The sequence below is a fragment of the Heyndrickxia sp. FSL K6-6286 genome, assembly GCF_038630395.1.
Lineage (GTDB): Bacteria > Bacillota > Bacilli > Bacillales > Bacillaceae_C > Heyndrickxia > Heyndrickxia oleronia.
Genome location: NZ_CP152029.1, coordinates 1,213,086 through 1,270,756, shown reverse-complemented (window position 1 = coordinate 1,270,756; position 57,671 = coordinate 1,213,086). Strand labels below are relative to the sequence as shown.

Sequence of the window (57,671 nt, the reverse complement as noted above, 5' to 3'; positions counted from 1 at the left end):
TTTTTTCCTAATCATACATGGAAGGACAAACACTGTCGAGGTGTCCACAACAATTATTCAGTTTTTTAAGTAGTCTCTTTTAAAGAGATGAATAAGACGCAAAAAAAGAGCATTAACTATTTATTATTATCCGTCACCTTGATGAGGTATTTACAGTGGTCACCGCCTTTTGACATACAGCAGACTTGCTCGATTTCATCTGTTTGTAAGACCTTTTGGAATAAGCTTTGCTCGCATGAACAGGCTTTTGGATATTTTCTGGCAACCTCAAAAATAGGACAATTATACTCAATTAATTCATATACTCCATCCTCTTTTTCTTCCCAGTCAACCATATATCCATTTTCATTTTGAATTTTCGCTAATTCAGCCACTCGATCCTTTAAATCGTTTTGTTCAATACGTGCTTTATATTTTGCTTCCATTCGAGTTTCCCGATTTTGAAACAATACATCGATCATTTCTGGCCCATTTATTGCTTCAATATCCTCCAAAAATTCAACAGTCATATTGGAATAACTTTTTGGAAAATGTCCTTCACCAATTTTCGTTAATGAATACAATTGAACAGGTCTTCCCATATTTTTGCGAATTGTTTCGGACTGAATCATACGTTCATTCTCTAAGTTATTTAAATGTCGTCTAACTGCCATCCCTGTAATTTCAAGATGTGTTTCTAAATCAACAACACTCATCTTTTTATATCTTTTCAATAAATGTAAAATCTCATCTTTGGTCGAAGCTGTTTTTTTCAACTTTTTTCACCTCTCAATGCCAATCAATTTTTTTCGTTGTACGAAATAAAAGATTCTGATATATTTATTATAACAACATTTTATACAAAAATATATAAAAAGTGTACACAAACGAATGACATTGCATATTTTATTATAAGCAATGTGACTACATAATTTTATTTATAATTGAGGAGATTAACATGAAGCTACTTGGAATCTCTGGAACAATTTCAGGAACTAGAACACGGTTAGTCGTAGAAAAGATTCTCGATTCAGCGAAAGAGCAATTTCCTGAAATTGAAACAGAATGTTTAGACTTAGGTAAATATGATATTCAATTTTGTGATGGACGTGATCCTGCATCATACACAGGAGACACAAAAAAAGTGATAGATATCGTGAAAGATGCTGATATGTATATCATTGCCACACCTATTTATCAAGCTTCGATGACTGGAGCTTTAAAAAATTTATTTGATCTAGTGCCTGTTTCTGCCTTTCATGGCAAAGTCATCGGATTTGCGGCAACAGGTGGAACCTATCAGCATTTTCTAGTAATTGAAAATCAATTAAAACCAATTGCTGGTTTCTTCCGTTCCTACGTTGCACCAAACTATGTTTATGTGCATAATGATCATTTTAATGCGAATAATGAAATCATTGATGAAACGATTATCGAACGAATCAATGGACTCGCTAATCAAGTCGTCTTTATGCAAAAATCATTAAACAATTAGTAGAAATGATCAATTTAAGCTAAAATTCTTATTGATTCATTCGAAAACAAACTTTTCATATGATAAAATATAACATAAAGAAATGAACCAAGGGGTTTCTAAAAAGCACTTTTCAGACAGTCCCTATTGGTAAAAAAAGGTGGTTAATGTAACATGGCTTATGTTATTACATTCCCTTGTCAAGGGGAAAAGGCAGCTGAATGTGTAGAAGTTTGCCCAGTCGACTGTATTGCTGAAGGAAAAGATCAATTTTATATTGATCCGGATATTTGCATCGATTGCGGTGCTTGCCAAGCTGTATGTCCTGTTGATGCTATTTTTCATGAAGAAGAATTGCTTGACGAAGACATGGAATACTTTGAAAAAGCCCGTAAATTCTTTACTTCATGATAAAAAACGTCCAATGATGGACGTTTTTTATTTTTTGGATCTTTTCTCAAATATAGTTGCTATTTAGGTAATGTTTAGATTGTAAAAGCGAACATTAAGCTTTTACATTAGCAACATATTTTTATGCACTAATTGGTACGTTTTTTATAAAAATACGAAATAAATCACAATGGCAAGAATGATTCGATAGATTGCAAATGGAATCAATTTTATTTTATTAATAAGCTTTAAGAAGAAACGAATCGCTAATAATGCGAAAATAAATGCACTAATAAAGCCAACAATAAAAAATGGAATAGAAGCCGATGTAATATATTCCCAATTTTTCAGCAATGATATAAAGCTAGCTCCTGCCATAATAGGAACAGCCATTATAAAAGTAAAGTCGGAAGCAGCACGATGGTTAAGTCCTAGTAATACCCCACCAGAGATGGTCGAACCTGATCGCGAAAAACCAGGCCATAAGGCAATACATTGAAATAAACCAATAATAAATGCTTGAGTATAGGTCATTTGATCAACAGTTTCTACTTTTGGCTTACGTGGACGAACCAAGTCAGCTACAATCATTAAAATAGCCCCTGCAAATAATCCGATTACTACCGTATTCACGGAAAATAAATGTTCATCTATGTAATCATCAAAAAGAAATCCAAGTACTCCCGCAGGAATTAAACCGACAATGACCTGAGATAATTTCAGGCGTTGGCCTCTTTGTTGTTCTACCGTTACATTTTTCTTTAAACCTAACAAGTTTAAAAACCTGTCCCAAAAGACTACAACAGCCGCTAGAATTGATCCTAATTGAATCACTACTTTAAACGTATTTGCTATTTCCTGTGAGAATAATTCCTTTGATTTTAAAAGAAGATCATCGACAATAATCATATGTCCTGTAGATGATACTGGAGCAAATTCGGTTAACCCCTCTACCAATCCAAGAACAAAAGCTACAAAAGATTCCCATAAATGCAAATTATTCTACCTCCTTCAACTTTTTTTATTTTACCATCCTTATAAAGAAAAAATAATCTATTTTTTCTTTTCTTATCTAATTCTCTTTTTTTATTCTATTATTTTCGATAAAAACATATAAATTTATGGATATGATTATGCTGATTTTTTATCAATAGATGTGAGGTGCATGGATGAAATTGAGATTATCGTTCCTTATACCTTTCCTACTAGTAACTGGGATTCTAGTTGTTTCTAGCCTATTAACCTCTTTCGGCAGTAAATTATTCACTTCCACCTATGTCAGTCAATCCATCAAAAACTTTGCACCTGAAAACTTTATTTACTTAATGGGCATGGAGTTTTCACAGGTTTCAGATGTTTTACCTGAGAAAAGTAAACCTCCAAAAGTATCAACCATCGTTTTCAAAGCAGCTACTAATTTAAAACCAGGGGATATTCGAAGTTTATTAGGTAGAGAGTTACCTGGATTTTACGCATATGACGCTGAAATTATTTACGCCGGAAATGGAGCGGACTATACAAACTTGCCTGTGGAATCTTCTCCCCCACTTGAGGAATTGTTAAAGGATAATGAAATTAATGAAGACAAAATCATTACAGAGGAAACACCAGAAGAAACAGAAAAGCCTAATCAAACAACCAATGGAAGAAAGGTAGTCTATATTTATCACACCCATAGTTATGAATCCTTTAAGCCATTATTAAAAAACGGGGCCGTTTCAAGCAATAATGAAAAAGTGAATGTTATTGCTGTGGGATCTAAGCTTGCTGAGGAACTAGAGAAGCGAGGTATAGGTGTTGAACATGATAAAACAAATATGGCTGAAATGCTACATGCTAAAGGATTAAAAACGAATGCCGCCTATAATGTATCAAGAACGATTGTCGCTTCAGCTTTAGCGAAAAATACAGATATAACAAATATAATCGATATTCACCGGGATTCCCAAGGACGAGAGCTTACTACGACAACGATCAATGGAAAATCCTATGCGAGAATCTCTCTAGTTCTTGGCAAGGAAGTACAAAACTATGAAAAAAATCGTAGTTTCGCCCTTGAATTCAAAAAGAAAATGGAAGCAAAATATCCTGGTCTTATCTTCCATATCTTTTCTAAAGGATTTGATGAAGGAAATGGAAAATACAATCAAGATCTTGCCTCACAAGCTATGTTATTTGAAATTGGTGGTGTAGACAATACATTAGATGAATTATATCGATCTGCCGAAGCACTAGCAGATGTATACAGTGAAATTTATTGGCAAGCAGAAAAGGTAATGGCACAATAACTCAGCGACATTTCCGTGATGATCAACATATGGATGAGTGGAAATTTGAAGTCCATAGAAAATGACTGCTACTGACAGACAAAACAGGTCCAGGGGGAAAACGAATGAGGCCTTTGATGACAGGTTTAGTGGAAAACCCCTTTCCTCGGTACCCATTGTGGGCGGTTGGTGACCCTTTTTGGGGGAAACTCCTTTCTTCGGTAACCATTAAGTACCATTGGTGACCCATTTTTGGGGAAACTCCTGTCTGCGGTAACTATTGACGGCCTTGGGTGACCCTTTGCCGGGTAAACTCGTGTTCTCGGTAACCATTGAGTACCATTGGTGACCCTTTGGGCGAAAAACTCCTTTCCTCGGTAACCATTGTGGGACTTTGATGACCCTTTGGACGGAAAACTCCTTTCTTCGGTAACCATTGATGCCGATTGGTGACCCTTTGGGCGGAAAACTCCTTTCTTCGGTAACCATTGAAGGCCTTTAGTGACCCTTTTCCGGGAAAACTCCTTTCCTCGGTAACTATTGTGGGCGGTTGGTGACCCTTTTTGAGGGGAAACTCCTTTCTTCTGTAACCATGTTGGGACATTGATGACCCATTCGGAGGAAAACTCGTTTCCACGGTAATCATTGTGGGACTTTGGTGACCCATTTAGTGGAAAACTCCTTTCTTCGGTAACCATTGAAGGCCTTTAGTGTCCCTTTGGCGGGAAAACTCCTTTCATCGGTAACCATTGTGGGCCTTTAGTGTCCCTTTGGGCGGAAAACTCCTTTCTTCGGTAACCATTGAAGGCCTTTAGTGACCCTTTTCCGGGAAAACTCGTGTTCTCGGTAACCATTTAGTACCTTTGGTGACCCTTTTGGACAAAAACTCCTTTCCTCGGTAACCATTGAGGGCCATTAGTGTCCCATTTGGCGGAAAACCCCTTTCATCGGTAACCATTGAGGCCGATTGGTGACCCTTTCTACGGTAACCATTGTGGGACTTTGATGCCCGATTTGGAGGTAAACTCGTTTCCACAGTAACTAATAAATATTTTAAAACTAAAAAAACCCTGCTAAACTATTGAGCGAATACCTCGCTCTTCGTTTTTCTAGCAGGCTTTTTTTATCTTCTGGTTAAAAGAAATCCATTAGATTGGGTTTTACCTTTGGTAGTAGCTCTTCTAATTTAAGTATTTCTTCTTTATTTCCTTTTATTGCTCCAATATCTATAAGCTCCTGTGCCGATTTATAACGGAATAATAAAGCTGTAAAATGATTAATGGATAAGCAACTGCAACTCATTTCTTGTTGCTCTATATGTGGTGAATAGGAGATTGTTGATTGATTGCTTAACGTATATGTTCCTGTATTCCAAGGAGCATTTTCATCGATGATTTGGAATGAGACAGATTCATGATTGGTTGGTTGAAAAGGATAAACATTTAAAAATTCTTGTACATCAATAATTCTTGCCATTCCATAGGTTAAACGATGTACTTTCATATCAGGATTAGCTAGAGTAAATAGGAACGGGTCTGTTTCATATGTATTCATTTCTATCTCTGTCACCATCGAATCATGCTGACAAATGAAATTCCAAAGTCCAACTCTAGCCTCATGTTGAGTTGTAACGATTTCCCTAATTTCCATTTTTGAATTAGCTACTTGATATAAAATATATCCAAGTGGCTCATGGTCTAGATTATAGTAAATCGCTACATTCCTATCATTGATTATTGTATCTTTCCACCGATTTTCATCACGAGCAAACATACCAATAAACCTTTGTGCATATTCATCATAGATCTTTTCTACATCTCTAGTATAATTTGTCTTTGTGAATCGCTTGATATATCCAGGAACTTCATTTTGTTTAATCAAATCTGCCTTGGAAAAATGAATTTTAATATAATTCGAGAAGGTCTCCCACCCAAATTTTCGATAAAAACCAATAGAAAATGGATGGAGATATGAAACAAGTTGACCCCTTTTTTTCATTTGAGCTAAGGAATGCGTAAGAAGTTCACGTATATAACCATTTCTTCTGTACTCTGGATAAGTGGCAACATTTGCAATTCCACCCATCCTTATTTTTTGACCATTTAACCAAATTTGAAATGGACGAATATGTATTTTTGCCGCTAATACTTCATCCTCATACATACCATATATATCATGATCCATATATGACTCTATTTTTTTCTCTGCTTCTTCTTCTGAAATTTGAAACTGAAAAGCATACTCTGATAATTTTAGTGCCTCTCTAAATTGACTTGGTTGTAGTTTCGTGATATTCAGGTTTATCGCCCCTATCATCAAGAATTTTCCCTCTATTTAAATTATATAGAAAACAGGTCATTTATTGAAGTTTTTCAATCACTATTTCGCAACAAAGTTCCTTGAAGGAAAAACATCCATATTTCGATGATATTTGTAATTTTTTCATATTACAATTACTTTCATATCGCGAAGGCAAAGGAGAGAAAAGAACAATGATAAACAAACAATTGCCAAAATCAAGAATCATACATCCTAAAATTTTATATTATGGTACACCTGTTATCTTAATGAACACATTAAATGAGGATGGTTCAACAAATATTAGTCCCCTATCCTCCTCTTGGGCATTAGGAGACTCACTGATCATTGGGATTTCAATCGAAGGAAAGGCATTTGAAAATTTACAAAAATGTTCTGAATGTGTGATCAACATACCTCATCCAGAACTATGGAAAAATGTTGAAGCACTTGCACCATACACTGGAAAAAAAGATATCCCAGCAGAAAAGAAGGAACTGGGTTTTACATATGAAAAAGATAAATTTCAAGCAGGACAATTTACTTCGATCCCATCTGTTTCGGTTCAACCTAGTAGAATTGCAGAATGCCCAATTCAAATTGAAGCAGAGATGAAACATTTCCGTATTCCAGAGGAAACACCCTTTTTTGCAATCGTAGAGACACGAGCCATTCATGTACATGCTCATGAAAATATTATGATGGGAGATGGCAATCATATAGATCCTAAAAGCTGGAGCCCACTTATCTATAATTTCCGGCATTATTTTGGACTCAGTGAAGAAAAAGGGAAATCCTATCGTTCCGAAACATAATAGCAAGGTTAAGCCTTAACTTTGTAAAGAAAATCCGTTCTTTGATTTTCCTATAAAGGAAAGTTGGCCTTATAATTTCCAAAGAAAATCCATACGTTGATTTTCCCATAAAGGAAAGTTGGCCCTATAACTTTCCAAAGAAAATCGTACTTTGATTTTCCCATAAAGGAAAGTTGCCCTTTTAACTTTCCAAAGAAAATCGTACTTTGATTTTCCCATAAAGGAAAGTTGGCCCTATAACTTTCCAAAGAAAATCGTACTTTGATTTTCCCATAAAGGAAAGTTGGCCTTTTAACTTTCCAAAGAAAATCGTACTTTGATTTCCGGAAAATGCAATATTAAAAAAAAGGGGGACTAACCCCCTTTTTGAAAAAAATTTATTGTTTCGTATGAAGCGGTTTTAATTTTGCCTCAATTTCATTACGTTTTGGTTCTAAGAATGGTGGTAATGCCAAAGATTCCCCTAAATGTTCGATGTCTTCATCTGTTGCAAATCCGGGTCCGTCTGTTGCAAGCTCAAAAAGAATCCGATTAGGTTCTCTAAAATAAAGAGATTTAAAGTAGAACCTATCAACAAATCCAGAGTTCACCATTTGTTCATCTTGTACTTTTTGTATCCAATCATGTAGTTCATCCGCATTATCTACACGGAAGGCAACATGATGGACACCGCCACGTCCCAATCTTTCCCGAGGTAAATCATTTCTTTCTTCGATATGGACTTCCGCTCCCGTACCACCCTCGCCGGTTTCGTATACGATAATATCACTTTGACCTGGAATAGAGGATGGATAATGACCTTTTTTATGAAATCCTAGAATCTCTGTAAGAGTGGTTATCGTTTGCTTTGCATCTGGTACCGTTAGTTTAACCGGACCTAAACCAGTGATGCCAAACTCCTGCGGCACTGGGCTTTTTTCCCACGGTCTGCCACTTTCAACTCCTGTATTCTTTTCATCAGAGATAAGCGCCATTCGCTGCCCTTCAAAATCCTTAAAACGTAAGGTTTGGCGATTAAAGACTTCTGTAATCTCCTCGTGCTCTACATTCAGTTCTTCAAATCTCTTTTTCCAAAACGTTAGTGCATGATCATTTTTAACCCTTAAAGATATCTCCGAAATACTGTTATTCCCATCATGGTTTCTTGCTGCATGAGGAATTTCAAAGTATGTTAATTCAGTGCCAGCACTCCCTTTTTCATCTCCATAAAATAAATGATAGACTGAGGGATTATCTTGATTAACCGTTTTCTTAATTAAGCGCATACCGAGTACTTTTGTATAGAAATGAAGATTTTCCTGAGCATTTGCAGTAATCGCAGAAACATGATGAATTCCTTTTAATTGCATAATATTACACTCCTTTTAAATAATAATATCTATGATTACATTATTTAGTTTACAAATATCTTGAATTAAAGATAATTAAAAAACTCTTACTTGTCAAGTAAATTGAATGAAAAAAACTACTACTAATTGTCATTACAACCTGTAGTAGTTTTTTTCACCTACGCCATAAAAACAGTAGTAAAGTTCTCAATAAACTTTGGAACATCCACTTCCATTCCAATCCAATCAAGGGTTTCTTTCGGCTGCGGGTCCGGTTTTGGTCGGAAGTCGGCAATACTCTTTCCTCTTGCTGCACCAAATTGTTCAATTGTTACTCTTCTAGGTAAGTATTTTACGAGGGCTGGATTAGCTAGGGCACTAATGGTTAATACATCATGTAGCGGTGCGGCCTGTATACCAGGAACATTCTTCTTATATGCATTCAAGTAATAATCGTATGCAGGCTTGATAATAGGTTTAAAAGCTGATCGGCTATTTTGCGCTAGATAATCAATCGTTTCAGGTGGGATAATCGCTTTGTTCGTTATGTTTAATGGATGTAAAAAAATGTTTCTTCCTTTTTCCATGACTTGATACGCAGCAATAGGGTCAGAATAAAAATTAGCTTCTGCCTCAGCAGTAACATTGCCAGGAACAAGAAAGGCACCACCCATGATATAAAATGCATTTACCGTCTGATAAGCATCATTTCCATAAATAATAAAAGGTAAAGCTACATCTGTCTGTCTTCCTATTCCAATAATAATAAGCCTATTAGGATATGCATCAATAATTTCAATTATTTTATCAATGTCAAATATCTTGACTTCGCCAAATTCCTTTGGAGGATTAATCGGCCCTAATCCTTCTTGACCGTGAATTTCAGGATAATACTTAGCAATTTCTCCCGATAATGGACCAGATGATCCAGCTATAATAGGGATATCCTCTCTTCCTGCCAAGTGTAATAAATATGCGGTGTTTGTCATTGATTGTTCCTTTGTTATATTCCCATATCCACTCACAACTCCTACAACATTTATTTCAGGATGTTGCAATGCATACATTAAGGCAAAGGAATCATCTACCCCTGAATCTACAAACATCAACACGTTATACATGTACATCTCTCCTTTAAAAGCCTTCATTATATTGTATGAAGGTAATTAGCCTAATAACCTACCAAACAAATCTTAACCACTCTAGATCGTCGATGGTCCAGAGCAAATAAGTTATTACCTTATCAAATGAATAATTGCCCTCTTCTTGAATTAAACTAAATGGAGATCAAAGGAAGGATTTTACCATGATTAATCAACTCTATAGAAACTTAAAACTAACGCCCCCGAAGATTTTAATACTTGGATTCGCCATTATTATTCTTATAGGTACTTTACTACTCTCCTTGTCTGTTTCAACTACGGATCATCGTGGACTTAGCTGGTTAAATGCATTATTTACTGCGACGTCTGCAACTTGTGTAACCGGACTTGTTGTTGTAGATACAGGAACAACCTTTTCATTCTTTGGACAGATTGTCATTCTATCCTTAATTCAAATTGGTGGCCTTGGTTTTATGACCTTCGCGACATTATTTGCTTTATTAATTGGGAGAAAAATTTCTCTTAAGGAGCGATTATTATTACAAGAGGCATTTAATGTTGTCTCTCCGCAAGGTGTAGTACGGTTAGTAAAAACAGTCTTCCTTTTTACTGTATTAACAGAGGGCTTAGGGGCAATTCTTTTATCTATTCGTTTTTCCTTTGATATGCCTATTTCGAGGGCAATCTATTATGGGATATTCCATTCCATCTCTAATTTTAATAATGCCGGCTTTGACCTATTTGGTGAGTTTCGTAGCCTAACCGGATATGTTGAAGACCCTGTTGTTACCCTTGTAATTTCCTCCTTAATCATTTTAGGCGGAATTGGATTTATCGTTGTTCATGATTTTCTTGAACACAAATCCTTTCAAAAGTTTTCTTTACATAGCAAAGTTGTGCTATGCACCACTTTCTCTCTAATCATTTTAGGAACGATCTTTATTTTTTGGTTAGAATTTTATAATCAAAAAACACTAGGACCCTTATCTTTTTCTGGGAAAATATTAGCCTCACTCTTCCAATCGGTGACAGCTCGTACAGCGGGAGCAAATACATTAAGTATTGGAGATTTATCTGATTCCACTATATTTCTAATCATCATTCTAATGTTTATCGGTGCGTCTCCAGGCTCAACTGGTGGAGGAATTAAAACCACTACCTTCGTCACCTTATTAGGTGCAGCATGGTCACAAGTAAAAGGGAAACAAGATGTCGTATTCTTTCGTCAGCGATTAGTTCCGACGACGATTTATAAAGCAATTACCGTTTCGTTAATTGGTTTTATCGTTGTCATTCTTGTTACTATGATTCTTTCTATTACTGAAGCTGAAACCAAGTTTCTTGTTATTCTTTTTGAAGCAACTTCTGCATTCGGAACGGTGGGACTTTCAATGGGACTTACTCCAGATCTCTCCACATTCGGCAAAATTCTTATAGCCATAACAATGTTTATCGGCCGTTTAGGGCCATTAACGATTGCAATCGCTTTAACCCATAAACAAGACAAAGAGTTCTATCGTTATCCAAAAGGAAGGTTTATGATTGGTTAATTTATTTGACACTTTTCTCAAACATTGTTGCTATTTTTTACAAATAATATCGGCTGTTTCACTAAAAAAAGCTGTAGTCTCCATAAGAATCGCTTGAATCCTTTATTGGGTGTAAAAGTCACCAGTTTGGCTTTTACACATGCAACAAACTACACAAAAACAGCTATTTATTTTTAATTAGGTGGGAAATTTTATGCCAAAACAATACGCAGTGATTGGACTTGGAAGGTTCGGATCAGCCATTGCACAAGCACTTTATTCGGCAAATAATGAAGTTCTTGGCATCGATATTAATGAAGATCGAATTGATGAGCATCAAGACATTGTCAGCCATGCCATTATTGCAGATTCAACGGAAGAGTTAAGCATGCGAAACATAGGAATACGAAATTTTGATACGGTTATTGTCTCGATTGGCGATAATATGCAAGCAAGTATATTAACTGTCGTAATCTTACATGAACTAGGTGTTAAGCATATCGTTGCAAAGGCTCTTAATAAGCATCATGGGCTTGTGTTATCAAAAGTTGGGGCAACTGAAGTCGTCTATCCAGATCGAGATATGGCATTACGAATTGCTCACAAACTAATGACTCCAAATATTATCGATTATATCGAACTATCAGAGGAATACAGTATTGAAGAAGTAAAGATACCTGATTCATTAGTAGGCCAATCACTTATCGCCCTTGACATCCGTGCTAAATACAATGTCAACATCATTGCAATCCGACATGCTAACGGGAAAATGGCAATCGCCCCAGAGCCAAATTACCAATTAAAGCTACATGATATAATCATTGTGATTGGAAAAAACATGATATTAAACGAATGGCAAAGTTTAAATAACCCTTTACCTTAATAATACAAATAAGTCCTATACTATTTATTAAGCATAGGACTTATAATTTATAGATGCTTTTTATTCGGTCTACAATTTCGTCTAAGTTACTTGCGACCTGTGGTATCGAATATCCTACAAATAGAGGGGGGGTAATGTATCTAGGAATAATTTTACAAGCTATCTGCCCATCTATTTGATAGAAAAAAAGATTGTAGCTTTCACATTTAAAATGACTATGATGAAGAATGTAATGTACGGCTAATTGAATATAATCCGCCATGATCTGCAAATCTTTAAGATCGTGCAAAAGAACATTATATTCAAAAAAGCCCATTCTTGGTTTGCTTGAGAGATTGAACTCTACACTCGATTGACTTGCTATTTCAATCCCCATGAAATCAGCTTTATTTATATTATGTTGATAATTGATATTCCGAAGTCCAACAATTTGCATATGGGGATGACGGATTGTCCCTCCTGATAACGGACCATGATTTTTGAAGAAAATGACAGAAGTGTATTTTCCGCTATTTACCATATCCAACCAATGATGAACACCAAAATCTATCAATTGATAAAGATGTTCTTTTGTATATAAAGATAGATCCGATTGACATTGGTCTGTTTCTATTAATACTGTTTGAAAAGTATCCTTTAGGGTTGCATATTTATTTTTCAATAATATGATCGTATCTTGTTGTGCTAGTATGTTTTCTAGTTGATCCACCTGACAAAAAGGACATTGTGCTTCATGATTATTTATTGTTTTTGGCTTTTGTGAACCTATATTTTGTAGAAATTCTAAGTGTGTAAACTGACCCATACTCCACCTCTAATTTTTTTAGTGACACAAAGGAACCATATCAGATTGACATGGTTCCTTTGAGAGAATGATAGAAAATAAGACTAAGATGCTTCATTGCCATTCCACTTTTTCTTATCCTCAATTGTTAATATCCCTAACTCATGATGATCTCCCTCGAATAACGCACCTTGAACAAAGCGAATTTCTCCGTTCACATCAAAAACTTCTAATTTACAATACGCACGATTTTTTTGAAGAGCTTTATAAAACTCATTCTTATTAAGTGTTATTTGTCCATTGCATTTATAAATAATCTCTCCCATTTGCAGCCCTAATTTCTCGGCTGGTGAAAAAGGAATAACGTCTAATACCATAAGCCCTTTTTTCTGAGGAGTGAAATAATAGGTTGATGAATTTTCGCGGACTCGATGACGGTAAGAAATCCATCCTCTTCCTAGTATCGCAATAATAACAGCTGCAATGGAAAAGATAGACCACCACATACCAGCTATTGCAATTGCTAAAGCAATAATCCCAAGCCATATAACATTCATACCAATCCGCTTAACCGCTATTTGTGGTAATGTGCTTTGGATTTGCTGTTGGAAGCCAACAGCAAATGGGATAAGAATGAGTGAATAGGATGTAGTACCAAAGTCAAAGGTCGGCCACCATTCAAAAGGAGCAGTCATAGGCCCAACAGGAAGGAAGCAAAAAACCGGTATCAACCATATTCTTTTTACTTGATGCGCTCCTACAGTTAATCCACGACGACTTTCTCGAAGAATCGGTGAAAATTTCTTTGTTCCATTCCGAACCATTTGAATCCCTTCAACAATCAGCAGTATACCAAGTATTACGATAAATCCTGACAAACTACTGTCTGATGGATGTTCAGATAATATTGGAAAATCCCAATTCATTTCGCTAGCTAAAAATAATAGGATAAACGAAAAACCAATTGTAAATGCAGAAGATAGATAGCGAAAATTTCCAATAAGGCTAAGTACGATGGTTATAATAGCAAGTACAGCAATCATTGAAAAAGAGATAACAAAACCACTGCTAATCGTAATCAAAGATACAATTAATCCTATTAATAAACCTGCAGGTAATAGATAGCGCAATTCTTGATATATATCATATACACGAATATGGAAATCATTCCGTTCTTTTTTTACTCGAACAATCCCTGCAAGAATAGCCAAAAAGATCGAATAATAGAAGATCGGATGAAGAAAGAACTTCCCTATTCCTTTTAGGATTTCAATTAACCACACCTGACTCAAATTCTTCCACCACCTTACCAAGTACAATCTATTATTCTTATTTTAGCAGATTGTTCGCATAAAACCTATGATCAGTTTTATATTAAGCTCTTTTCCTAAACATTATTGCTATTTTAGGTTAATCATTAACTGATGAATATAGGTTGAAGACTAACCCCTCTATGTCACTGTATAATCCATAAAGTCGCTTAAGTATTTACTAGGTTTAAATATCGCTAGGAGGGCTTTTACTAAAACAACAATCTATATTAAACATCGATTGATCGGTTAGGTGGTAAAGAAATGTATGACTGATTGAATCTCCTTCAAAATAAATAGATACTTAGATACTATTGAAAGTATTTTAATGCAACTTGTAATTGAAGATCATTTTTTTCATCCTTAATTGCTGAGATAATTTCTTCTTCTAATCGTTGAGCTGTTTTCACATCAAGCTCTCCTGTAGCAGGTAGGCTTACTTGATTCTGAAAGGCTCTTACCGCTGTTTTTGTTTTTTGATTATAATAACCATCACTACGACCCGGTGAATATCCGAGACCATCAAGCATTTTCTGTGCAATTTTAACTTGCTCATTATTCATATCAGGCTTCAATGTTTCCTCAACCTCTAATGGATGAATATAAAAATAATCTGGTTGTTTCATTTCGATTGTAGGTTGAATTCCCTTATGATGAATCCAATTTCCGTTTGGTGTAAGCCATTTATACATTGTTAATTTTATTGTGCTTCCATCTCCCATTGGAACGGCATCCTGAACTGTTCCTTTTCCGAATGTTTTTTCACCAATTAATGTATACCCTTCTGCTTCCTTCAATGCACCTGCAAGAATTTCCGATGCTGATGCACTCCCCTCATCTACGAGGACAGCAATCGAATACGGTTTACTTTTCTCCAGGTTTGAGTAGTAGGGTAGCTTCTCACCATCTCGCTGTTGGATTTGATAATAAGGCTTTTGACTCGTTACAAGTGTATCTAAAATCTCTTGAACACTAAGCAAAAGCCCTCCCGGATTTCCTCTTACATCAATAATTAATCCTTTCATATTTTGTTTTTCAAGTTTTTTCAATTCTCTTTTAAAATCTTTTGCGGTATCTTTGGAAAACTGCGTGATCTCAATGTAACCAATCGGTTTATTCCCTTCATACTTTATACTTGCAAATACTGTTTCCATCGGGATTTCATCACGCTTCACCTTAAATTGAAGGGCTTTACTAACTCCTTCCCTCTTAATATCAAGCGTTACTGTCGTTCCTTTTTTTCCGCGAATCTTTGTTGTAGCTTGATACAAATCCAGACCTTCAATACTTTCCCCATCGATTTTGATAATTTCATCTTTCGGTTTTAACCCCGACTTTTCTGCAGGGGAATTTTTATATGGGGAAACAATTAGGATTTTTCCATCTTTTGCGGTTACCTCTGCTCCAATTCCTTCAAATGAAGATTCTAATGTTTGATTGAATTTGGAAGCTGTTTTGGCATCCATATATATCGAGTATGGATCATCTAAAGTACTCACCATACCTTGTATTGCCCCTTCAACTAGTTGTTGATCATCCACTTCCTCAACATAAGAACCTTTGATGAGATTATACGCTTGGGCGATTTTCGCTAAATCTGGAAGGGATTGCCCCTTGCTATTTGTAGATTCCAGAAAATGCTCGTCCTTTGATTGTTCATTTATTTGAACATCCTCTGCTTCAAACCATTTCATTCCGACATATGTTCCACTTGCACCTGTTATTAATGCACCTGAGACCATCACTGCCATCCATTTCCGTTTCATAAGCGTCCCCCTCTCTTAAAAAGCATGCTGACGGATCCTTCCGCTAAGGGAGTAAGATTGGTTCCGCATAGTTTGTAAGCCTATTCTTCAATATATGTGAGAAAAGGACGAGTTATGAAACTTTCATAACCAGGATATTCAACAAATCCAGTCGTGCACCTTAATAAGCCCTCGACAAGTACTCATATTCTTAAAATCAACAACTACATTATTGGTTTCTTGATCTCAGAGGTGGGCTAGGCGATAGATAAAAAGTATTTCTAAATAGTTGTCATTTCCTAAATAAAAAAACTGGCGAAGTCGCCAGTTTTACATTTGCAATGCAGGGATTTTCTCCTGTAACTGTTGGTGTTGGACTATTTCAGCAAAGTCCTCAATCATCGCACTCGCTGTAGGCATTTTCCCAGCTCCAGGTCCTTGTAATGTAATATTTCCAACCAAGCTTGCTTCTAGTGCAATGGCATTTTCGACACCTTCAATCGAGTACAGTGGGTGATTACTGTCCACAATAATCGGCTTCACAGAAGCTTTTATCAGCTTGCCTTCTTTATAAATCTCCGCAATATGTTTATATCTTTGACCTTGATGCTCTTTTTCTTCTATTTGTTGCTGGGAAATCGAAGTGATTCCTTCAATTTTCACTTCAGACCAGCATGGCTGTTCACCAAATACAAGTTGACTTAATATCATTAATTTACAAAAGGCATCTTTTCCACTAATATCATTCGTCGGGTCAGCCTCCGCATAGCCTTTTTGCTGTGCTAAATGAAGAGCTGCCTCGAATGACAACTTGTTCTCTCTCATTTTTGTCAAAATAAAATTTGAGGTGCCATTTAGTATCCCTTGAACCTTTGTAATTCGATTAACTTGCAGCAATCGTTGGATGGTTCTTATAATTGGAACCCCACCAGCCGTTGTTGCTTCAAATGCAAGTTTTACATTCCGTTGCTTTGCTTTATGAATTAATTCCTGCCCATATTTTGCAAACATGACCTTATTAGCTGTAATCACATGGATGCCCTTATCAATTGCCTGCTTCAAATACGTGTAACCTGGTTCCTCTCCTACAATCGCTTCAAAAACTACATCCAAATCACGTATATTAAGAATCTCTTCGAAATCTGTTGTGACAAGTATATTCGACTCAATGTGTCTCTTTTTATTTTTATCCCGAATCAATACCGCAACAATTTCCACCCTTACTCCCAGCAGTTCATTAAGCTGCTGTTGATGGGAGTGAATTGCAGTATAGACACCTTCACCAACCGTTCCAAAACCTAAAAGCGCTGCCTTTATGACTGACATTAAGAAATCCCCCTTATTCGCCTGACCGACTGTGCAAAAATTTACTATTTCTATACTGTGACACTTGTTGCTTTTACAATCGCTTGATCTAAATCTGCTGTTAAATCCTCTACTGCTTCCAAGCCGACCGAAAGGCGAATCAGTTCCTCTGTTACACCTGTTAGTTTAAGATCCTCTGCATTAAGCTGTTGATGGGTAGTAGATGCAGGATGGATAATTAAAGATTTTGCATCCCCCACATTTGCAACATGAGACCATAATTTTATCTCATCGATGACTTTTCTTCCTACTTCCCGACCACCTTTAATCCCAAAGTTGACAATGGAACCAAATCCACCTTTGAAATATTTAGTTGCAAGCTCATATGATGGATGTTCCTCTAGTCCTGTATAATTAACCCAAGCAACGGCAGGATGATCTTGTAAAAATTGGGCAATCTTCAATGCATTTTCATTATGCTTTTGTACACGTAGATGCAATGTTTCAAGACCTTGTAATAATAAGAATGCACTATCAGGACTTAAGCTAGCACCGAAATCACGCAATAACTGCACACGAAGTTTTGTGGCAAATGCTGCTTGAGGCACATCAATGCCATATCGAAGGCCATGATAACTTTCATCCGGCTCTTTAAAATAAGGGAATTTATCACTATTCCAATCAAATTTACCTCCATCAATCACGACACCGCCGATTGTCGTACCATGTCCGCCAATCCATTTAGTAGCGGAATGAACAACAATATCAGCACCCCATTTTATTGGATTAGATAGATATGGTGTTCCGAAGGTATTATCTATGATCAACGGAATTCCATTTTCATGGGCAACATTTGCTACTGCCTCAACATCTAAAACATGTAGGCTTGGATTGCCAATAATTTCTGCAAAAAGAGCTTTCGTTTTTGGTGTGATTGCTTCCCGAAAATTTTCCGGATCAGTTGCATCAACAAATTTCACTTGAATCCCATATCTAGGAAGCGTCGTTGCAAAGAGATTAAAAGTCCCGCCATAAAGATTTCCAGCAGCGATAATTTCATCTCCTGCACTAGCAATATTTAAAATAGAAAAAGCAATGGCGGCCATCCCTGATGAAAGTGCAACAGCTGCTGTTCCCCCTTCCAAAAGGGCAATACGCTGCTCAAATACATCAACCGTTGGATTGCCAATTCTTGTATAAATATAGCCAGGTTGTTCAAGGGCAAATAACCCTTGGGCATGATCTGTATCTTTAAAAACATAGGATGTCGTCTTATAAACAGGAACAGCCCGTGAACCTGTCGTTGGATCAGGCTCCTGTCCCCCATGAAGTAATAACGTTTCTGGTTGATAGTTTTCATTTGTCATTTTGAATTCCTCCTAGATCTTTTTATTATTCAGGTGAGGCTAAATAACATTCAATGGCTAATAACATTAAGCCGCTTAAACTAGGTAAGGTTCATTGAGTAATTCCTCTGTTGTGGGATTTGAGAAGTATGGAATGAGGGGAAACAAAAAACCCTCTTCATAAGAAGAGGGCTTATTATATCAGTTCCTCCCCTTATCTTTCAGATCTAATTGATCTGTAGGAATTAGCACCTTTTCAAGCACGAATGCTTGAAGGTTGCCGGGCTTCAAAGGGCCTAGTCCCTCCGCCGCTCACGATAAGAGTGATTATTAAATTTAGAAAATTTTAAATTGCTCTTGTTTTGCATTATAAAAGATGGATGAATAGTTCGTCAACCTTTTTTCTATTAAAAAAACTTTTTAGTGGATATTTCTTTCATCCCTTTAAAACAGCCGCTAAGTGAAAAGGCATGACTTTTTATCAAAGTAGCAAACGATACTAAACTTGATACCAATCTTATAATGCGGCTTCTATCGCACGCTTAAATTGCTTAATAATATCTGCTGAATCTTCTATTCCTACCGAAATGCGAATAACCCACTGATTGATTCCTATGCTTTCTTGCTCCTCTAAAGTAAGACTACGATGAGATGTTCCAAACGGATAGGATACAGTTGTTTCCACTCCTGCTAATGTAGGAACAAGTTTTACCCAGCCTAAAGAGGAAAAAAACTGATGAATATCTACAGCTTCTCCTAATTCAATTGTAACTATCGCACCATTTCCCTTAGTTGATAGATTTTCTGGATAGTAAACTTTTTTTACATTGGAATGATTCGTTAGGCTTTCTGCTAACAGTTGAGCATTAGTTGCTTGGCGCTCCATTCTTAATGCAAGTGTTTTTAACCCTCTACTAGTAAGCCATGCTTCAAAGGGACTTAAATTTGTACCCAAATTAACTACCTTTTGTCTTGCTTTTGCCATCAATGCTTCTGCTCCAACAACTACGCCAGCGGTTACATCACTGTGCCCACCTATATATTTCGTTGCGCTATGAGCCACAATATCCACTCCGTCCTTAAAAGGCTGCAATAAATATGGAGTTGCGAATGTATTATCTACCATTGTGCAAAGCTGAAATTCCTTTGCGATTCGAACCAATTCAGTCACGTTTTCTATCCGTAAAAATGGGTTGGTTACTGTTTCGGAATAAAGAAGCTTTGTATTTGATCGAATCGCCTTTCGAATCATTGAAGCATCTTTAAAAGGGATAAATGTGGTTTCAATTCCAAGTTCCTTTAATTCGTGTTTTAATAAATGATGGGTTCCGCCATATATATCATCTGCCGCAACAATATGATCGCCAGCAGAGGCGACAGCTAATATCCCTGCTAAAATAGCGGAGAGTCCTGAGGATGTAGCAACACCATCAGGTGCACCTTCTAATCTTGCAACAGCTTGTCCTAATTCATCTGTATTTGGGTTACCAGTCCGGGAGTAGAGATATGGAATATTCCCTTGATAAAACTCTTCTAATGCCTCCAATGATTGAAACGTAAATGCAGAGGTCTGATATATTGGTGTTGTTTTACTATGTATATTCGAGGTATTTATTAAAGAATTATGTACAATTGCTGTTTCAAATGATTTCTCCATTCAATTAGCACCCCATATCCATTTAGTTAAGTAATTGACACTAAAGTTAAAATATTTTAAATTGTACGCCTTCTGTAGACTTTTGTCAAAATCAGTTTACAAACAACAAAAAGAGGGCTACCCATTTCTCGGGCAACCCTCTTTTCGTAACGTTATAAAATCGGAGATAATAATCTAGAAATGGACTCCTTAAAACGAATCCATTTCGGACGTAATAGATATTCTTCTAATGTTAATTCCTTTGATTTTCCCATATCATCCATGTATATTTTTTCGAGTTTCTTTGAAATATGATGACTATATAAAAATGCATTAACCTCAAAATTTAATCGGAAACTTCGATTATCAATATTTGCTGTTCCGACAGTCGCAATTTTCCCATCGACCACTAACATTTTCGCATGAATGAATCCATTATCATAAATATAAACCTTTGCACCAGTTTTCAATAGCTCACCTACATAGGAATAGGTTGCCCAATACACAAACATATGATCCGGCTTATTAGGGATCATTAACCTTACATCGACACCAGATAGAATAGCAATTTTTATAGCATTTAATAAACTATCGTCGGGGATAAAGTAAGGTGTTTGCATGAAAATATACTTTTTGGCAGAATTGATCATTTTAATATAACCATTTTTAATTTGTTCCCATTCTGAATCAGGACCACTAGATACAATTTGAACATCGGTGTAACCTATAGATGAAATGTCAGGGAAATATCTTCCCTCATACCTGATTTCTTTTGATGAAGCCTGATTCCAATCAAGAATAAAGCGTGTTTGCATAGCATACACAGCTTTTCCAGTAATTTTCAAATGAGTATCACGCCAATATCCGAATCGCTTATTTAAACCTAGATATTCGTCACCAATATTGAAACCACCGATATAACCAATATTTCCATCAATAATGGCTAACTTTCTATGATTGCGAAAATTTACTCGTAAATTAAGCATCGGGATTTTAGCTGGGAAGAATGAAGCGACTTGTCCCCCTGCATCGACTAGTGACTTAAAAAATTTACGTGGTAGTCTTCTTGAGCCCATATCGTCATAAACGAAACGAACAGTTACTCCCTCTTTCGCCTTAATCGTCAGCAGTTCTACGAGCTTCTGACCTAATAAATCATCACGGACGATGTAATAGAGTAAATGAATATGATCCTTTGCCTTTCTTATATCCTCAAAAAGTGATTGAAATTTGTCATCCCCATCAATAAAAATTTCAACATCATTATCATGGGACATAACCGCATCATCATTGACAAGAAGCATATAAACAAGTTCTTTATATTGAACAGTACGTTCATCATGGAAAGGAAAATTATTATTTCTGAGCATATCTATTTGGCGCTGAGATATTTCTTTTATCCCAATTTTCTCTTGATCTTTCCAATAAAAAATTCTTCTTCTGCTTAAATTTTGTCCAAAAATTAAATATATAATAAATCCAGCAACAGGTATGAAAAGTAAAACTAACAACCACGCCCAAGTTGCACCTATATTTCTCCGTTCTAGAAATATAACGATACCTGATAAAATAAAATTTAAAATGAAGAAGAATGCTAACAAAATCGTAAGAATTGTCATCCTGAACTCCTTTAACAAGATCCCATATTTCTCGAATAAATAAACTCACCAGTATCATACCATATAAAGTTATCTCAGGCACCATTTACACATTTAATAAGTTTTTATACATGTATTATGTATAAAAAAAGCCACATCATTATTGATGTGACTTTTAATCTTTAGAAGCTGATATAGTTCCTAGGGTTAACTGCATTTGAGTGGGATGCTGTCCATGGACCGACATAGAATTCAAAATGTAAATGCTGGCCATAGGCTTGTCCAGTACTTCCCATGTATCCGATGATTTGTCCTTTATGAACCGGAGTTGAATCCCCAACAAGACGCGAACTCATATGTGCATAAACCGTTGTGTAAATTTGTCCATTAACTGAGTGCGTAATAAAGATAGCATTCCCGTAGCTTGAAGAAAAGTATGATCTTGTAACTACTCCATCACCTGCTGCGACTATTGGAACAGTACCTCCCTTGGCAATATCAATCCCAGAATGGAATCCATCTGCATCAAAGGAACGATTACCAAATTCCGAAGAGATATATCCTTGTGCAGGTCTCATAAATGAACCAGATGAAACCGGTGGTGTACCTGAGGAACTACCTCCACCAGAATAAGAGTGCTGACTCTGCTGCTGCTGTCTTTGTCTTTGTCTTTGTCTTTGTTTTGCAAGTCTCTCTTGTTCTGCGATTCGATTTTTTTCTAATTTTATCGCCTTTTCAATTGCAGATTTTTGCGCTGATAAAATCGATTGCTCTTCTTCTAAAGAGAGTTTATCATTTTCGAGCTGCTTCTTTTGCTTGCCAAGCTCTTTCATAATTTGATTCTTACGAGCTTTTTGTTGATTCATTTCAATCTTCATTGATTGTAATTTAGCTTGCATTTCTTCAAGGGTTTTTAGCTTCTTCTCAACATCTGCTTGTTTCTTCTCTAATTCAGCCTGATCTTTTTTCTGTTCTTCAATAATTTGTTTATCCGCATTTACTAATGTCGTAACAGCAGACATTCGATCTAATAAATCGGCAAAACTGTCTGATCCTAAAATCACATCTAAAAAGTTAACGGAACTTCCACCATTTGTCTGAATGGCACGAGCACGTTGATCTAATAATTGATTTCTTTCTTCGATTCGTTTTTTCAAGACACTGATTTCTGTTTTTAATTTGTCAATAGCTTGTTGAGCTTCTTTAATTTGTTGTTGTTTTTCTTGAATTTGCTCATCTGTAGTCGCAATTTTAATATCTAGTGAGGCTAATTCATTTTCTAGTGTATTTTGCTTACCTTGTATTTCCTTAATGCCTTGATCTTTTTCATTAATATCAGATTTAATCGTTGAGCTTTTCGATTCAACATTCTTTTTTTGATTCTGTAAGTCTGATAGTTTCGAAGCAAATGCATCCGATTGGTAAGCGAGTACACTGCCAATTCCAAGAACAGATGCTAAAGTAATTGAAAGTAGTGAACGTCTTTTCAACCTTAATCCCCCTTAAAAAATTTCTATATATGTATATCTAGACTGTCTGAAGTATTGCTTAACAGACAGTCTATAAAAATGGTTTATTTTATATTTTTAAGAAACGACGAATGGACATCGTACTTCCCCAAATACCAATTAAAATCCCCATCAATAAGAGTAAACCAGTAACTTCAAATACGAATGGACTGAAATCCAGGATTTGTATTAATTGACTTTGTAACCTTGGTGCTAAGAAACTATGCAAGTAGTAATAGCCAACAGTAATAATGAGAATTGGCAGAATAGAACCAATAACACCTAACCACAGACCTTCCATTAAAAATGGCCAGCGTATAAACCAATTGGTTGCCCCTACTAATTTCATAATCTCAATTTCTTTTCGTCTAGCAAAAATGGTAATTTTAATCGTATTTGAAATAAGGAACATAGCTGTAAATAGTAAACCAATTACAAGAACTAGACCAACATTTCTACTAATTTTCAAGACATTAAATAGTTTTTCAACTTTCCCTTCGCCATATTTGGCAGATTCCACATGATCAAATTTCTCTATTTGCTTCGCCACGGATGGCGTATCTGTAGGTTTCTTCGTTTTTACGATAAATACGTCATAAAGAGGATTCTTTTGCTCAAAAAGCTCCATATCTTTCCCCATCGTCTTAATTAAGCTTTGAAGTTCCTCTTCTTTGGATGAAAATTTAACAGACTCTACTTGGCTTAAATTTTCAATTTTTTGTTTAAGGGCTTCTTGATCTTGTGCTTTTGCTGTTAAGTCGATATGAACTCGAACTTCTACATCATTTTCAATATCAGAAGCAATTTTATTCATATTCATCATAATGACGAAGAATACGCCTACTAGTAAAAGTGTTATAGTCACCGCACTGGCTGATGCAAACATCATCCACCCATTACGTCCTAAGCTCTTAAAACTCTCACGAAGATGCCGCCCGGCCGTTCTAGCTTTCATAACCGTAATCCCCCCGTTGTTCATCGCGGACAATGCGACCGCCCTCAATGGCAATCACTCGGTGTCTGATCGTATTTACGATTTCCCGATTATGTGTCGCCATTACGACAGTTGTCCCACGCGAGTTAATTTCTTGTAGTATGTTCATGATCTCCCATGATGTTTCAGGATCGAGGTTTCCGGTAGGTTCATCTGCAATAACCACTTGAGGAGTATTGATAATTGAACGTGCAATGGACACCCTTTGCTGCTCTCCTCCAGATAATTCTGTTGGCAGCATTCTTGCTTTATGTTTCAAGCCAACTAAGTTTAAAACATCCATTACTCGTTTTTTTATTTTACTTTGCTGTTCTTCAATTACCTCGAGCGCAAACGCTACATTTTCGAAAACAGTCAGTGTAGGTAAAAGCTTAAAGTCTTGGAATACAACACCTATTTGTCGACGGAAATAAGGTATACGACTATTTTTTAATTTACTTAAATTAACTCCGCTTACAACGATGCTTCCTTCTGTCGCTTTTTCCTCACGATACATCATTTTTATAAAGGTAGACTTGCCTGCTCCACTAGGTCCAACGACATAGACGAATTCTCCCTGTTTAATTTGGATATTCAAATTATTAGCGGCAATAATCCCATTTGGATATTTTTTATATACATTTTGCATTTCAATCATTTAATCACCTATACTTTGCGGATGTTTACAGTAGATATCCACTTTTATTTTGCCATAATATTTAGTAAAAACGTCATCTTTCGCAGTTCAATCGAATACTGACGGATCCTATCGAATTTAATCACAAACCTATTATAACATCATAAACCCCAATGTTAATGGTAAATTATATTACATTTATATTTCAGAGCTTGATTTTTCTATAAAAATTATACTTAATTCTTTCAAAAGTTCGCTATTTTTCTTAAAGGAAAATTAGTAAAAAAGTTCTATAATTTCCGATATTTTAGTCAAAAAAAAACCTGATGACGAGTTTCGACATCAGGTTTTTAAGAGTGTTTTATTTTTTAGATGCTAACCATCCGGCAACTGCATCAGCATCATCGCCAGAAAGAAGTCCACCAGGCATTACACCTTGATCACCTTTTTTACCATTCTTAATAATGTTAAGAATTTCATCTTTGCTATATTTTGATCCAACCTTTGTTAAATTAGGACCAACTCCACCTTCAAGGTTTCCACCATGACAGCTTGCACAGTTTTGGCTAAAGAGCTTTTCAGCATCTCCAGCATTCGCTGTATCGGTTGTTGTCTTTTCATTTGTTGTTGTGTCATTATTCTTTGTTGTGTCTTTGTTATTATCTTTGTCAGTACCACAAGCAGCCAACCCGAATGCTAGTGTAAAAATCATAACAATTCCTAGTAGTTTTTTGACCACTTCATTCAACCTCCTTGATTTTTGGAAAATAAATCCTATACTTTTACTATATACCTTCCTATTAGCTTTTGAAACCTTTCCCCATTAGCTAATATGTTGCCAAACCGTGACAAATGCAGTGATATCAAGGTTTTCGCTAATTGTATCAACTTTATGAACTCTCTTTGAGGATCACTACAATGTCAGGTATCCCTCAATTTTTGATTTTTTACAGATTGACTATGCTTTGATAATACTATCATGCGCTAACCCTGCACAAAAAGAGTCCAATAAAACCTTTATGATGATAGTTTTATCATACGGGGGTTGTTTTTATTCAAGATTATTTAGAAATAAAGTAAAAATGAAAGATTTTGTTTACATAAATAAACAAATCCTTCACCTAAAAAGGCAAAGGATTTTTATGAATTAAGATATACGTGAACGTAAATAAGCATTGATGAAATTATCAAGGTCACCGTCCATAACTGCCTGAACATTACCAACCTCTGTGTTCGTACGATGATCCTTCACCATTGAATATGGATGGAAAACATAGGATCTAATTTGACTTCCCCAACCAATTTCTTTTTGCTCACCACGGATTTCTGCAAGTGCTTTTTCTTTTTCTTCAATCTCGCGTTGATATAATTTTGCTTTTAGCATTTTCATTGCTTGCTCACGGTTTTTAATTTGTGAACGTTCAGATTGACATGTAACAACTACTCCTGTAGGAATATGTGTTATACGTACTGCCGAATCAGTAGTGTTAATGTGCTGTCCTCCAGCACCGCTCGCACGATACGTATCAATTTTAATATCTTCCGTACGAATATCGATTTCGATTTCATCATCAAATTCGGGCATTACTTCACAAGACACAAATGATGTATGGCGACGTCCAGACGAATCGAAAGGAGAAATCCTTACAAGGCGATGGACTCCTTTTTCCGCTTTCAAATAACCATAAGCATTATGTCCTTTTATTAATAATGTGACACTTTTAATACCTGCTTCATCACCAGGTAAGTAATCCAAAGTTTCCACTTTAAAGCCTTTTTTCTCTCCCCAGCGGGTATACATACGAAGAAGCATAGAACCCCAATCCTGTGATTCTGTCCCTCCGGCACCTGGATGAAGCTCTAATATAGCATTATTTTTATCATATGGTTCACTTAGTAATAGCTGAAGCTCAAATTGATTCAAACGGTCAACTAAATTCGTTAATTCTGTTTCCAATTCTTTAAACAGCTCAGGATCATTTTCTTCTTTCACAAGGTCATGTGTTAATTCGAGATTTTCTTGTATATCAAGTAGATCCTTATATTCATTAACCATATCTTTGAGACCATTTGCCTCATTAATTATTGATTGTGCTCCTTGCTGATCATTCCAAAAATCTGGTTCAAGCATTCTTTCATCGAGCTCTGCAATCCTTGCCTCTTTGTTTTCTAAGTCAAAGAGACCCCCTAAAGTCCGCTAGTTTTTTAGCTGTATTTTCAAGTTCAGATCTTATTTCAAATAATTCCATTTTTTATCACCTCAGAAGTAAATTACATAGGACAGGTATGTTTCACCTGTCCCGTTGATATATAGTTCTTCGTTCATTAATTATAGTTACGCGTTTTTCCCATGGCATTGTTTATATTTCTTACCGCTGCCACATGGACAAGGATCGTTTCGCCCGACATTAACAGTTTTCTTAATTGGCTTTTTCTTCACCGTTTCCCCGTCTTCTTTCGGGTTAACAGCTTGCCCCTTAGCGACTTCCTCACGTTGAAGGTTATTGCGAATTTCCGCTTTCATTACATATCGAGCCGTATCATCTTCAATCGCAGCAACCATATTTTCAAACATCGCAAAGCCTTCACTTTGATATTCACGTAATGGGTCAACCTGTCCATATGCACGCAAATGAATTCCCTGTCTTAAATGATCCATTGCATCAATATGATCAATCCATTTTGAATCCACTGCACGTAACAGAATAACCTTTTCAAACTCACGCATTTGTTCAGGCGTTAATGACTCTTCCTTCTCGTCGTAACGAGCTTTTACCTTTTCCATAATAAGATCGACCATTTCCTCAGGATCTTTACGTCGTAATTGTTCAATGGTTATATCACCTTCTGGTAAAAGATTCGCATTGACGAAATCAATTATTCCTTGAAGATTCCAATTATCTTCATCTTCATTGCTTGGTGTATACAATTGCACATTACGTTCGATAACCGACAAGATCATCTTTTCAACGATTTCACGTAAATCCTCAGAATTTAAGACTTCATTCCGTTGATTATAAATAATTTCACGTTGCTGTCTTAATACGTCATCATATTGTAGCAACTGTTTCCGTGAGTCAAAGTTATTACCTTCTACGCGTTTTTGGGCAGATTCAACCGCTCTAGAAACCATCTTACTTTGAATCGGTTGTGAATCATCCATACCTAAACGCTGCATCATGTTTTTCATATTATCAGATCCGAAGCGACGCATTAATTCATCTTCCATGGAAAGATAGAATTGGGTAACCCCTGGATCTCCTTGACGACCTGAACGTCCACGTAACTGATTATCGATCCGGCGAGATTCATGACGCTCTGTACCAATTACCGCGAGACCACCAAGCTCTTTTATACCTTCACCAAGCTTAATATCGGTCCCACGACCAGCCATATTGGTAGCAATCGTTACAGCGCCTTTTTGCCCTGCCTCTGCAATGATTTCTGCTTCACGCTCATGGTTCTTCGCATTTAATACATTATGACGGATCCCTTTTTTCGTTAATAGCTTCGAAATCAATTCCGATGTTTCAATAGCAACCGTACCAACAAGAATCGGTTGGCCCTTTTTATGTCGCTCATGAATATCCTCGACAACTGCCCGGAATTTCCCTTCCATGCTCGCATAAATTAAATCGGGTCTGTCATCACGAGCAATCGGCTTATTCGTTGGAATGACGATAACTCTCATATTATAAATGTTGCGGAATTCCTCTTCCTCTGTTTTAGCTGTACCTGTCATACCTGCAAGCTTTTCATACATACGGAAGTAGTTTTGGAAGGTAATCGTAGCCATTGTCATACTTTCATTTTGAATTTCAACAGCTTCTTTCGCTTCAATTGCTTGGTGCAAGCCATCACTAAAGCGTCGACCTTTCATCATACGACCAGTGAATTGATCGACAATCACAATCTCACCATCTTGAACGACATAATCGACATCTAAATGCATACTCACATTTGCCTTTAATGCCTGATTAATATGATGGTTAAGTGTTACATGTGAAATATCAAAAAGATTTTCAATTCCAAAAGCACGTTCAGCTTTATTCATACCTTCTTCAGTTAATTGAACACTTTTTGTTTTTTCATCATAGGTGTAGTCTTCTTCTTTTTTTAATGTACGGACGAAAGCATTTGCTTGAATATACAGTGAAGTAGACTTTTGTGCCTGCCCAGAAATAATCAGCGGTGTTCTCGCTTCATCGATTAAGATCGAGTCGACCTCATCAATTACTGCGAAATGCAATGGACGCTGTACACGCTGCTCTTTATAAAGAACCATATTATCACGCAAATAATCAAAGCCTAATTCATTATTTGTACCATACGTAATATCTGCTGCATAGGCTTCTTGCTTTTCTTCACTTGACATACTGTTCAAGTTTAAGCCAACCGTTAATCCTAAGAATTCATATAATTCACCCATCTCAGTAGCATCACGGCTCGCTAAATATTCGTTCACGGTTACAACGTGAACGCCTTTTCCAGATAGAGCATTTAAATAAACAGGCATTGTTGCAGTTAAGGTTTTACCTTCCCCTGTCTTCATCTCGGAGATATTTCCTTCATGTAAGGAAATCCCGCCCATTAATTGAACATGGTATGGATAAAGGCCAAGCACACGACGTGCACCTTCACGAACTACAGCAAAGGCTTCCGTTAATAAATCATCTAATGTTTCTCCGTTTTGATAGCGTTGTTTAAATTCTTCTGTTTTTTCTCTTAGTTGGTCATCTGACAGCTTTTCCATATCGGAAGCTAACTCTTCAATTTGTTGTGCCATCTTATCGAGACGTTTGATTTCACGTTTATTTGCATCAAAAACTTTTTCTAAAAAAGCAACCATTTAGTAAACGCTCCTTTATATCTAAAATGTAAGGGATTTGTAATGTTAAATATATGTAGATTTTTACTAACATATCTACACTTTCCTTTGGAATAAATCCTCTTACAATACATCCAAATTTTTATACTAATTGAATTTTACCATTGTCTCCTATAAAGTGACAACTTATCAGCGAAAATGAACAATGATGTTCTTAGCTCTCAGTACTCAAAACTTTTGAAAAATGGATAGTATTCACTAATTTGAGGGGACCATTTCATCTTCGTAGAAGTTAATCTGAGATAGAATCAAGAGAAGCGAGTAGAAACAGCTCGGCGATAAGGGAGAAGAAATAGAAATATGTTAGCAGTGGCTGCTAATTCTTGTCTAAGGACTTTATTATCGTTATAAATAGAAAGGGGATGCTGAACCTAACGATCAGACATCCCCCACCACTTACATTAACTTATTTTTGTAATTCGATGCTTTTTAAAATATTTTGTCCCTCTTCATTTGCAATGTATTCAAAAGTAATTTTGTCACCACTTTTGAATTGATCAAGATTTACATTTGATTCTAAAGTATCAAGAACTAGTACTGCATCTGCAGTTTCCACTTCAATGGAGTGACCATCAGCTTGTCCATTGTATGTACCTTCAGCCTTCACAATGTTTTCATCAGAAGTGCCTTCTGTTTTTGATGAATTTTCTTCGGTTGTTGTTTGATTTTCATTTGTTGAATCTTCTTTATTCGTCACTTGATCTTGTTTTGCTGAAGTTTCTTCTTTTGTAGTTTCTTTTTCCTTACTTGAATCACTACTAGTTGTTGTTCCACAAGCAGCTAATGACAAAATAAGTAAACATCCTACTAAAATCTTCAAAAATTTCATTACACTTCACCCCATAGTTGTAGTCACCTCTAATCATACCAACCATAGAAAAATATTTAAAGACTTTTATGGTAATAGGCACCATTTACTCATCTTCTTACAACTTTATTCAAAGAAAATGATTAAATGGTGTCAGGAACCTAGGAAGATTGCCCCATACACGAGGGCACCACAGATAACATAGACAGGACTAATCTTCCACTTTTCTAGTAATAAAAGACTGACCCCTCCAAGGAAGACGGTATGAAAAATCCCGATGCCTTCATAGGAACTGGAAAAAAAGTCAATGGTCATGACGCCTAATAACACAGCAATAGCAGGCCGCACAAGCTTTGTCATGTTTTTTACTTTAGGAGATTCCTTAAATTTCAGCAACAAGCCTAAAAGGATAATCAATAATAGAATGGATGGGGCAACCGATGCGAATAATCCGACGAAAGCTCCGAAAATTCCGCCTTGCTGATAGCCAATAAATCCAGCTAACTTCGTTGCAATGGGGCCCGGCAATGCATTACCTAGTGCAACCATTTCACTAAATTCATGAACGGTGAACCAGCCATAGCGATCAACAACTTCATGCTCAAGAAGCGGAATCGATGCAGGTCCACCTCCATACCCTAAAAAGTTAGCCATAAAATTTGCGACAAAAATTTTCCAATAGATCATGATGCCTTCACCTGCTTATCTTTCTGTTTCTGACGAGAAAATAAAGCAGCTACCAACAGTCCTACAATTAAAATAGCAGGATGCAAGCCAAGTATTTGCATGATAATGATACTAATCACAAGAACGATTATTGTAGATATCCATCCCATAGAGTTTTTGGATTTTTTGATAAAATCCCATGTTAATGCCCCCAGCATGACGCCTGCTATTGGGACGACTGCTCGCGACATTCCTTTTACCCATGGCTTATCGTTATAAGCATGTAAGACCGTTAATAAAATGATCATCAAAATAACGGTTGGAATCACTGTAGCAATGACTGCGCTCATCATTCCCCAAAAACCAGCAACTCTCCAGCCTATATATCCAGACATTTTTGTATTAATTGGTCCAGGCAATGTATTTGCAAGCGCAAGAATATCTGAAAAATCCTCGTCGTTCATCCATTTATAGTTTTCAACTACTTCCCTATGCATCAATGGAATGGCCGAAAGACCTCCGCCATATCCAAGCATTCCCGCTCGAAAAAACGCAATAAATATATCCCAATATACCAAAACAAATCACAATCCTTTAAACTTATTAAAACTAAAATAAAGAATAAAAAGTATAAGAACATCTTTATAAAAGTTATTATCTATGCATTAGATTAATCCTCTTCATAAAAACATATTATAGCATTGTTTTACCATGCAGCGATTGCTCCATCTGTCCTTGATTCCGTTCCACCCATTAATACTCCTGTTTGAGGATTCCGCCAAATAATTTGACCACGACCGAAACCACCAGTATCAGACGCTACTTGAATCTGATGCCCTTTTCTAATTAACGCTTGAACAAGATGATTGGGGAAATGAGGTTCAACCATCACTTTTTTCCCATCCATCCATTGCCAACGAGGAGCATCTAATGCTGCCTGAGGATTTAAATGAAAATCGACTGTACTCATCACTACTTGAAAATGCCCTTGTGGCTGCATGAATCCACCCATAACTCCGAACGGGCCAATCGCCTCATTCCCTTTTGTCAAGAAGCCTGGAATGATTGTATGATAGCATTTCTTTCCCGGAAGTAAAGCATTAGCATGTGCCCGTTCAAGAGAAAAATCGAACCCCCGATTTTGAAGACCAATCCCTGTTCCAGGAATGACAATACCGGAGCCAAATCCCATATAATTGCTTTGTATAAAGCTAACCATATTGCCTTCAGCATCAGCCGTCGCTAAATAAACTGTTCCACCACTAGGCTGCTGGACAGGCTCAGGTGTGATCGCCTTATCATTAATTCGTAAACGATTGATATGTGCAAATTCATCAGACAATAAATATTCGGCTGAAATTTTCATATGCTTTTGATCTGTAATTACTTCCTTCGCTTCTGTAAATGCTAGCTTTATCGCTTCTATTTGTTTATGATACGTATCTATCGTATCTTTTTCAGTAAAATCAAAGCCACTAACAATATTTAATGCCATTAAAGCAAGTAAGCCTTGCCCATTGGGAGGAATTTCCCACACATCATAGCCACGATAATTCGTTGAAATGGGATCTACCCATTCTGCTCGATAGTTCTCTAAATCCTCTTTTGTTAAGAATCCATCATATTTTTGAATAAACTCTACGATTTTTTCAGCAAGTTCACCGCGATAAAAACTTTCGGCATTCGTTTCTGCAATGGATGTTAAAGTGGCAGCGTGGCCAGGGGAACTCCACATCTCACCAATGTCTGGGGCTTTCCCATTTGGAGCAAACGTGTCAAACCAAGGGTTAAACTGTTCCCCTTTTAAAGCTTCCTTAAAACGCGCATATGCCAATTGCCAATACTTTCCTAAAACTGGTGTTAAAGGAAACCCTTCCTTGGCATAGCGAATGGCTGGAGAAAACAGTTCTTTAAATGGTAATTTCCCGAATCTTTTTGAAAGCTCTATCCACGCAGATGGTACACCGGGCACAGTGATCGGAATAACCCCAAACTTTGGCATCCGCTCATATCCTTTAGCTTTGACAGCTTCAATTGAGATAGCTGCTGGTGCCGGGCCACTGCCATTTAGGCCATATAATTGACCATTCACCCACACAAGGGCAAAGGCATCCCCTCCAATTCCATTTGATGTAGGCTCTACGACTGTTAATGCAGCAGCAGTTGCAATCGCTGCATCAATCGCATTGCCTCCCTTTTGAAGAATTTCAAGGCCTGCCTGTGCTCCTAAAGGCTGTGAAGTTGCCACCATTCCTTTTCTTGCAAAAACAGTATTTCGAACTGATGAGTACGGTTGATATAGATGATCCATTTTCACTTATCCCACTCCCATAAAAGCGTTGGTTTTCATTTACATTCGATTATTAATTCTTACATATGATTAACAAACGGAATTTTTTCACTTAATTATGATTATATAGAAAATTGAATCTAAACTCCATATGGTTTGACTATTTTCTAAAACATTGTTGCTATTTAAGTAAAGTTATAACGAATAAATATCAACTGAGGACCTCTACACGTTTCATTTTACTGAGAGGAAAGATCTGCAAAACTCCATGAGAAACGCTGAAGCCTTGATTTAGTGTAAAAGCCACAAGTAGAGCGGTTACCAAAGCAACATACTTTATGAAACAACTTATAATCTTATTCGTACTTTCATTTAAGTCATAGTATGAACACAAAAAAAATACCAGGATCTAATTTCCTGGCATCATTCTATAATTTTAGCCCGCTACGACTTTTAAATCTTCTTAAGAGGATATTGCTTTCAACCCGAGTGATTCCTTGTAATCCGTATAATTCATTATTGATAAAATTTTCTAAGCTTGAAAAATCGTCTACAAGGACATGCATATGAAGAGTGCTTGGTCCTGTCATTTGATAACAGCTAGCTACACTCGGGTGTTCAGCGAGCTTTTGCGCTACTTCTACCAAGAAAGCAGGTTCACAATCCACTTCAAAAAAGGCCGAAACATGTTTCCCTACTTTTTCAGAGTTAATAACGGCAGTAAACTTTTCAATTACCCCATTGTTTATTAATTGATTGACTCGTTCCCTAACTGCAACCCTAGATAAATTTAATTGCTTTCCAATATCTGCATAGGACAATCGACCATTATCAGTTAATAACTCCATAATCTTTCGGTCGGTATCATCGATCTTCATCTTCCCACCACTTTATTCAATTTCTTGCAAACTCTATAATCTTTATCTTATCGTCTAAAAAAGGCTCTCTGAAAAGGAAAAGGGGTCAGACCCCATACCACAATTTATTGAAGTGATACATAGGGCCAGCCCCATACGACAGTTTACTTCGTTTCGATAAGACCATACTTTCCGTCTTTTCGACGATAAACAATATTCGTTTGATTCGTATCTGCATCTGTAAAGACAAAGAAGTTATGACCTAGCATATTCATTTGCAGAACCGCTTCTTCACTGTCCATTGGTTTGAGATCGAATTGTTTCGTTCTAACAACCTCAAGATCCCCATCATCCTCTACATCCGTTTGAGGACTTCCGTTTGTTGTAAAGAATTCCTTCGTATTCCCTTTTTCACGGAACTTCCGATTTACTTTTGTTTTATGCTTGCGAATTTGACGTTCTAATTTATCAACAATCAAATCAATAGCAGCATACATATCATTATTTATTTCTTCCGCTCTTAAGACTAATTGCGGTAGAGGAATGGTTATTTCAACTTTTGCCGTTTTATCTTGATATACTTTTAAATTTACATGTACATTTGCTTCTGGTACTTCGATAAAATATCGTTCAAGCTTACTTACCTTTTTCTCGGTATAATCCCGAATTGCTGGAGTTACCTCAATGTTTTCCCCACGAATGTTGTAGTTCATCATATGGAATCCTCCTTGTCATTTGGCTGCATTTTCCCTCAGCTTGTCTTTCAATACTGAGTGTGAAATGATGCCTTATAATTAAAGCTATGTTTATATATTTCTATTATACCCGTCCAAATTCCTGCTTAAAACGAAAGATTTTTTTGTCGAATTTGTCATATTTGAAAAAGATTGTCGAATCACTTATTTTTTTGTCATAATTGGTCATGTAAAAGATAAATCTACAATAGCTACTTCATTTTCAATTCTTTCCCTTATTTCCTTCAGCCAATGTAAAACACGTTCATTCCGATCTTCTGGTGCTACTTTTTTATTAAAAACAGCATATAAATCAATATCCCGCAGTTTTAAGAATAATGGCAGAGTTGTAAGCCATTCCCTTGTAAGATGATTTTCTTCATCATAGCCATCAAGGAAGGCATGCAAGAATTTTTGTGCAAACTGATTACGTTCCTCTCTTGTTCCATAAAAATGCTTTGAGTTTGTTGCATAGTATAATGGAATGGCAATATCAGAAACAAAGTATTGATAGCTGGCATCATCGAAATCAAATACTTGAATCATTTCTCCATCGTAAAAAAAATTACCATGATGAATATCCGTATGTATTAAGCCAAAGCTATTTCGTTCTTTCGGAAGTTCTTTTATGTTTTCAATTACTTTGTTTACCTTCCCTAGAAGCAACGCGTCTTCACCAATATAATATTTATCTAAATCAAGAAGATCATTTTCATCCCATTGGGCCCGTTGAACAATCCCTGGTGTTCGTAGATAATCCTTCGTATATTTATGGATCCTACCAATGGTTTTTCCCCATTTGTAAAATAATTTTTCATTGAACGATGGACCATCAACTTTAACCGGTTGACCTAATGCCTTTTCAAACAAGCTAGCAAAGAAATAACTTTGATTAGCTTCGAACGCTTCGACGGTATTGCCAACTGGAGAGGTAATTACATTAGGTATCTTAATCCCACAATTACATAAATATTGAATCCAATCAAGTTCAGATTCCAGTTCTTCCTTAGAACGATGGGAATGATGGGTTACACGAAGAATCTTTGGTGTATGGTTCTGATCATATACTTCAAAAACGTAATTTTCAAAATCGCCAAGCTTTTGGTAATCAGGCGCAAGATTAAACCTTTTTAGGATTTCCGTCAAAAAGGTTTCAGTGAATTGCATTTCAACCAATCGTTCCATATACCTTCCCCCAAAAATAAATCTAATTTTGAAAATTATAGCATATTACTCTATACTTTTCTGTATTTTTTGAAAACCCTTCCAATAACTTCATGAAACTAGATAAGCTTTTTAGAAAAATCTAATTGATTAGTAATTTTTTCATTATTAAATGAGACATTTACCCAGTCCATTTTCTATTCAGTTTCATACTATTTAGGGAATATGTAATAAAAATTCAAAGAGAAAAAAGAGGAGGATATTTGATGAACCCTGAATATTATCAAATCCCAAATTGGAATGTGGACTTGGATCAAAGGCAGTTTGGACGGCCATTTTTCGGAAGGCCTTTTTTTGGTAGACCTTTTTTTGGTAGACCTTTTTTCGGTAGACCTTTTTTCGGTAGACCCTTTTTTGGAGGGCCATTTTTCGGAGGATTTCTCGGAGGTCTAGCAACCACAGCTTTATTAGGACCTGCCCTTTATGGTGGTTATCCATATGGATATGGGTATGGGTACGGCTATCCTGGATATTACTGGTAAGAAATATATTTGTAAATAAAAGGCTCTTTTTTTAGACACGTTTAAACCTTTATTAGGATAAACAGTAACCAACTATACGAAAACACCCAACTAAAAATATAAGAGGGAATGGTGTGCACTGCGCCTCATTCCCTCTTTTCACTGATTACTTAATTTATACTGCTAAAATTTTTGAGAAAGCTTCATTAAATCCTCCGATGAACCGGAAATTTGCTCCATTAGCTTCGTAACTTGATGAATGATGTCAGATGTTTGCGTTAATTCTACCTTCGTCACACCACTTTGGTGTTTATTTTTCTCAGCAGCTTGAAGTATCTTTTCAAAAAATACATCCATATTGGAGATTTCTTTTGAGCTTTCTTGGGTCAAATGAGATACCTCTTCAACTGATGAAGTTACATCTTCAATCTGACTATTAATTCCTTCGATTAATGTTGAAACATTTCCGATGGATTTTTTTGTTTCTTCCGCTAGCTTTCTAACCTCGTCAGCAACAACAGAAAATCCTCTGCCATATTCTCCTGCTCTTGCTGATTCAATGGCTGCATTTAAAGCCAGTAAATTCGTTTGTTCAGCAATACTCGTAATAATCGAAATAATTGAATGCACCTGTTCTGAAGCCTTTTTTAAATCTTTCACTCGATCATTAATCGTTCTTGTACTTGTTTCGATATTATTAATTAATTGCTGCTCTTGATGTAATTTGTCTTTACTGCTATGCGCTTCATTTTCCATTATATTTGCAATTTCAACATTTTCATTGGCTACTGCAAGCATATCAACAGATTGCTGGTTTAATTGTGTCATAAACTCATTTGTTCGATCAGAGAAATTTGACAATGTTTCAGAAACATCGGCAATTTTTTGCTCTATTAAGATTCTCTCTTCCTCATGCTTTTTCCGAAATCTACGAAACTCTTTTTCATATGCCTCAAGGACAATTTGTTGTTCAAAATTAAGGAGTTTAGAAATACTTTTAATGATCTCAATCACTTTAGCCTTTGACTCAACATTTTCTTCCACAATTTCAATTAAGGAATAGAATAAATTTTGAAAGGCACCTAGATACCATTTAGGTTCTAGGCCGATTTGAAGGTGGATGATCGCAATTTTAATTCGTTTTTCAACAAATTCCTGATTTATCTTCCCTTCAAACATTTCACAAATATGTCGTCTTAATGTTTGACTCAATCGCTCGATACTGCTGTATTGATTAATGATTTCAAAAAGATTTGGCTGTTGTCCTAATGCTTTATAAAAATCGTCCACTATTTTTTCGATGTTTTGATCTACGAAAGTCTTAATTGATGCAATGGCGCGAATATCTTCCTTTGTAAAATGAATCATTTCCATTTGCTTCATTAACTCTTGATCTGACAAATCTAAGGATATTGACACTGGTAATCTATCTTGCTGTTTAACTGTACTCTTGCTGTTTTCTGTTTTTTTAAACCAACTCATAGGCTCCCCCTAGTATGTTAACAATTCGAATTGCTGCTTTTTTTACTTAGTCTACTCGATTCGAACAACGTTGATTTTTTGAAACTGTTTCTGCTGCTTGAAACAAAATGCTAATAATGTTCGCCGCTCCTTGACGGTCAGCAGTATAATAGGCGCGAACAAAAGGACTTGCTCCTTCATTTACAATATATTTAGGTGGTAAATGATTTAATGACAAAGCCATAACATCATCAATACAGCGTTCACAGGTGCATGGTAATCTTAATTGTTCCATATGCTCCATAAGTGCATTACGGACAATTTCCTCCATTACATTAAAAATAGGCATAATAATAACCTCCACAAGGAAATGTTGATTGTACTAAACCACAAAATTCCCTCTAAAAAAATTCCCTCATGAAAGGGCTGTCTGAAATGCAAAAAGTCAGACAGCCGCCCTTTTCTTCCGATATCAAATCTTTTTATCTACCATAATACCGAGAAATTCAGTCATCGCTGCATACATATCAAGCATTTTCTTAGAAGGAATCTCCTTCACCACTTCTTGTGTGGAATCATCGACGACTGTAACATAATACTCATTTAATTTATCATGAAACTCAAATTTCAGATGAGTATTCGATGCAGAAACAAATTCGTTCATGCTATCTACTACTTTTTCTAGCTTTGCTTTATCTTTTTCATTTACATTTGTTTCGGGATTGCCCCCATCTTTTTTTGGCAATTGAACTGGTTCTAATGCTTGATCATTTTTCATTTCTCCACGAGTGGAATTTGATATCGTTGAAATCGGTTGAACCTGTCCCCCTATACGGTCCATCATCTTTACCTCTCCCCTTTTGAATATTCTACCATTAATATCGGCAGAGAATTGGAAAAGTTTAGCGAAAGGGACAGAGGGTCGGTTCTCTTGTCCCATCGGGACGTCGGAACCGACCCCCTGTCCCTTTTATAGTTGATATTTTTGAATGGTGCGGTTTAATTCTTCACTTAATTTACTTAGATTTTCTGCAAGTGTTGCACTGTTTTCCATTGCGTTCATTTGTTCGTCGACGGATGCCGTGATTTCCTCTGCAGAAGCTGCCGATTGTTGTGAAACGGCTGCTATGTTTTGGATGGCTCCAGTGATTTGTTCACTTTTAGCTGTTATGGTTTCAACTTCTTTACTTAAATATTTAATAGCTTTCACCGTTCTAGAAACAGTTGAATGGATATGCTCGAATTCATTTTCTGTTTTCTCTACTACTTCATTCATTTGTTGTGAATGTTGAATTGTGTTTGACATGGCCATGACGGTTGATTCGGTTTCCTTTTCAATTTCGGCAATCATTTGTTGAATTTCCATCGTTGCTTGGTTAGATCCTTCCGCAAGCTTCCTTACCTCTTGAGCAACAACAGCAAAGCCTTTTCCATGTTCTCCAGCCCTTGCTGCTTCAATACTTGCATTTAAAGCTAATAAATTCGTTTGTTCAGATATGCCATTGATGGTCTTCGTAATACTAGAAATGTTTTGAATTTTATTATATAGATTCGTAATTCCAACACTAATTTCATCTGATGCCTTAACGGATTCATCATTTGATTTTCTTAATAACTCAACCATCTTCATGCCATTAGATGCTGCTTCTTCAGAAATATCGGTCGTACTCTTCATCAGATGATGATGTTCATTCATTTTCTCAATGGATTCTGTCAGTAATTCTATGTTTTTACTTGTGTCTTCAGTATCAGCAGCCTGAGCAACCATTCCATTCGTAATTTCTCCAAGTGCATGTCCAACTTCCTCACCACTTGCTGATGTTTCTTCAGATATGGCTGATAAATTTGTTGCAGAATCTACTAAATTCGTACTTAATCCTTGTAATTGTCTTACCATTGCTTTTAATTCCATGACCATTTTATTAAATGAAGAACTTAGATGTCCTAGTTCATCAGAGGATTCAGGGAGTTTTTCTATGTTTAAATTTCCGTTAGCAATTTTCAAAGAAGCATCAGAGATTTTTTCAAGCAATCTAAATTTCTTCCTTGCTACAGTGTAGAAAATAGCTAAGCAGATTACTGAAATACCTACGCAAAGGATGATGGTTAACCATTTCATTATATGTAAAGAATCATAGAATTCATCCGTATATGCCCCAATCCCAATATTCCAATCCCAAGGTTCGAAATAAGTCATATACGAGATTTTTTCACGAGCTGTATCTTCACCTGGATTTTTCCAATCATATACATAAAAATGATCCTTAGCTTTTTCAGCTTGTGCAGCCTTAATTAAATGATCGCGAGTTTCAACTGACGTTTTTGATGTATCATTCGTACCAATTGGTGTTAGTGGATTTAAAATAACCTCACGATTTGATTTTAGTGCAAAAATATATCCATTCTTTTTATAAACAAATGGAGATTGTGAAAAATTATAGATTAATTTGCCATCTTCTACCTTTGGTCCGTTTAAAATTTCCCTTGCTTTTTCCTGTGCCTCTTCCAAAGTGAGAGACCCCTCTTTAACTGCATTGTTTAAAGCCTCTAATGTAGCCATTGATGTATTAACTAAATGTTGTAAATCTAATTTCCCACTTTCAATAAGTTCCTTTTTAGCAAAAGTATAATTCACCACGCCAATGGTCGTACTAATAATGACCGTCATAACTAAAATGGCAAATAATAATTTCACCGAAATTTTATTTAGTGCTTTCACTTGAATCCCTTCTTTTCTTTATAAGCTAAAATACCTGATAGTATATATATCAGATATGAACTTACATCTGACTGTCTTTCATTAATCAATGTAAGCATATGAATTAACTCGACAATTTCCTTTCGTTTTAAATTTTCTAGTAGGACATCTACTACTTGACCTTTTGTCAATTTGATTAAAGTTTCTTCATTTAATTGTATCGTCATATTTCTAATAGAGTTTAGATAGTGATTTAACATTTGTTTCACTTGATTATGACTGAGACAAATTTCCGAATAAAGACTTTCAAAACTTTCATTTGGTACTAGACCATATTCTATGGCCATGATCATCAGTTCCTTTCAATTTGATTAAAGTTTCTTCATTTAATTGTATCGTCATATTTCTAATAGAGTTTAGATAGTGATTTAACATTTGTTTCACTTGATTATGACTGAGACAAATTTCCGAATAAAGACTTTCACAACTTTCATTTGGTACTAGACCATATTCTATGGCCATGATCATCAGTTCCTTTCAATTCTCTATCTCTATAATTTTTTGCATAAAAAAAGACCATCCATATGATGAATAAGTCGTTCCCTAAAGACCTTTCTCCTACTGCATACGTTAAACATTATTAAATCCTTAACTTACTAAAATAATAATCTTCCAATTTCACATTATACCCCCTCTAATGAATAAAATTGTTAATGTCTGAAAAATGAATTTCGTGAATCCGTTTACAACTTTCGACTTTTTTCGCTAAAAACCGACTTTCTTGTATCTCCTAATTAGCATCCTTTAACACTTTACCGTATTGGGGGTCAGACCCCCCTATATAATTTCTTTTAACCAAATTGGGTCATATACATAAAATAATCCGAATGGGAGGTGTTTTTATGAGTGAAGTTGTAGCTGGTGGTGGACTTGGTGCCGGATTTGCTTTAATTGTTGTGTTGTTTATTTTACTTATCATTATTGGGGCTTCTTTTGTTGGAGGCATTTATTAATTATAGGAAAAAAGATGAAGGCCGCAACAAAGGCGGCCTTTTATTATGTTTTATCATCCTTTTACAACCCGTTATCCCTAATTATAAAGGAAGGGTTAGTTCAATCTTTGTCCCTTTATTTTCTTCACTTTCAATCGTAACGGTTCCTTTATGATTTTCAATAATTTTTTTACTTACCATAAATCCTAGTCCCGTACCTTTTTCCTTCGTAGTATAGAAGGGCTGTCCTAATTTTTCTAGTACATTACTTGGGATGCCGCAGCCATCATCGATAAAGCTAATCAGAACCTTTTCATTCCCTTTCTTTTCTAACCGGATAACAAGCTTCCCTCCATTAGCCATTGCCTCAATCGCATTTTTTATAAAATTAATACAGACCTGTTTAATTTGATTTTCTTCACATTTGATATATATTTCTTCCGTTTCAAATTCAGTTATCATGAGAACACTATTCATATTTGCTTGAGCATCCATTAGAACGATGACATCATTTAGCAACATACATAGATTAATCGAAACAAGATTCATCTCTTGTGGTTTTGCTAGTAATAATAATTCACTAAGTATCGTTTCGATCCTTTCTATTTCTGATAGAATAATGTCATAATAAGTATTATTCTTTATTGTATCGGATTGAAGAAGTTGAAAAAAACCTTTTATTGAGGTAATAGGATTGCGGATTTCATGAGCAATCCCTGCTGCAAGTTCACCAGCGATTGAAAGTTGTTCACTTCTTATTAATAGCTCCTGTGCCTGTTTCTTCTCACTGATATCCTTTATGATGACTGCCCAACCATCATTATAATTTTCTGCATTCAATAAAGGAAAACATGATACCAACACATGAATCAAATGACCATCCTTCGTATTTCTTACTGTTTCATACTCAACAATCTTTTCTCCACGTAATGTAAAGCTCCTATTTCTATAAAATTCGAACTTTCGGTCTTCTGGAAGAATAGGTAACTCTGTTGCATTTAATCCTAATATGCTCTCTCGAGACCACCCAAAGGTTTTTTCAAACGCTAGATTCACTGAGATGACTCGATCAGAATGATCATAGATAATGACAGGATCTAAATTATTGGTAATAAAGGATTGTAATTGATGCTTCGTTGCCTTTAATTTATTTGCTGTTTTATTATCTATTTCTTGAACCGATAAGGACGGATAAACCATCCCATCCATTTTATATAATGTTGATTTAACCAATTCAGTATCTGTCATGAGATACTCATGACTTCTTTGTAATTTATTTTGAAGCGATGCTGTAACATACTGACCGTCGTAGGCACAAACAGAGATAATCCCTGATTTCTCTATATTTTGATCCGAAACATATTCATAGTGTTCAAGTTCTAAATGATCAACGTCTTTTTCCCGCCATTCAACATGTGCCCATGTGCGAATAGGAATTCCTTCTTCGAAAAAAGGGGCCAATAGGCGATTAAAATGACGAATAATACTATCACAATGAAAATCTCCGTGTAATCGATAAAACTCAGCATTATTCACATAATGTAAAAATGACATATCGTCCGATTGAAGTATTTCTTTTAAACGATGTACAATAAGATTATAGCGTTCATCATTATCAATTAATAATAGTTGATTCCCTTGTTTATACCCCGTTAAAATATATGAAATTGCATTTTTCAAATAGCCATCCAATGAATCATACATATATAAAATATGCCCATGGTTCGAAATTTCTGCCAGTTGTGTTAATTGCAAAATTCTCTCTTTCATTGCACACCCCTCAAACCGTTGAAAAATTATCATTCTAGTACTTAAGCAATAAAAGATTAACCAGTCATAACGATACCATTATTATACAATAAACCTCTACGCTGTCGTGTATTATCATTCGCTTTTCTAAATAATTTAATATAATTGGGACAATGGACCGGATCTTATGTCCCAATTTTCCCACAAAAAATAAGCCTCCAAAAATAATCGGAGGCTTATTTTAATGAGGTTTTTCTACACTTTTTGTTCTCATAGTAGAATTCTTTAATGACTTGTCGGACGCTTCACCAACTTATTTCACAAGCCCATGTGGATCGATTACATATTTTCTAGATGCACCTTGATCAAATTCCTGATAGCCCCTAGGAGCATCGTCTAAGGAAATCACTGTTGCATTCACAGCCTTTGCAATTTGGGCTCTACCACTAAGAATCGCGGACATTAAATCACGATGATATCTCATGACTGGGGTTTGCCCTGTTACAAATGTATGTGCTTTTGCCCAGCCTAATCCAAGACGGACTTTTAACGTTCCAATTTTGGCATCCTCATCAATACCACCAGGATCACCGGTTACATAAAGACCTGGAATTCCAAGCCTTCCCCCTGCACGTGTCACTTGCATAATCGAATTAAGTACGGTTGCAGGGGCTTCCCCAGCATTGGCACCATGTCCAGATGCTTCAAACCCTACACAGTCAACAGCACAATCCACTTCTGGAATTCCAAGTATCTGCTCAATTTGTTCTCCAAGATCAGTATGTTCACGCAGGTTAACCGTTTCACATCCAAAGCTTTTCGCCTGTGCTAAACGTTCTGCATTTAAATCACCAACTATGACAACAGCTGCTCCTAATAATTGCGCTGAATGAGCAGCAGCCAAACCAACTGGTCCCGCTCCAGCAATATATACGGTTGAACCTGGTTTCACTCCAGCACTTACTGCACCATGATAGCCTGTTGGGAATATATCGGAAAGCATCGTTAAATCTCTAATTTTCTCCATTGCTTGGTCCTTATCAGGGAACTTTAATAATTGGAAGTCAGCATAAGGCACCATTACATATTCGGATTGCCCTCCTACCCAACCGCCCATATCTACATAACCATAAGCAGAGCCCGGACGATCTGGATTTACATTTTCACAAATATGGGTTGATCCCTCTTTACAGCTACGACACCGTCCACAAGCAATATTAAATGGCACCGATACAAGATCACCCTTTTTAATAAATTCCACATCACTACCTACCTCAATGACTTCTCCTGTAATTTCATGTCCAAGCACTAAGCCAGTAGGGGCTGTTGTTCTCCCGCGGACCATATGCTGATCACTACCACAAATATTTGTCGTTACAACCTTTAAAATCACTCCATGATTACATTTACGTCCCACATTTAACGGATTCACCCCAGGTCCATCCCTTAACACTAGATCAGGAAAACCAATATCCTGTACCTCAACTTTCCCAGGTCCCATGTATGCCACTGCTCTGTTTCCAACCATTTAGCTTTCTCCCCTTTTTTATAAAAAATGTATTGCTCGTTCTATTAATATGCAATTTCCATGCCAACTTATAAAAGCAGGAATTTTCTTCAAACTTAATTGCTCAACCAAATGAGATGTCCTAAACATCAACAAATATTGTCCTAAATTAGTACAGGATGAAAGACATGCGCAATTTTTAGTGCATCTTAAACGATGAAAGCTAATATATTTCAGTAAAAGCTATTTGATAAAGGAGGAAAAAATAATGTCACCTCTACGTATGATGGATCCCAAAGAGTTAATCAACCAGTCCTGGAGACGCTGTCAAGAATATGGGCTCGACCCTTATGGACCTATGAATAATCAGCTTTTAACCGGGAAGGACTTGGAAAAAGCTCTCGCAAAAAATCAATTCCTACTTGACCAGACCACACCTATATTGGAAAAGCTGTACAAAACCCTTTCGTACAAGGGATTAGTGACTGTCATCGTAGATCGGAATGGAATCATTATTCAAAAGGCAGGGAAATTAGAATTAGATGTTGCTTTCAACTATATGGAGGTTGGTGCAAACTGGTCGGAAGAAATAAAAGGAACAAATGCTATTGGTCTTGCCCTACATGAAAAAAGATTAGTCACCACCCACGCAGAACATCACTTCTTTGTCAAAAACCATATTCTTACCTGTGCGGCAAGCCCCATTTATTCTCAAAGTGGTGAGTTTATCGGTGCGATTAATATTAGTGCACGCAAGGAGGATTTTCACCCATCGATGATTGCATTAGTTAGTATGATGGCTGAATCAGTGTATAATCGCTTACTTCTTGAGCAGGCAATGCAAGAAAAACTGTTAACTACGAAAGAATTAGAACTAACGACAAATTACTATCCCTTCCCGCTCATCACTCTCGACCACGAACGAAGAATCATACGTGCAAACCATGCAACACATAGGATCCTTGGGAAGGATTGTCTTGGAAAAGAGTTCTACCATAAGGAGGGACAGGCAATCGGGGTGATCTCTGATCAAGCAAATCAATCTCCTCGCTCCATTGTTTCATTTCATACAACTAGAAAAAAGGATTCACAGCTTTATTCAACGGCAGAAATTATCGGCAGTAGTCCGCAAATCACAAAAATAAAAAAAATCATTAACAAAGCAGCCTTTACAGACTATCCAGTCATCATTTACGGCGAAAGTGGGACAGGCAAAGAATTAGTTGCTCAAGCCTTGCACACATCAAGCCCTCGTAAATCGCAGCCATTTATAGCAGTTAATTGTAGTGCTATCCCTGAAAGTTTAATAGAAAGTGAACTCTTTGGGTATGAACGCGGGGCATTTACAGGTGCAAATCGAGAAGGTGGACCAGGGAAGTTCGAAGCAGCCAACGGAGGGACCCTTTTCCTTGATGAAATTGGTGACATGTCCAAAAAAGCACAAGCAGCCTTACTCCGCGTATTACAAGAAAAAAAGGTCACTCGCATTGGTGGAATAAAAGAGAAAACCATTGACACCAGAATCATCGCTGCAACAAATAAAAACTTACGTGAAGAGGTTCAGGAAGGACGATTTAGAGAGGATTTGTATTACCGTTTAAAAGGCATCTTCATCACACTTCCCCCATTAAGGGAAAGATCAGACATCCTCGAACTAACCGATCATTTACTATTACAACTTAATCCCCCTTTTCTTCAACTAACAAATGAAGCAAAAGAAAAGCTCCAATCCTACCATTGGCCGGGAAATATTCGCGAATTACACAGTGTTCTCATGCAAGCCGCTTTTCTTATAGAAGGAAATGAAATCGGTGTAGAGGATTTACAATTTATTAACGAGTATGAACAAAATAGCGAATCAACAAATTCATTTGAGCCGCCCCCTCCTCTGATCAACACTGAAAGGGAGGCCATTAAAACCGCTTTACATGCTACTGAATGGAATATCAGCAAAGCTGCGAGTTTGTTGAAAATAAGTAGGAATACCTTGTATTTAAAAATAAAAAAGTATCAGTTGAAGCCGTGATAACCTAGAGATTGCAGACATATTCTATGCAAAAAATCAAAAACAAATGATCATCGGATCTATTAAAAATTATCGGCTACTGCTTAGAGACGGTTTAACAACTAGAAAAAGAATCCGAGTAGCCGCTTTCTTTGATTATCTAAAAGCGTGTGATACCATAGACCTTTTGATAAGCTATATTCGATAATTTATTGGAGTACGTTTTTTAGAGAGTCCTATTTTATCGTTCATCTATTTTCTCCAGCAATAAATTTAGCTCAGCTTCTAATGATGTTCCATTGTTCTTTTTGGTAATCCCGAAGGTTTTTTTATATAGACAAGCATATTTCAAAGCTAGAAATCCATCGATAGGAAATGTATAACCTTGCCATTCTTGTCGATATCCCAAAATCCCCCGTTGTTTAATCACCCGATCCAACTCTTTGACCACACATAAAACAAATTCATCAAAATTACATTTTGCTTCTAATACTTTTCTAATTAATTTAGAATCTCCTTTTCTATCAATCATCGGGTTTTGCCATTCTGTAATCTTTATTTCCAAGTCTTCAAAATCACGCTTGAATTCCCAACGCAATAAATATGGGCCTGTCTCCCACGTAATCCCTCCATTTATTTTGTGAAACGCGCCTTCTTTCCAGCTTAATTTACATAAAGGATGGACAGATGCCAAATAAGAAACAAAATCACCAAGCGCATCTGAATGAAAGGTCGGATAAAATTCAAACCTATCCTTCCCCATCTCTAATACACAAGTTGCATTCCCACTTTTTATATAGTCATATGAAAACTTCAAAATGATCACCTCTATTATTTTGACAGCATACTTACTATCTATTTCTTTCGATCATCATTAAATCCTTCTTGTATTACCTAAATATTTTAGACTAAAGGGATTTTTATGTAAGGAAAATAGGCAAATTTCATCGTAAACATGAAAGTCAAAAAAATAGGCATCCGTCACCTTTGTTCTTCCATAATCGAAAGCTGGGACATGAAACCTGACCCTAGTGTCCAAGCTTTAGCTTCTTCTCTAATTTAGTAATAAATTTATAAAAACCAATCAAAAGCAATAACAAGATAGGATCCATAAAGCAGGAATACCAGAACTTCACCACCCATAATGAAAAAATCCCCATGGTGGCGGTAGATTGACCAACATTTCATATAGTAATAAAAGTATGGTCAATGCTTATATATAGTGCCTTTCCTTTCATTGATCTACTAAAAGGAAAATACTCTAAAAACAGAACATTGATTGGGGGGATTAAACGGGTATAAGCGGGAGCGCCAAATAATCAATCCCCTGTGTCAAATACCAATAACCATGATATTTTAAATCGATAAATGTATCGAAGAGTAATTGTAAAGAGATTGTGAACAGCCAGATATGGACAATTTTATTTGCTGACATCTCTTTGACGAATTTATATGCGATAACATTGAAGACGATAGTAGAAGTGTATAGTAAGAGCATTTTTTGCCTCGGAGTGGTTTTAGGTTAGTTATTTGTAGATTTTTGGGGGATTATTCTAATATTTATGAAAAACAAAATAAACTTTTAGAATTGAGGGCACCTCTTCCCTGAATAGACAAAATAATTTAAATGTTCTTGTTGGTTGGTACTATAATAATAAAAGGCTTTATTCAATTGTTTTATTTCATTAATGCTTTACTGACCCTTGTTATCTTCCCTTTGCATCAACGGTTAAAAGAAATTGGCATAACTAAGTTAAGAACAAAAATAGTGATTCAGCTACCATCAGAATGTCAAAGTATCATTAAATACAAGATAATGGAGTGAAATAAGTAAAAATAAATTTGAGAGGTATGAGCAAATTAAACAACTATACCAAACTAAATTAATTGCAACTTGATATAAAAAACTGTATCTAGATCAATATCTTGGACACCAATTTGTTAGGTTTTTAAGCTACTTTTCGAGCAGCTGCTTCCATATCTTGAGGTATTTTTGTATCCAATGATACTATTAATTCGTTTTCTGTTGTACCACCCTTCGATTGATTAGAAGATTGCTAGTTTTGCTTCGCTAAATGTCACATATCTTTTTTGATAAACTTCTACCTCCTTATAAGAGGTGTGAAATGATTCCATACAAACATTGTCGTATGGACAACCTTTGCGAATAAAAGAGGCTCTGATTTTACGTTCTGCAAATAAACTTTGAAAGTTCCTGACTTGTATATCGCGATCTTAAATCTGTATGCAAGATGAGTTTATCGGATGTTTTTTAGTATAGTTGGTGTATTCTAATACATCTACTACAATATCTGTCGTCATCTTTTAAGTAAAAGAATTGCCAATCACGCTTTGAATGTAAATCCAAAACGGAATCAAAATAACATCATCCCTAACGCAAAACGTGAAAATTAACCTTGTTCCAATAGATTATCTCTTTCTTCAATCTTTTTTTTGTATGTAAGGGAGGTATTTCTTTTGAATAGTAGTGGAAACTCCTGCACAACGCATCAATCGCTAACCTCGTTTTTGACTCGCTTTAAATCCTTGAGCTAGTAATATTTGGTGTATTTTATGTGCCCCATATCGTCCTTTGCTTTCTGTATGAATTTGTTCGATTTGATGGAGCAATTCTTTATTTTCCTGCGACCGATTAGATTCCACCTTGTGATGGGATTGATAAAAAGAACTTCTGGCAACCCCAGAACGCCACAAAGTGTTTTGACAGGATGGGTTTCTTTTTGAACATCAATGAACTCGATTAATTCTGTATCGCTTATTTTCTCGGAAATATGCCATAGCCTTTTTTAAGTTTTCATTCTCCTCTTTTAAAAGAAGCATTTCTTTTTGCATTTGCTTCAAATGTACTGCACCCCAAAAGTTAGAATAAAAATCTAACCTTTGGGGTGTTTATTTATGGCTAAATATAGTGGGAAATTTAAATTGATGGTAGTTAAAGAATATCAAGAAGGAAAACTTGGATATAAGCTCTTAGCTCGTAAATATGGGGTGAAGTCACATAAGTTTGTTTTAACCTGGATGAAAAACTACGAAAAGTTCGGTGCTAAAGGATTAATGAGGGAGAAAAATAACAAATCATATTCTGTTCAATTTAAGCTGGATGTATTAAGATTTATGAAGAGAACAGGATCTTCAGTAATAGATACAGCTCTTCAATTTGACTTAACTAATCCTTCGATGATAACGAAATGGAAAAAAGATTTTATTGAAGGTGGTGCTGAAGCGCTTGGTAAACCGAAAGGACGACCATCTATGTCTGATAAAGCTAAAAACAAACAAGTAGAAGAAAAAGAAATGACGAACGAACAAAAATTAGAACGTGAAAACGAGCTTCTTCGTTTGGAGGTAGAATACCTAAAAAAGTTGCGAGCTTTTCAGATGGATCCGAAGGGTTATCTCGAAAGGCAAAAGCAGCGTTATCATTCGAACTCAAAGAAAAATTCAAATTAAAAGATGTTTTACATATAGTCGGGATCCCTGAATCCTCCTATCATTATCATATAAAAATGATGAAGAAAGAGAATCCAAATCAAGTTCTAGAAGAGCTTATCCAATCTATTTTCGATGTTCATAACGAAAACTATGGATATCGTCGAATTCATTTAGAATTGAAAAACCGGGGATACAAAGTAAACCATAAGAAGGTTCAACGTATCATGAAAAATTAGGCTTAAAGGAAGTAAGTTCTGGAGAAAAACACGCAAGTATAGTTCCTACAAAGGTACTGTTGGAAAAGTTGCAAAAAAACCTTATGAATCGTCGATTTTATACAAATGTACCCCATCAAAAATTAACAACAGATATCACAGAATTCAAATGTTCCGATGGAGGGAAATTATATTTAAATCCAATTATGGATTTGTTTAATAGTGAAATTCTTACGTATGAAATAGCTAAGAAACCAAATTTAGAACTTGTGATGAAACCCTTAGAAGAAGCTTTAGAAATCGTAAAAGATTCAAAGTACAGAACAACGATTCATTCTGATCAAGGATGGCATTACCAACATCGAAAATGGGTAAAAACACTTAAGAAAATAAGGTGTTTCAAAGTATGTCTAGAAAAGGAAACAGTTTAGATAATTCACCAATGGAGAACTTTTTTGGTTTACTAAAAACAAGAGATGTATCATGGCGAGGCATTATGCTCGTTTGAAGAATTAAAGAGTAAGATTGAAAGATATATAGATTATTATAATAAAAAACGTATCAAGCAAAAATTGGCTGGTATGAGTCCGGTTCAATACCGCATCCACACCAACCAATTAGCTGCTTAATATAAACTCTAACTTTTAGGGGTCACATCAAAATCAATCGGGGTTACTTTCTTTTCATTTACGTTCGCAATAGGAGAGTATGTCTTGGTCAATTATAAATAGTTACGTCTGAAACGCCATATTCGCTACTTAATTCTTTTACTGGTCGTCCAGAACGATAAAACTCGACCATCGTTTTTTGAATTCTTCCTTAAATTCTGTTTCATCACGGACACTCCTTTTTTTAGCACAATTTACTGACTTAACTTAGTTGTGTCCCTGAAATTATACTAGCATCATTAATTCAGTTTAGTTTTTTTGAAAATAGACTTATAAAAACAATATGTTTAAACTGAGCCTTCATCAGTTTTTTTGTATATATAATAAAAACTGATGAAGGACCACTATACTTGAAGTAACAAACAACTAATTTCTATAATTAGTGGTAATTTGAAAAACTAAGCTCTGAAAAAATAAAAGTAGGAATAATTAACAGCCTTAAAAAATAGAGATTGATTATTTCTTTTTATCATAAAAAAATCCTTCGTCCTGCCTCATTTCGTATGGATTAATATATCTATTAATAGAAACCTTCTTTCTACTTAATCCATTTATACTTTTTTGAATTTCCTTTTTTATTTGTTCCAATAATATGTTTAACTCCTTATTTATTTGAACCAATTCTCTTACTAACAATTCATCCTCTATGGAATAAGGTGGAGAAACTATCGAAATAGCTTTTTCACGCCTATCTAAATATTCTGCCACCTTTTCTATTATACTGTCTCGATTTCCATCGGAATTGTTTTCTAGATATGAAATCAACTCTTTTGTTAGTTTATAACTAATTTGTAATCCGTTCATTACACTTTTCCACCATTTGTACCATACTCTTTTTGTCTGTTTAAATGAATGACTTGTTTCCAAGTATCACGAAATTCTGTGACTAATCCCTCAACCTCGTTTAGTACACTAATATCGTTATTAATATTAGCTTCGATTAATCTTCTATTCATATAATCATATAAGTCCATTAAATTCTTCGAAATTGCAATTTCGGTATTTAGAGTAACCATTAATTCTTTAATGATCGCTTGTGCTTTTTGAATATTAGAATTTCTTTTTTCTATACTTCCCTTTCCAATAGCATCTTTTGCTTGTTTAATTGCTTTAAGACATCCATTGTAAAGCATTAAAGTTAATTCACCTGGTGATGCTGTTGTAATTGAATTATTTTTATAGGTTTGATAAGGATTACTGATTGACATAACGGTCCTTTCCTCCTACTTATTGTCCTCCACCAAACTGCTGTAATAAATAGGTCATTTGTGAATTTGATTTCTGTATTGCCTTTTCCATTGCTGTAAATTGTCGATAATATCTATCTTCTATTTGTGTTAGGCGAGACTGAAAGGAAGTGATCTGCTTACCGATACGATCTAAATCCTTCCCAATTGTGAATTGTTGGTTCGTAGAATAAGACTTTCCAGCTCGTGCATTTAATTTATCGATTGTTGTTGTTACATTATCATATAATCTATTAATAATCCCTTTTGATGAATCTGTTGAACCAGTTGAAGTAAAAAGCTTCTCTACGGATCCTGGATCATCCTCGATAGCCTTTCTTAAGGCTGCTTCATTTATTTCTAACTTTCCACCTTCATAATAATTTGAAGTTGTCTTTATACCAATCTTTGCCAATTGATTATAAGCTTCAGATACGGAAGAATTTTCTACAGGTTGATAGAACAGTGTTCTCATTTGTGAAAGAGCACTTGATAGAATATTGTCCCCTTTAAGCAACCCACTCTTCGCCTTTTCCTCCCACTGTTCCTGCTGTTTATCAGAAAGTTGTTCACGTTCATCGTCTGTTAAAGGTTTATAATCTCGGAAACGTTCCTCATTCAATGTATTATTCACTGTATCAATTAATGTATTATACTGATCAATAAATGCTTTTATATTATCGAAAATCTTATCATTATCATTATTAATTGAAACTGTTACAGGATCTTTGAATGTTTGCTTAAGTGTATAAGTTATACCATTGGATTCAAATGTATTAGAATTCCTTTCCGTTTGCAATCCATTTATATCGAAGATAGCATTCTCTCCACCAGTTTCACTTACCCCAGCAAATTGTAGAACATTATCAATAAAACTCCCGCTTGTATTAATTTCATAATCATTAATGCCATAACTAGGATCCTTAATTAGCTCACCATTAGCATCTAATGTATTTGCAGATTTTCCATTAAAATTGCCTTTTTCATTTCGGGTTAAAGTCAAACGATCTGAAAATGAATCATAGAACATTGTCACTCCCACACTGGAACTATTCACTTTATTCATAACTGCATTTAATGAGTCCGAGCCTTGAACAAAGAAATTTTGACTTATAGGGCCCTTTGAAGTAAATGTTTGAATATTGAACGTAGTATAATTCTCTTTATACTTCACCTCTATATCAGTATCCCCCTTAATAAAATTGGGATCCGAAAATGAAATTTTCCCTGTCTCTAAATCGATCGTTCCGATTGTCCCAGCAGAACCGGTTAGTTCGTATGTTTTTCCTGTGGTATTAGTGCCTAATGTATAGGAGTCACTGCCAATTTTGATGGAATCAACAGATGCAATATTTTTCTTACTTAATTGCCATCCCTTAGCATCTTTTTTCAAAGTGGTTTTTTCAGTTTTTGAATCTGCTATATAATCAACTTGAATTGAAGCCCCTGATTTAATCTTTGTATCTGATGAATGGAATGTAAGCTTCCCCGTTGAATCTACTGAAACTTCATTTACATTTTGAGGTGTTCCCGAGACTACTTTATAGGACGTACCATTTACTTTAATATTAATAGTAGAAGGATCAGTGTCCATTGAAGTTGCCCCATTCAATGGAATACTAATATTAGAGGGGTTTTGAATTGTAATCCTCGCTGATTCAACAGAACCTTCTTTCCAACTAGAACTATCCCAATTTGAAAAAAGATTTTGCTGATCGTACATACTCTTATTAATATCAATTTTGCTAGAGGATGAACCAGCAATGGTACCTGCATTTACTTTGCTAGCGGCAGTTGCTAATTGCCTAACATTGGAAATCGTATTTGATGCCATTGATGCTGCACTTGAAGCGGTAGCACTTAATAAATCATTATTTGTTGATACTGCATTTCTTACACGATATTGTGAGGATAATTTCATGTTGGTTAAAGATTTACGAAAATCCAAAAATAATGTATTTATTGCACGATATCCATCACGTTTCCATTCCAAAATTTGTTTTTGCTGTTTCATTTTGTTTAAAGGCAAACTTTCAGCCTTCATTAAATCTTTTACAATGGAATCAATATCCATTCCACTCGCTAAACCAGAAATTCTAACCAATAGTATCCACTCCTTCTTTTGGATCAAAACTTAAAAATATGTATTTTTATTAATTAACACATTAATAATAATTGTGTATAAGTTTCATACTTTGTTGTCTATACATTTATATTTGTCCACTATTTATATCGGCTTCTTTTTTTTTCTTTTAATAGTAAATTCGTTAATCCTATTTAATAAAACTTTTCCACTTTTATTAAGTTATAAAAAAGACCCCAAAAGTTGGATTTGATAGGTCTAACTTTTGGGGTACATATCATTTCTGAGGGCCCTTTCATCAATTTTACTATTCATTTTGTAATCGTGTTAAAAGTAAGTCACATAATAAAAAGTCCATTTCCGTATCTATATCGATAGACCTTTCGTATGGCATAATATATGCTAATGTTTCATCAGTTATTAAACTTTTCGTTTTCATTAAATAATCACTATCCGAGACATAAATGGCCCCATTTAAAGAAAATACTTTCGGAGCTGCCTGTCTTCTCATAGGAATATCCCCATCAGTAATAATAGATTTCATATTATGTTCTTGATCAATATAATACATCCAATAAGGACTGTTATCCGTTTCCGTCACAGATACACAAGAGACTCCATTTTTTTTATAAAGCAATTCAATTGCGTAATCAATATCAATTGTTTTTCTTAATGGAGATGTCGGCTGCAACAGGACAATATAGTCGTATTTTTTTAATTTCTTTATTGCATGTAATACTGGCAAAACACCCGGGGTATCATCTTGTGCTAGTTCAATAGGGCGAGTAAATGGGACTTCGCATCCATATGATTTGGCAACATTTATAATTTCCATATCCTCAGAAGATAGAATTATACGGTCAATATATTGGGATTTTTGTGCTTCTTTAATTGTCCAAGCAATCAGCGGTTTTCCTGCAATAGCTTTAATATTTTTGCGTTTAATCCCTTTTGACCCTCCTCTCGCAGGTATAATAGCCAAGACTGACTTGTCTCCGATCATTAAAACACCCCACTAAATTCTTTATTCGCCTTTTCATAATCATCAAGTCTACCAATATCCATCCAATATTCCCTTAATGGAAAAGCTGTTGCCAATTTTTCTTCATTAATTATTTTGTTGAAAAGATCAGGCATATCAAAAAAGGTATTTTTCGGAATATACTGTATAGCTTTTGGATCCAATAAATATATTCCAGCACTAACAAAGTTTTTTTTGATTGGTTTTTCCTCTATTCCTAGTAGCTTATGATTTTCCGTTTTAATTACCCCATAAGGAATTTGATATTCATATTCTCTTACACACATTGTTGCCATTGAATTTGTTTCATTATGAAAGAATAGCATTTGTTCGTAATTCATTTTAGTCAATAAATCCGCATTCATTACAAAAAACGGCAAAGTGGGTATATGTTTCATTAATGATAATGCCCCTGCTGTCCCTAGCCTCTTGTCCTCATCAATATAAGAAATATTTACACCAAAATAACTTCCATCTTTAAAATATTCTTTTATGATTTCTTTTTTATAATTCACTGTAATAATGAAATTGCTGAAACCATAGCTTTTAAAGCTTTCAATAATCGTTTCCAATATAGGTTTATCTCCGATATTTAACATAGGTTTCGGCATATCATTAGTTAATGGTCGAAGTCTTGTTCCTAAACCCCCGGCCATTAGCACAACCAAATTCTCTTTAGACGCTACTTCATTAATCTCACCAGAAAATAGAATGTAACAGACACGTTTCTCATTATCAACGATTGGTAATTGATTAAGATGGCTTTGCTTTAGCATATCCTTATAGTGAGATGGAAGTTCATCTTTATATGCATATATAGGATATGGATTCATTACTTCATGAATAGGACTCTCTAAAGATAGGCCTTTTAAAATTCCTCTACGTATATCCCCGTCTGTTACAGTCCCTAATAAATGATTTTCATTATCTACTACCACTGCAAATTGCAACGTTGTTTTATCAATAATTTCCATCGTCCTAATAATCGTTGTTTTCGGTGGAATGCATATTTTTCTCCACTTTTCCATTAACCTCACACTTCCTTAGCAGGTGCTCCAAATGCTTTTTTATTACTTCCAATATTGTGGATAACTAGTGACCCCGCACCAATTAATACATGACTTCCTATTTTGATATTTTGTATAATAGTAGTTCCCGTTCCAATATGGGAACAATCTCCGATTGACACCATACCTGAAAATGTGCAACCTGGAGCTATGTGACAATGCTTTCCAATGTGACAGTCATGATCGATACTAACAGAAGTATTTACAATAGTATTATCGGCTATTTTTGCAAATGGTTGAATAACAGAACCTGCCATTATTTGCACCCCTTCTCCCAGTTCAACTGAATTTGCAATGAGTGCCGAGGGATGCACCACCGATGAAAAAATATAATTACAAGACTTAAAGTACAAATAAATATTTTTTCTATTTTCGGTATCTTTTACTGAACCTATTCCGTTAATCAATTCAATCTCATCAGGTTTAAATTGAAGTATTGCCTCATCTTTTCCTAGGTATGCTATTTGATAAGCATTGGATTCTTTTTGGGGAGCAGTAAAACCAATAATATCCCTATTTTGAAATAATAGAATATCGGTTATTACCTTTGCATGTCCTCCATTACCGATGATAATAACTGGTTTATCCATCATTTAGTAAGAACCTCATCTTCCGTATAATCCTCCTTAGCAATTCGCCCCAAATAATCCCAATAATAGTAAGGTGAAATTCCTGTTCCCGGACGCTTTA

The 57,671-nt window shown here is 35.7% G+C and carries 51 protein-coding genes, 2 pseudogenes and 1 riboswitch (1 of these 54 only partly in view); of the genes and pseudogenes, 11 read left to right on the top strand and 42 right to left on the bottom strand.

Features of this window, described 5'->3' with window-relative positions; genetic code table 11:
* Positions 1-116 precede the first annotated feature (116 nt).
* Complete coding sequence (locus MHI39_RS06295; RefSeq protein WP_259549329.1) at positions 117-755, bottom strand: metalloregulator ArsR/SmtB family transcription factor; 639 nt, start codon at positions 753-755, stop codon at positions 117-119.
* A 182-nt stretch (positions 756-937) separates the two neighbouring features.
* Here MHI39_RS06295 and MHI39_RS06290 point away from each other — a divergent pair, with 182 nt between their 5' ends.
* Both MHI39_RS06290 and MHI39_RS06285 read left to right on the top strand, forming a co-directional pair.
* The gene (locus MHI39_RS06290; protein WP_259549327.1) at positions 938-1,474 is read left to right on the top strand and encodes an NAD(P)H-dependent oxidoreductase; all 537 of its coding nucleotides are present in this window, start codon (positions 938-940) and stop codon (positions 1,472-1,474) included.
* 153 nt (positions 1,475-1,627) lie between these two features.
* Positions 1,628-1,864 (top strand): 4Fe-4S binding protein, encoded by a 237-nt coding sequence (locus MHI39_RS06285; RefSeq protein ID WP_058002912.1) that lies wholly within the window; start codon positions 1,628-1,630, stop codon positions 1,862-1,864.
* Positions 1,865-2,008: 144 nt separating this feature from the next.
* Here the strand turns inward: MHI39_RS06285 and MHI39_RS06280 are convergent, their stop codons facing one another.
* Entirely contained in the window at positions 2,009-2,839 is an 831-nt protein-coding gene (locus tag MHI39_RS06280) for an undecaprenyl-diphosphate phosphatase (protein ID WP_058002913.1), read from the bottom strand.
* A 173-nt stretch (positions 2,840-3,012) separates the two neighbouring features.
* Here MHI39_RS06280 and MHI39_RS06275 point away from each other — a divergent pair, with 173 nt between their 5' ends.
* The gene (locus MHI39_RS06275; RefSeq protein ID WP_251338324.1) at positions 3,013-4,131 is read left to right on the top strand and encodes a stage II sporulation protein P; all 1,119 of its coding nucleotides are present in this window, start codon (positions 3,013-3,015) and stop codon (positions 4,129-4,131) included.
* Positions 4,132-5,244: 1,113 nt separating this feature from the next.
* Here the strand turns inward: MHI39_RS06275 and MHI39_RS06270 are convergent.
* Positions 5,245-6,426, bottom strand: a complete 1,182-nt coding sequence (locus MHI39_RS06270; RefSeq protein ID WP_058002916.1) for a GNAT family N-acetyltransferase — start codon at positions 6,424-6,426, stop codon at positions 5,245-5,247.
* 176 nt (positions 6,427-6,602) lie between these two features.
* Here MHI39_RS06270 and MHI39_RS06265 point away from each other — a divergent pair, with 176 nt between their 5' ends.
* A complete protein-coding gene (locus MHI39_RS06265) occupies positions 6,603-7,223 on the top strand; it encodes a flavin reductase family protein (protein ID WP_058002917.1) in 621 nt (206 codons plus the stop codon).
* Between the two features lie 377 nt (positions 7,224-7,600).
* On the opposite strand, the gene MHI39_RS06260 is transcribed toward MHI39_RS06265, so the two are convergent.
* Complete coding sequence (locus MHI39_RS06260; protein WP_342540912.1) at positions 7,601-8,572, bottom strand: ring-cleaving dioxygenase; 972 nt, start codon at positions 8,570-8,572, stop codon at positions 7,601-7,603.
* 158 nt (positions 8,573-8,730) lie between these two features.
* Positions 8,731-9,672 (bottom strand): nucleoside hydrolase, encoded by a 942-nt coding sequence (locus MHI39_RS06255; protein ID WP_058002919.1) that lies wholly within the window; start codon positions 9,670-9,672, stop codon positions 8,731-8,733.
* 185 nt (positions 9,673-9,857) lie between these two features.
* Between MHI39_RS06255 and MHI39_RS06250 the strand changes: the two genes are divergently transcribed.
* Entirely contained in the window at positions 9,858-11,204 is a 1,347-nt protein-coding gene (locus MHI39_RS06250) for a TrkH family potassium uptake protein (RefSeq protein ID WP_342540911.1), read from the top strand.
* 193 nt (positions 11,205-11,397) lie between these two features.
* Positions 11,398-12,066, top strand: coding sequence for a TrkA family potassium uptake protein (locus MHI39_RS06245; protein ID WP_342540910.1), 669 nt, complete (start codon positions 11,398-11,400; stop codon positions 12,064-12,066).
* A gap of 40 nt (positions 12,067-12,106) precedes the next feature.
* Here MHI39_RS06245 and MHI39_RS06240 read toward each other — a convergent pair whose 3' ends face one another.
* The 20 genes from MHI39_RS06240 to MHI39_RS06145 form a co-directional block, all read right to left on the bottom strand.
* Complete coding sequence (locus MHI39_RS06240; protein WP_342540909.1) at positions 12,107-12,871, bottom strand: DUF4931 domain-containing protein; 765 nt, start codon at positions 12,869-12,871, stop codon at positions 12,107-12,109.
* An 83-nt stretch (positions 12,872-12,954) separates the two neighbouring features.
* A complete protein-coding gene (locus tag MHI39_RS06235; RefSeq protein ID WP_342541425.1) occupies positions 12,955-14,133 on the bottom strand; it encodes a PDZ domain-containing protein in 1,179 nt (392 codons plus the stop codon).
* 338 nt (positions 14,134-14,471) lie between these two features.
* Complete coding sequence (locus MHI39_RS06230; RefSeq protein WP_071976509.1) at positions 14,472-15,926, bottom strand: S41 family peptidase; 1,455 nt, start codon at positions 15,924-15,926, stop codon at positions 14,472-14,474.
* A gap of 309 nt (positions 15,927-16,235) precedes the next feature.
* The gene (locus MHI39_RS06225) at positions 16,236-17,231 is read right to left on the bottom strand and encodes a homoserine dehydrogenase (protein WP_342540908.1); all 996 of its coding nucleotides are present in this window, start codon (positions 17,229-17,231) and stop codon (positions 16,236-16,238) included.
* Positions 17,232-17,281: 50 nt separating this feature from the next.
* Complete coding sequence (locus MHI39_RS06220; protein WP_259549318.1) at positions 17,282-18,577, bottom strand: O-acetylhomoserine aminocarboxypropyltransferase/cysteine synthase family protein; 1,296 nt, start codon at positions 18,575-18,577, stop codon at positions 17,282-17,284.
* Between the two features lie 190 nt (positions 18,578-18,767).
* A riboswitch (SAM riboswitch) is annotated at positions 18,768-18,880 on the bottom strand.
* Between the two features lie 193 nt (positions 18,881-19,073).
* Entirely contained in the window at positions 19,074-20,213 is a 1,140-nt protein-coding gene (locus MHI39_RS06215; protein ID WP_071976511.1) for an aminotransferase class I/II-fold pyridoxal phosphate-dependent enzyme, read from the bottom strand.
* 152 nt (positions 20,214-20,365) lie between these two features.
* Complete coding sequence (cls, locus tag MHI39_RS06210) at positions 20,366-21,811, bottom strand: cardiolipin synthase (RefSeq protein ID WP_342540907.1); 1,446 nt, start codon at positions 21,809-21,811, stop codon at positions 20,366-20,368.
* Positions 21,812-21,972: 161 nt separating this feature from the next.
* Positions 21,973-23,280, bottom strand: coding sequence for a peptidoglycan DD-metalloendopeptidase family protein (locus tag MHI39_RS06205; protein WP_342540906.1), 1,308 nt, complete (start codon positions 23,278-23,280; stop codon positions 21,973-21,975).
* 88 nt (positions 23,281-23,368) lie between these two features.
* The gene (gene ftsX, locus MHI39_RS06200) at positions 23,369-24,253 is read right to left on the bottom strand and encodes a permease-like cell division protein FtsX (protein ID WP_071976514.1); all 885 of its coding nucleotides are present in this window, start codon (positions 24,251-24,253) and stop codon (positions 23,369-23,371) included.
* Positions 24,243-24,929 (bottom strand): cell division ATP-binding protein FtsE, encoded by a 687-nt coding sequence (gene ftsE, locus MHI39_RS06195; RefSeq protein ID WP_058002930.1) that lies wholly within the window; start codon positions 24,927-24,929, stop codon positions 24,243-24,245. The genes ftsX and ftsE overlap by 11 nt, the downstream gene beginning before the upstream one ends.
* Positions 24,930-25,269: 340 nt before the next feature.
* On the bottom strand, positions 25,270-25,647 hold the full coding sequence (gene cccB / locus MHI39_RS06190; protein ID WP_242598216.1) for a cytochrome c551: 378 nt from the start codon (positions 25,645-25,647) through the stop codon (positions 25,270-25,272).
* A gap of 408 nt (positions 25,648-26,055) precedes the next feature.
* Positions 26,056-27,157 (bottom strand): peptide chain release factor 2 gene (prfB, locus tag MHI39_RS06185; RefSeq protein ID WP_152984724.1). Its coding sequence is split into 2 segments (ribosomal slippage): positions 26,056-27,084 and positions 27,086-27,157, totalling 1,101 coding nucleotides; the frame shifts between segments, so codons are not numbered across the junction.
* Positions 27,158-27,243: 86 nt separating this feature from the next.
* On the bottom strand, positions 27,244-29,757 hold the full coding sequence (gene secA / locus MHI39_RS06180; RefSeq protein ID WP_058002933.1) for a preprotein translocase subunit SecA: 2,514 nt from the start codon (positions 29,755-29,757) through the stop codon (positions 27,244-27,246).
* Between the two features lie 445 nt (positions 29,758-30,202).
* Positions 30,203-30,625 (bottom strand): hypothetical protein, encoded by a 423-nt coding sequence (locus tag MHI39_RS06175; protein WP_235813251.1) that lies wholly within the window; start codon positions 30,623-30,625, stop codon positions 30,203-30,205.
* Positions 30,626-30,757: 132 nt separating this feature from the next.
* Positions 30,758-31,291: a chromate transporter gene (locus tag MHI39_RS06170; RefSeq protein ID WP_058002934.1), complete on the bottom strand. Its 534-nt coding sequence runs from the start codon at positions 31,289-31,291 to the stop codon at positions 30,758-30,760.
* A complete protein-coding gene (locus tag MHI39_RS06165) occupies positions 31,288-31,848 on the bottom strand; it encodes a chromate transporter (RefSeq protein ID WP_071976517.1) in 561 nt (186 codons plus the stop codon). The genes MHI39_RS06170 and MHI39_RS06165 overlap by 4 nt, the downstream gene beginning before the upstream one ends.
* Positions 31,849-31,976: 128 nt before the next feature.
* A complete protein-coding gene (locus MHI39_RS06160) occupies positions 31,977-33,581 on the bottom strand; it encodes a gamma-glutamyltransferase family protein (protein WP_251345446.1) in 1,605 nt (534 codons plus the stop codon).
* 407 nt (positions 33,582-33,988) lie between these two features.
* On the bottom strand, positions 33,989-34,438 hold the full coding sequence (locus tag MHI39_RS06155) for an Lrp/AsnC family transcriptional regulator (protein ID WP_071976519.1): 450 nt from the start codon (positions 34,436-34,438) through the stop codon (positions 33,989-33,991).
* A gap of 143 nt (positions 34,439-34,581) precedes the next feature.
* The gene (raiA, locus tag MHI39_RS06150) at positions 34,582-35,133 is read right to left on the bottom strand and encodes a ribosome-associated translation inhibitor RaiA (RefSeq protein ID WP_071976520.1); all 552 of its coding nucleotides are present in this window, start codon (positions 35,131-35,133) and stop codon (positions 34,582-34,584) included.
* A gap of 204 nt (positions 35,134-35,337) precedes the next feature.
* Positions 35,338-36,336: a phosphotransferase gene (locus MHI39_RS06145; protein WP_342540905.1), complete on the bottom strand. Its 999-nt coding sequence runs from the start codon at positions 36,334-36,336 to the stop codon at positions 35,338-35,340.
* A gap of 245 nt (positions 36,337-36,581) precedes the next feature.
* On the opposite strand from MHI39_RS06145, the gene MHI39_RS06140 reads away from it, so the two are divergent.
* Positions 36,582-36,857 (top strand): hypothetical protein, encoded by a 276-nt coding sequence (locus MHI39_RS06140; RefSeq protein ID WP_259549308.1) that lies wholly within the window; start codon positions 36,582-36,584, stop codon positions 36,855-36,857.
* A gap of 162 nt (positions 36,858-37,019) precedes the next feature.
* On the opposite strand, the gene MHI39_RS06135 is transcribed toward MHI39_RS06140, so the two are convergent.
* The 5 genes from MHI39_RS06135 to MHI39_RS06115 form a co-directional block, all read right to left on the bottom strand.
* Positions 37,020-38,318, bottom strand: coding sequence for a globin-coupled sensor protein (locus tag MHI39_RS06135; protein ID WP_342540904.1), 1,299 nt, complete (start codon positions 38,316-38,318; stop codon positions 37,020-37,022).
* 46 nt (positions 38,319-38,364) lie between these two features.
* Positions 38,365-38,646, bottom strand: coding sequence for a late competence development ComFB family protein (locus MHI39_RS06130; RefSeq protein WP_058002941.1), 282 nt, complete (start codon positions 38,644-38,646; stop codon positions 38,365-38,367).
* A gap of 123 nt (positions 38,647-38,769) precedes the next feature.
* Positions 38,770-39,141, bottom strand: a complete 372-nt coding sequence (gene flaG / locus MHI39_RS06125; protein WP_058003003.1) for a flagellar protein FlaG — start codon at positions 39,139-39,141, stop codon at positions 38,770-38,772.
* 126 nt (positions 39,142-39,267) lie between these two features.
* The gene (locus MHI39_RS06120) at positions 39,268-41,016 is read right to left on the bottom strand and encodes a methyl-accepting chemotaxis protein (protein ID WP_079991261.1); all 1,749 of its coding nucleotides are present in this window, start codon (positions 41,014-41,016) and stop codon (positions 39,268-39,270) included.
* On the bottom strand, positions 41,013-41,342 hold the full coding sequence (locus MHI39_RS06115) for a hypothetical protein (RefSeq protein WP_342540903.1): 330 nt from the start codon (positions 41,340-41,342) through the stop codon (positions 41,013-41,015). Before MHI39_RS06115 ends, MHI39_RS06120 begins: the two co-directional genes overlap by 4 nt.
* Before the next feature lie 555 nt (positions 41,343-41,897).
* Between MHI39_RS06115 and MHI39_RS06110 the strand changes: the two genes are divergently transcribed.
* Positions 41,898-42,008 (top strand): YjcZ family sporulation protein, encoded by a 111-nt coding sequence (locus MHI39_RS06110; RefSeq protein ID WP_071976525.1) that lies wholly within the window; start codon positions 41,898-41,900, stop codon positions 42,006-42,008.
* 81 nt (positions 42,009-42,089) lie between these two features.
* Here the strand turns inward: MHI39_RS06110 and MHI39_RS06105 are convergent, their stop codons facing one another.
* Both MHI39_RS06105 and fdhA read right to left on the bottom strand, forming a co-directional pair.
* On the bottom strand, positions 42,090-43,757 hold the full coding sequence (locus tag MHI39_RS06105) for an ATP-binding protein (RefSeq protein ID WP_058002944.1): 1,668 nt from the start codon (positions 43,755-43,757) through the stop codon (positions 42,090-42,092).
* A gap of 292 nt (positions 43,758-44,049) precedes the next feature.
* Positions 44,050-45,264: a formaldehyde dehydrogenase, glutathione-independent gene (gene fdhA, locus MHI39_RS06100; RefSeq protein ID WP_058002945.1), complete on the bottom strand. Its 1,215-nt coding sequence runs from the start codon at positions 45,262-45,264 to the stop codon at positions 44,050-44,052.
* Between the two features lie 247 nt (positions 45,265-45,511).
* Here fdhA and MHI39_RS06095 point away from each other — a divergent pair, with 247 nt between their 5' ends.
* Positions 45,512-47,269, top strand: a complete 1,758-nt coding sequence (locus MHI39_RS06095; RefSeq protein ID WP_058002946.1) for a sigma-54-dependent Fis family transcriptional regulator — start codon at positions 45,512-45,514, stop codon at positions 47,267-47,269.
* Between the two features lie 220 nt (positions 47,270-47,489).
* Here MHI39_RS06095 and MHI39_RS06090 read toward each other — a convergent pair whose 3' ends face one another.
* A complete protein-coding gene (locus tag MHI39_RS06090; protein WP_058002947.1) occupies positions 47,490-48,065 on the bottom strand; it encodes a hypothetical protein in 576 nt (191 codons plus the stop codon).
* Positions 48,066-49,197: 1,132 nt separating this feature from the next.
* Positions 49,198-50,110, bottom strand: a pseudogene (locus tag MHI39_RS06085) (IS3 family transposase); the annotation flags it as partial.
* A gap of 54 nt (positions 50,111-50,164) precedes the next feature.
* On the opposite strand from MHI39_RS06085, the gene MHI39_RS06080 reads away from it, so the two are divergent.
* Together MHI39_RS06080 and MHI39_RS06075 are read left to right on the top strand one after the other, a co-directional pair.
* A complete protein-coding gene (locus tag MHI39_RS06080) occupies positions 50,165-50,719 on the top strand; it encodes a helix-turn-helix domain-containing protein (RefSeq protein WP_259549305.1) in 555 nt (184 codons plus the stop codon).
* 301 nt (positions 50,720-51,020) lie between these two features.
* Positions 51,021-51,347: a DDE-type integrase/transposase/recombinase gene (locus tag MHI39_RS06075; protein WP_259549304.1), complete on the top strand. Its 327-nt coding sequence runs from the start codon at positions 51,021-51,023 to the stop codon at positions 51,345-51,347.
* A 230-nt stretch (positions 51,348-51,577) separates the two neighbouring features.
* Here the strand turns inward: MHI39_RS06075 and MHI39_RS06070 are convergent.
* The 8 genes and pseudogenes from MHI39_RS06070 to neuB form a co-directional block, all read right to left on the bottom strand.
* Positions 51,578-51,740 (bottom strand): annotated as a pseudogene (locus MHI39_RS06070) (helix-turn-helix domain-containing protein); the annotation flags it as partial.
* Between the two features lie 300 nt (positions 51,741-52,040).
* The gene (locus tag MHI39_RS06065) at positions 52,041-52,388 is read right to left on the bottom strand and encodes a flagellar protein FliT (protein ID WP_259549303.1); all 348 of its coding nucleotides are present in this window, start codon (positions 52,386-52,388) and stop codon (positions 52,041-52,043) included.
* Entirely contained in the window at positions 52,388-52,792 is a 405-nt protein-coding gene (gene fliS, locus MHI39_RS06060; protein WP_342540902.1) for a flagellar export chaperone FliS, read from the bottom strand. Before fliS ends, MHI39_RS06065 begins: the two co-directional genes overlap by 1 nt.
* 19 nt (positions 52,793-52,811) lie before the next feature.
* On the bottom strand, positions 52,812-54,914 hold the full coding sequence (gene fliD / locus MHI39_RS06055) for a flagellar filament capping protein FliD (RefSeq protein WP_259549302.1): 2,103 nt from the start codon (positions 54,912-54,914) through the stop codon (positions 52,812-52,814).
* Between the two features lie 286 nt (positions 54,915-55,200).
* Positions 55,201-55,896, bottom strand: a complete 696-nt coding sequence (locus MHI39_RS06050) for an acylneuraminate cytidylyltransferase family protein (RefSeq protein WP_259549301.1) — start codon at positions 55,894-55,896, stop codon at positions 55,201-55,203.
* Positions 55,896-56,942, bottom strand: coding sequence for a nucleotidyltransferase family protein (locus MHI39_RS06045; RefSeq protein WP_342540901.1), 1,047 nt, complete (start codon positions 56,940-56,942; stop codon positions 55,896-55,898). The genes MHI39_RS06050 and MHI39_RS06045 overlap by 1 nt, the downstream gene beginning before the upstream one ends.
* Positions 56,943-56,947: 5 nt before the next feature.
* On the bottom strand, positions 56,948-57,574 hold the full coding sequence (locus MHI39_RS06040; RefSeq protein ID WP_259549300.1) for an acetyltransferase: 627 nt from the start codon (positions 57,572-57,574) through the stop codon (positions 56,948-56,950).
* Positions 57,571-57,671 carry the final stretch of an N-acetylneuraminate synthase gene (gene neuB / locus MHI39_RS06035; RefSeq protein ID WP_342540900.1) on the bottom strand. Its footprint extends 973 nt past the window's final position, so only the last 101 of its 1,074 coding nucleotides appear in the window; the start codon falls outside the window, past its right edge; it ends in the stop codon at positions 57,571-57,573. The genes MHI39_RS06040 and neuB overlap by 4 nt, the downstream gene beginning before the upstream one ends.

Coding starts and splice junctions, on each gene's coding strand:
- MHI39_RS06290 (WP_259549327.1), top strand. CDS start 938: ATGAAGCTACTTGGAATCTCTGGAACAATTTCAGGAACTAGAACACGG.
- MHI39_RS06285 (WP_058002912.1), top strand. CDS start 1,628: ATGGCTTATGTTATTACATTCCCTTGTCAAGGGGAAAAGGCAGCTGAA.
- MHI39_RS06275 (WP_251338324.1), top strand. CDS start 3,013: ATGAAATTGAGATTATCGTTCCTTATACCTTTCCTACTAGTAACTGGG.
- MHI39_RS06270 (WP_058002916.1), bottom strand. CDS start 6,426: ATGATAGGGGCGATAAACCTGAATATCACGAAACTACAACCAAGTCAA.
- MHI39_RS06265 (WP_058002917.1), top strand. CDS start 6,603: ATGATAAACAAACAATTGCCAAAATCAAGAATCATACATCCTAAAATT.
- MHI39_RS06260 (WP_342540912.1), bottom strand. CDS start 8,572: ATGCAATTAAAAGGAATTCATCATGTTTCTGCGATTACTGCAAATGCT.
- MHI39_RS06255 (WP_058002919.1), bottom strand. CDS start 9,672: ATGTATAACGTGTTGATGTTTGTAGATTCAGGGGTAGATGATTCCTTT.
- MHI39_RS06250 (WP_342540911.1), top strand. CDS start 9,858: ATGATTAATCAACTCTATAGAAACTTAAAACTAACGCCCCCGAAGATT.
- MHI39_RS06245 (WP_342540910.1), top strand. CDS start 11,398: ATGCCAAAACAATACGCAGTGATTGGACTTGGAAGGTTCGGATCAGCC.
- MHI39_RS06240 (WP_342540909.1), bottom strand. CDS start 12,871: ATGGGTCAGTTTACACACTTAGAATTTCTACAAAATATAGGTTCACAA.
- MHI39_RS06230 (WP_071976509.1), bottom strand. CDS start 15,926: ATGAAACGGAAATGGATGGCAGTGATGGTCTCAGGTGCATTAATAACA.
- MHI39_RS06225 (WP_342540908.1), bottom strand. CDS start 17,231: ATGTCAGTCATAAAGGCAGCGCTTTTAGGTTTTGGAACGGTTGGTGAA.
- MHI39_RS06220 (WP_259549318.1), bottom strand. CDS start 18,577: ATGACAAATGAAAACTATCAACCAGAAACGTTATTACTTCATGGGGGA.
- MHI39_RS06215 (WP_071976511.1), bottom strand. CDS start 20,213: ATGGAGAAATCATTTGAAACAGCAATTGTACATAATTCTTTAATAAAT.
- cls (WP_342540907.1), bottom strand. CDS start 21,811: ATGACAATTCTTACGATTTTGTTAGCATTCTTCTTCATTTTAAATTTT.
- ftsX (WP_071976514.1), bottom strand. CDS start 24,253: ATGAAAGCTAGAACGGCCGGGCGGCATCTTCGTGAGAGTTTTAAGAGC.
- ftsE (WP_058002930.1), bottom strand. CDS start 24,929: ATGATTGAAATGCAAAATGTATATAAAAAATATCCAAATGGGATTATT.
- secA (WP_058002933.1), bottom strand. CDS start 29,757: ATGGTTGCTTTTTTAGAAAAAGTTTTTGATGCAAATAAACGTGAAATC.
- MHI39_RS06175 (WP_235813251.1), bottom strand. CDS start 30,625: ATGAAATTTTTGAAGATTTTAGTAGGATGTTTACTTATTTTGTCATTA.
- MHI39_RS06170 (WP_058002934.1), bottom strand. CDS start 31,291: ATGATCTATTGGAAAATTTTTGTCGCAAATTTTATGGCTAACTTTTTA.
- MHI39_RS06160 (WP_251345446.1), bottom strand. CDS start 33,581: ATGGATCATCTATATCAACCGTACTCATCAGTTCGAAATACTGTTTTT.
- MHI39_RS06155 (WP_071976519.1), bottom strand. CDS start 34,438: ATGAAGATCGATGATACCGACCGAAAGATTATGGAGTTATTAACTGAT.
- raiA (WP_071976520.1), bottom strand. CDS start 35,133: ATGATGAACTACAACATTCGTGGGGAAAACATTGAGGTAACTCCAGCA.
- MHI39_RS06145 (WP_342540905.1), bottom strand. CDS start 36,336: ATGGAACGATTGGTTGAAATGCAATTCACTGAAACCTTTTTGACGGAA.
- MHI39_RS06140 (WP_259549308.1), top strand. CDS start 36,582: ATGAACCCTGAATATTATCAAATCCCAAATTGGAATGTGGACTTGGAT.
- MHI39_RS06135 (WP_342540904.1), bottom strand. CDS start 38,318: ATGAGTTGGTTTAAAAAAACAGAAAACAGCAAGAGTACAGTTAAACAG.
- MHI39_RS06130 (WP_058002941.1), bottom strand. CDS start 38,646: ATGCCTATTTTTAATGTAATGGAGGAAATTGTCCGTAATGCACTTATG.
- flaG (WP_058003003.1), bottom strand. CDS start 39,141: ATGATGGACCGTATAGGGGGACAGGTTCAACCGATTTCAACGATATCA.
- MHI39_RS06115 (WP_342540903.1), bottom strand. CDS start 41,342: ATGGCCATAGAATATGGTCTAGTACCAAATGAAAGTTTTGAAAGTCTT.
- MHI39_RS06110 (WP_071976525.1), top strand. CDS start 41,898: ATGAGTGAAGTTGTAGCTGGTGGTGGACTTGGTGCCGGATTTGCTTTA.
- MHI39_RS06105 (WP_058002944.1), bottom strand. CDS start 43,757: ATGAAAGAGAGAATTTTGCAATTAACACAACTGGCAGAAATTTCGAAC.
- fdhA (WP_058002945.1), bottom strand. CDS start 45,264: ATGGTTGGAAACAGAGCAGTGGCATACATGGGACCTGGGAAAGTTGAG.
- MHI39_RS06095 (WP_058002946.1), top strand. CDS start 45,512: ATGTCACCTCTACGTATGATGGATCCCAAAGAGTTAATCAACCAGTCC.
- MHI39_RS06080 (WP_259549305.1), top strand. CDS start 50,165: ATGGCTAAATATAGTGGGAAATTTAAATTGATGGTAGTTAAAGAATAT.
- MHI39_RS06075 (WP_259549304.1), top strand. CDS start 51,021: ATGAATCGTCGATTTTATACAAATGTACCCCATCAAAAATTAACAACA.
- MHI39_RS06065 (WP_259549303.1), bottom strand. CDS start 52,388: ATGAACGGATTACAAATTAGTTATAAACTAACAAAAGAGTTGATTTCA.
- fliS (WP_342540902.1), bottom strand. CDS start 52,792: ATGTCAATCAGTAATCCTTATCAAACCTATAAAAATAATTCAATTACA.
- MHI39_RS06050 (WP_259549301.1), bottom strand. CDS start 55,896: ATGATCGGAGACAAGTCAGTCTTGGCTATTATACCTGCGAGAGGAGGG.
- MHI39_RS06045 (WP_342540901.1), bottom strand. CDS start 56,942: ATGGAAAAGTGGAGAAAAATATGCATTCCACCGAAAACAACGATTATT.
- MHI39_RS06040 (WP_259549300.1), bottom strand. CDS start 57,574: ATGATGGATAAACCAGTTATTATCATCGGTAATGGAGGACATGCAAAG.